We start from the raw sequence: 57,671 nt of genomic DNA, 5'->3' as shown, positions 1-57,671 counted from the left end.
GGACAACTGCTCATTATCCAACTTGTTAACGTCTGCTTTTGTCATACTAAGACTCACCTATTAATGGATTCAATTTATTATCAATCGCCTCACGGGCACGGAAAATACGTGAACGTACCGTTCCCACAGGGCAATCCATAACCACGGCTATTTCTTCATAGCTCATACCTTCAATTTCACGAAGGGTAATCGCGGTTTTTAGATCTTCAGGCAAACTATCAATCGTATTAAAAATTACAGCACGTACTTCGTCACTTAATAACAGGTTTTCTGGCGATGCGTTTGAACGCATTGCATCTGCACTGTCATAAAATTCTGCTTCTTCGGCATCAACATCGTTAGCTGGGGGTTTACGACCCTGCGCAACTAAGTAATTTTTAGCACAATTTACGGCGATACGGTACAACCAAGTATAAAAAGCGCTATCACCTCTAAAGTTAGGTAAAGCACGGTAAGCTTTAATAAAAGCTTCTTGTGCGACATCAGCAACATCACCTTGGTTCGATACATAACGTGAAATCAAACCTGCAATTTTATTCTGATATTTTCTAACTAATAGGTTGAAGGCGTTTTTATCTCCTTGCTGGACCCTTTTAACTAGCGCTAAATCCAAATCCTGCTCGCTCATTCGAGCCGGTACTCCTCTGTTTGATTCTTGCTTGCTATTCATATACTCGCCATTGTTTACACAAACTCTGACTGCACCATGAATATAAAAGTTCAGTTTAAAATGATTTTTTTATAAAATAGCACGCAAATAAATTGAGTCATACCAATCTTATTACACGACAACCTCAATAACTGCTTAAAAATCAACGGTTATCTAAATTAAATTCACAATTTAAAACAGCTAACAATAAACTGTTTATGTGACGATAAAACTAATAAGATTGGTATAACGTTTTAAAATGACTAATAGTGTTAAAGCAAATATGGTACATATACGTATACCACATAAAAATTTATTTGCTCAAACTTTTGGCACTACTAGCCGAGCATTGTAACCGCAAAGACCACAGACATGAACCAAAATAAACATCACATTACTGATGTCGCTATCATTGGCAGCGGCGCCGCTGGCCTTTCTCTTGCTTTATCGCTTGCTAATCACTGTAAGGTGACGGTACTTAGTAAAGGCGCATTAACAGAAGGCTCTACCTTATATGCTCAAGGCGGTATTGCAGCAGTATTTGATAAAAAGAATGACAGCATTGAATCTCATGTTGAAGATACCCTCGATGCAGGTGGCGGATTATGTGACCGTGATGCGGTTCACTACACAGCGAGCAATGCAAAAAAATGTTTAAAGTGGCTGATTGAGCAAGGCGTACCTTTTGATATGGAGTTCGATTCAAAAGGTAAAGAGCGTTTTCATTTAACTCGCGAAGGTGGTCATAGTCACCGCCGTATTTTACATGCTGCCGATGCAACTGGCCGAGCAGTGCAAACCACCTTAATTAGCCAAGTACAAGCACACCCTAACATCACTCTGTTAGAAAACTACAATGCCATTGATTTAATCACAGATAAAAGCTTAGCCAAAAAAGGCAAGCATGTTCACGGCTTATACGTCTGGAATTGTGTTGATAAAAAAGTTGAAACTATCGCAGCTAAGTTCGTATCACTGGCAACAGGCGGCGCAAGTAAAGTGTACTTATATACTTCTAACCCTGATGTATCGAGTGGTGATGGTATAGCAATGGCATGGCGTGCAGGGTGCCGTGTTGCCAATATGGAGTTTAACCAATTCCACCCAACAAGTTTGTACCACCCAGAGCTGCAAAACTTTTTGATCACCGAAGCAATGCGCGGTGAAGGTGCTTATTTAAAACGCCCTGATGGCACTCGCTTTATGAAAGACTTTGATGAGCGCGAAGAACTTGCCCCTCGCGATATTGTTGCTCGTGCTATCGATTTTGAAATGAAACGCCTTGGTGCGAACTGTGTGTACCTTGATATTAGTCACAAAGATAAAGATTTTATCATTGAGCACTTCCCAACTATCTACGCAAAATGCTTAAGTGTTGGCCTCGACATTACGAAAGAAGCCATTCCTGTGGTGCCGGCTGCGCACTATACCTGTGGCGGTGTTATGACTGACTTTAACGGCCGTACAGATTTAGACAATCTTTATGCGGTTGGCGAAGTGGCTTACACAGGCTTACACGGTGCTAACCGTATGGCGAGTAACTCGCTACTCGAATGTATCGTGTTTGCCCATGCTGCCGCGAAAGATATTCTGAGCAAAATCGATGCAAGCCCTGCCCTTGAAGCCTTACCACTTTGGGATGAAAGTCGCGTATCTAACTCAGACGAAGAAATCGTTATTACCCACAACTGGCATGAACTAAGGTTATTTATGTGGGATTACGTGGGCATTGTACGCTCAACAAAACGTTTAGAACGTGCGCTTCACCGCGTTGAATTACTGCAGCAAGAGATTCACGACTATTACGCGAACTTTAGGGTGACAAATAACTTATTAGAACTTCGAAACCTAGTACAAGTTGCAGAGCTGATTATTCGCAGCGCCCTTGAGCGTAAAGAAAGTCGTGGTCTTCATTACACGATTGATTACCCAGAGCAAAACGAAAATCCAACGCCGACAATTTTAACGCCTAAGTCGGTCGCTGCACTGCAATAATCGCACGCTTTAAACGCGAGAAACTTTCTTCATCAACACTGGCTGAACTTACAATCAGCCAGTGTGATTGATAAAACCCAGCCAACCTCAGCACTACAAAATTAGCAAACACATAACTTTTAGCAGTTATCTGGCCTTGAATTTTAAGTTTGTCGTTAACAAACCTGAGCTCTGCTTGCTCTAAAATTATAAAACCCTTTTCAGGCTGTGCTTGCTGGACTTTTTTAAAACTAAGAATGGCTAAGAAAAAGCACGCTAAACAAGCCAAAAGTTGAGCGAAAACATGCTGGTAAACAAAGCATAAAGTGATGGCTGTTAAGCAAAAAAAGACCACAAAGGGTTTGTGGTCTGGGGTGTTATTTGTAACGGTAAATCTATACACGAACTCGGTCTAAAATTAACGCGACCATACCGTTAAGCTCTGGGTCTTTACACTCTTCATGACCCATGAACCAGGCGAATAAATCAGGATCATCGCACTCAAGTAAGCGTTGAAAAACGGCTTGCTGTTCTTTTGATAGTGAGTCAAACGCTTCTTCAACGAATGGCATAAATAAAACATCTAGTTCTAACATACCGCGACGGCATGCCCAACGAATACGTTCTTTACTGTGAATTTCAGTCATTTTAAACCTCGTACTTATTTGTCTGCAGTTTACCAAATTGCTATCGAATAAACAGCTATTTAAATTGCTACCCTAACTAAGTTATCATTAGCGCTCATTCATATCGTAAAGAAGGTTTTTATGTCGACTGTTTACGCATGTCCTTTATCTCATTCACTTATCAGCCTAACTGGCAAAGATAAGTTGTCTTACCTTCACGGACAAATTACTCAAGATATCAACAAACTAAATAATGATAACTTCCTATGGGCTGGTCACTGTAATGCCAAAGGCAAGCTTTGGGGTGTGTTTAGATTGTTTTCATATCTTGATAGCTATTACCTTGCAGGTTCAAAACCTGAAGTTGAGCAATCACTAGTCGAGTTAAAAAAATATGCGGTATTTTCGCAAGTAGAAATTCAGCAATGCGAAAATCAGCTAATTGGCTTATTAGGCGATGACCTAACAGCGACTTTAGACGCCTTAGCAATTAAATTTGACGACGAGCACAGCGCAGTCGATTTTGCAGGCGGTAAAGCGTTAAAGCTTGCTGATAACCGCGTATTACTTATGGTAAATGATGAGTTTAGTTTGCCTGATAACGCTACAGCTCTTGATGATGACGCGTTATGGCAACAGGCAGCTATTGCCGCAGGCGAGCCGTCATTAAACAGCGACGCTATTGGCGAATACGTACCGCAAATGGTTAACTTGCAAGCGCTTGGTGGTATCAGTTTCAGAAAAGGCTGCTACACAGGGCAAGAAACCGTCGCTCGTATGAAATACCTAGGCAAAAATAAACGTGCTATGTATATAGTTTCGGGCAAAGCTGAAGGCTTACTTGACGAGCTTGAACTCGAAACACAAATGGGCGAAAACTGGCGCCGTGCTGGCAAGCTTATTAGCCAAAGTTATAATCAAAAAACGCAAACCTTAATGGGTCTGGTTGTGCTTCCTAACGACAATGAAGCAGGCCAAATTTTGCGAGCAAAACACCTCACTCAGGTAGAGTTATCTATTCAAGCTCTGCCTTACTCTCTCGAAGATGAATAAATAGGAATGACTATGATCGTAGCAGCAAACAAAGTGGTAAAAATGCATTATTCAGTATTGGATAATAACAAAAACACCATCGACAACTCTTTCGATGGCGAGCCACTAGTGTTTATCGTTGGCACGGGTTTCTTAATTCCAGGCCTCGAAAATGCGCTATTAGGTAAAGAAGCGGGCGACACATTCAGCGTAACAGTTGAACCAGAGCAAGGCTATGGTGAGCGTCACGATGACCTAATGCAAGCAGTGCCAAAATCAATGTTTGAAGGTATGGAAATTGAAGTTGGTATGCAGTTCCGCGCTACGACAGACGCTGGCGACCAATCAGTGATGATCATTGAAATTCAAGACGAAGACGTTATTGTAGATGGTAACCACCCTCTTTCAGGTATTACCCTTCATTTTGATGTTGAAGTACTTGAAGTACGCGATGCAACTGAAGAAGAATTAGCACATGGTCATGTGCACGGTGAAGGTGGTTGTGGTCACAGCCACTAAACGATTACTATAAAAAAAGCGCCATTGGCGCTTTTTTTATATCTGCTGTGTGCCTATTCGACTACTTCTTCTGTATCCACAGAAGCGTCTGTCACAGGTTCTGCAATATGCTCTCTAAGCGCAGCAAGTAAGCCTTCTTGGTCATTTGTCCCTAAGCGATAGTGCGTACCGTCTTTCATTGCCAATTCGACAGCACTAAATCCAGATACACTGTAAACCCAGCCATCATGCGTGATACGCAGACCAATACCATGACGAAATGAATTACTTACCGCTCGAACAGATTCAATCTCATCAAAAGTCACTGTTTTACCAAATACACCCGGACCGAATGCCCAGCTTACTGTTTTATCGCTCACCTTAATCGTTAAGCCATGAAACAAAAAGGCCACCAGCACTAAGATAGCGCTAAACACCATAAGAGGAATATCTGCACCAATTAAGTTCCAAGCTAAGGCAATGAAGGCGCCAATCCAGCCTAAGATAACAAAAATAAAAATAGCGTACTGTTTATGTTGATACATTCTGAAGTATTCTCTTAAAAGCTATAAACAAAGGTTGCACTCAGCTCAGAATCGTACTTGAGCTTATCTTCCTCTGGTTTTGAGTTATAGCGATACATGTAAGTAAATTTGAGTGATACATCACCCATAATTTTGCTGATCAGGGATGTTTCTGACTTTAAACGCGAGTTTAACCCTGACAATGATTGTTCATAACTGACATCTTGATTAAAGCGAGTACGAGCAGAAACCGTACGCTCCCACTGCAGCGCTAAACGAAGCAGGTAACCGGTTTTTGTTTCATCTTCTTCTGTTGCAGTCTCTTGATCAGCCACCGAGCGGTATAAACCCGGCCCCACATCGATATCGACTTTATTCTTGCTGCCTTGGTAAATGCGGTTACCGTAACCAGTCGCTATGGTGCTCTTAAACTCAAGACCACTAAACTTATCTCGCTCGTAGTCACCATAAATGAAAAATGACTCATTTTTCACATTTAGCTTATAGTTACCTTGACCTGATACAAAAATACGGTCAGCAGAGACTTCTTCATCACCAGTTTCTTCATTACGGTCACGTTTGTATAAAGTATCGAGCTTAAATTGGTTACGCCACTTTTCGAAATCTTGGTACAGGTTACCTTTAAGTTTGAAGCTGGTTGAGTTGGTATTGCCGCGGCTTACCATAAAACCAAACTCCATATCTCCGTACAGCAACTCGCCTTTATGAATTTTATGGATTTCTTCTTCTGATAATTGCCCGTACTCATGAAAGTCTTCAAACGGATCAACAGCAAAAGCCTGCCAACTGCAAACTAGCAGGGCGGGCAAAATAATTCGTTTTATTGAATTAAAACAACTAAAAGTAGAGTCAAACATCGGCTGGAGAGTTATTCGCTATCTTTCCAAAGAATGTGGCAAAACGGTGCATCTTTGTCTCGGCTAATTAAAATTTTCGCAAACAAGATATCTTGATTGTCGAATTCAAGTCCTACTAAGACTTGTACAAACAGCTCAGGTTCAATTTCTAGTGCAACAAAATCTTGCCACTGCTCGTCAGGCTCACCTTCTTCAATAAAGCCAAGCTCTTCTCTGTGCTCGTTAAAATCAGCAATATCTTGCTCGCTTAAATTATCAGGTGCTAACTCTAAAAAGATATCATAAGCCTGATGAGTTACTTCTTCTTCACTGTATAAGCGTGGACCAGCCATTCCTTAAACCTCTGCACATGTGTATCGCTTTGAATCTGGCTATGATAACAAACCTCTTTTGAGTTTTACCAAAAAAAAAGCCAGGTTGCCCTGACTTTTTTGTAATTAATAACAGATTTTACTCAGCACTTGCTGTGCCTTTTATTTTTTCGCGCATTGATTGCACGAGTGTATAGAATAGAGGAACAAGTAAGGTGCCAAAAATGGTTGCAGCTAACATCCCGAATAACACAGTAATACCGAGTGATATTCGACTACCTGCTCCTGCGCCACTTGCAAACACCAATGGTAATACGCCAAGTACAAACGACAGTGCCGTCATCAACACCGCTCTAAAACGTAATCTTGCCGCGTTAAGAGCCGCTTCAAAAATACTTTTGCCTGCCGCGCGTTCTTCCATAGCAAATTCAACAATCAAAATAGCGGTTTTGGTGGATAGGCCAATCAGTAGCACTAAACCAACCTGCGCATAGATGTTGTTTTCCATGCCAATTACATACAGCGCAAGCATGGCACCAAATAATGCCAGCGGCACCGCTGCAATGACTGAGAACGGAATTGTCCAACTTTCGTATTGCGCAACCAAGAATAGATACACAAATACCACCGCTAAGCCAAACAAGATTGGCGCCATGTTACCCGCTTCAATCTCTTGCTTAGACTGCCCTGCCCACTCATATACATAGCCTGTAGGTAATTGCTCGGCCAGCTCTTGCATTGCTTTAATGGCATCACCACTGGCATACCCCGCCGCAGGTTGTCCGCTAATGCTTGCACTGCGGTATAAGTTAAAGTGCGTTAAGCTTGTTGGGCCCAGAATTGGCTCAAGTTTAGCCAATGTAGTGAGCGGCACCATTGCTCCCTCATCATTACGTACATAGTAGTATTGTAAGTCTGCAGGGTTTTGACGAAAACGGCTTTCCGCCTGCATGATAACGCGGTAAGTACGGCTAAATTGGTTGAAGTCATTAATGTATAACGAGCCCAGTTGCGCCTGCAAGGTTAAGAAAATATCGCTAAGCGCGACCCCTTGAGCTTTTGCCTTATTACGGTCAATTTCAAGGAAATACTGTGGCACATTCGCTCTAAATGTACTGTAAACATTTGATAGCTCTGGGCGCTGGTTCGCTTCATAAATCAAACCATTTAATACTTGAGCAAGCTCAGCAGGCTCACGCCCTTCACTGTCTTGTAACCTAAACTCAAAGCCAGCACTTGTACCAAGTCCAGGTATTGAAGGCGGGTTAAAGGCCATGATTTGCGCATCAGGCATAGCCCAGAACTGACCCATTAAGCGCGTTAGTACCGCTCGTAAACCAAGCTCAGGGCTAGTTCGTTCTTCCCAGTCTTTAAGTACTACGATACCAAGCGCATTATTAGAACCCGCACCACCGAGTAATGAAAAACCAGAAACCGCAATAAAATCGGTTGCCGCTGGTTCATTTTTAACAATATCCCCCAACTTATGCATTACATCTTGGGTACGGCCGCTTGCTGCGGCATCAGGTAATTGCACATCAACAAAAAGAAAGCCTTGGTCTTCTGCTGGTACAAAGCCTGTAGGCACTGTTTTTACTAGCCACCCTGCAGCAGCAAAAATAACCACCGCAAACAGTGCCATTCTCGCTGTACGTTTGAGGATAAAGTTAATAACTTTACTGTAACCATTGGTTGAGCGGGTAATGATGTTTTCAAACGGGGCTAGCCATTTAATCGGCTTCATGGCTTTTTCACTTAACAATAAAGCACACAAAGCAGGGCTTAATGTCAGTGCATTTAAAGATGAAATGAGTACTGCAAATGAAATCGTCACCGAAAATTGCTTATAAAGCTCCCCGGTTATTCCCGGCATAAAGCCTACTGGCACAAACACCGCAAGCAAAACTAGGGTTGTTGCCACTATCGGCCCAGATACCTGCTCCATCGCTTTGGTAACCGCTTCTTTAATTGGCAGCTTTTCTTCTTTAAGTATTCGTTCAACGTTTTCAATAACGATAATGGCATCATCAACCACAATACCTATTGCAAGCACTAAACCAAACAAGGTGATTAAGTTGATGGAGTAATCCATCATCATCATAAACGCGAAAGTCCCCACCAAAGATACCGGAATAGCCACCGTTGGAATGAGCGTAGCGCGCCAATTTTGTAAGAATAAAAATACCACTAAAATAACCAAGCCAACCGCTTGGACAAGGGTGACGACCACTTCATCAATCGAGCGATTGATGAACTCTGTGGTGTCATAAGGAATTGAGTACTCAACACCATCAGGTAACTGTTTAGCCAGCTCTGCCATACGTGCTTTTACATCGTTGGCAACTTGCGTCGCATTCGCTTCTGTTAGCTGATAAATAACAATAAATGCAGTGTCTTGCTGGTTTAACTTTGCTGTTGTGCTGTAGCTTGCTGCACCTAATTCAATTCGGGCAATATCATGCAGGCGCACAAAGTTACCATCTTTACTCGAGCGAATAATAGTTTGACCAAACTCTTCAGGGGTTTTTAAGCGCCCTTTTGCCTGAATCGAATATTCAAATTGCTGGCTCGGTGCAGAGGGTGCAGCCCCGAGTTTACCTGCTGCTACGATAGTATTTTGCTCTTGTAGCGCTGCTTGAACCTCTGACACAGTTAAACCCAGTGATGCCATTCGATCTGGGCGTAACCACAAGCGCATTGAATAGGTTTGTTCACCCATTACCTCAGCAGATGCAACTCCATTTATACGGCCAAGAGGCTCGGTTAAGTAGTTGGTTGCATAGTTGCTTAAGAAAATAGCGTCGATATTTTCTTGGTTAGAGTACAAGTTGATACCGAGTAGCATTGAGCTCGATTTTTTCTTAACCGACACACCTTGCCGTTTAACCTCTTCAGGTAAGCCTGCTTCAGCAAGTGCCACACGGTTTTGCACATTAACTTGGGCAATATCTGTATCTGTGCCGACCTTAAAATAAACAGTTATGTTGGCCGTGCCATTATTAGACGATGTTGATTCGATGTACATCATATCTTCAACGCCATTAACTTGCTCTTCTATGGGCCGGATCACCGACTCTTCTACAATTTGCGCACTTGCACCTGGGTAACTAGCACTAATTTGTACTTGCGGAGGGGTAATTTGCGGATACATATTCACTGGCAGCAAGGCCATTGAAATTAAACCCGCAATGGTAATAACAATCGAAATTACCAAGGCAAATTTTGGGCGAGATATAAAAGTTTTACTGATCATATCTCACTCCTAAGAGTTAGCTTTGCTAGAAATAGTGCCGGTTGTTTCATCGACATTTTTTTCAACAGCTTTCACTTCAGCGCCTTGGCGTACCTTTTGTAAACCTTCAATAATGACTTTTTCACCAGCCTCTAAGCCTGACTCAACCACCCACATCGCATTAATACGTCGACCCAGTTTAACAATCCGCATAGCCACTTTGTTTTCGTCATCAACAACAAGCACAAACTTACCTTGCTGGTTTTCTTGTACCGCTACTTGAGGAATGAGTGCCAAGTCTTGTTTATTGGTGCTTTCAACGATCAAGGTGACAAATAAGCCCGGCATGACAATGCCATCTGGGTTATCAAAAGCGGCTCTAAGCTCAACCGTGCCTGTATTGCGGTTAATTTTGGTATCAGCAAAATCAAGTACGCCTTTATCAGGAAAGGTCGAGTTATTCGGTAAGCGTAAAGTTAAATCGATAGGCACATCTCGAGGGTCTTTATCTGACGGTGCTTGATGATTTTGGCGATAAGAGATGTAGTCAGCTTCTTCAACCTGAAAACTTACATAAATTGGGTCTACATCGGTCAGCTCCGCAAGCTCATTGGATGATGGCCCAACAATATTCCCCACATCATAGTTCACTTTACCAATACGCCCTGCAAACGGCGCACGAATTTCGGTATAACTTAGGTTAAGTTTTGCTTTTTCAAGTTCAGCTTCTGCGGCTTTAACAGCTGCGGTGGTTTGCTCAAAATTAGTGGTTAGTTTATCGAGGTCTGATTGTGAAATAAAACCTTGCGCAGCCACATCTTTGCCGCGTTTTAAATCACGTTCAGCGGCGCCTGCTGCGGCAATTTTACTTTTTAAATCAGCCTCAGCTTCTGACACAGTCGAGCGGTACTCAGATGGGTCAATACGCAGTAAGAGCTGATCTTTTTCAACCGATGAGCCTTCATTAAAGTGACGTTCAATAAGTTCCCCCTCAACACGGGCTCTAATCGCAACCTCTTGGAATGCTTCAGTACGCGCGACAAATTCTCGGTAATTACCAACTTCTTGTGTAACGACATTAAATACTGATACAGCCGGTGGCGGCGTAGCTTGTTGTTGTGCTTTATCATCTGAACAGCCAACCAATGTGGTTGTTAATGCGACAGAAATTGCAGCAAAAGCCAAAGAACGAGATGATTGTTTTGTTATGCGAGCTGTTTTGCGCATCAGCATATATTTACTCCTTGTAGCGCGACTTAAAGCTAAGTCTAGTCGTGTCATGGGATTTTGCGAAAGTATCTAACTAATCACAAAATCAAACTAGCGATGAACTAGCATCTTTGTTTTAAAAATATACACCAATTTGTAACTAAATATATGACAAGGTTACCCATTTTTGGAAAATATAATGATTCTTTGCGACACATCAGCAATTCTTTACTTAGTTGTAATTAACTCGTAAGCTCTAGCAAACAGGTCAGAGGAGTTACCATGATAAAGCTAGAAATAAAACAACAAGTCGCATGGGTTAGCCTTGCTCGTCCAGAGAAACAAAATGCGCTGAGTTTTGCCATGTTTGTCGAGCTTTCAAACGTAATCAAAAAAATTAAACGTGATCGCAGCTTACGTGCGGTGGTTATCTCTGGCGAAGGCGAACACTTTTGCTCTGGACTGGATGTTGCTGCGGTGATGAAAAAGCCAAGCAATATCATCAAGCTTTTATTCAAGTGGTTACCAGGAAACCAAAATTTAGCGCAAAAAGTAGTGCTAGGTTGGCAAGACTTAAGTATTCCTGTGATTGCAAAAGTAACCGGACACTGCTTTGGTGGCGGTATGCAAATCGCACTCGGTGCTGATTACCGCATCGTCGATAAAAACGCTAAATTAGCGATCATGGAAGCTCGTTGGGGCTTATGCCCTGACATGGGGGCTAACGTGGTGCTTGCAGGTTTAATGAAGCGTGACCAAGCACTTTGGTTAGCAAGTCATGCAGGGCCTGTCTCTGCTGAAGATGCTAAGGAGTATGGCTTAGTTACACAGCTCACTGATGACGTTGATAAACAAACCGATACCGTACTAGAAACGCTACTAGCGCGCTCGCCAGATACTCTGGCAGCAATTAAACGAATTACTCAGCAAAGCTACCGTTCACAGCAGCGTAAGATTCTCGCTAAAGAAACCTGGAGTCAAATTCGCTTACTGATGAACCCTAATACTAAAAAGGCGATTGCAAAGGCGAAAGGTGCAGAGGATATTCAATTTAATAATGCCAAATCATGGTAAGCTAAAGTCGCATAGTACAACTGACAAGGGTATGATGTAGTTGTACTTTATTCGCAATTATCCTGACTCATGAAATACCTTATCAGTAGTGTCATTATTCTTACCTGCTTAGCCGTTGCCAAGTTTTTAACGGCTTTGCTTGAAAGCTCTTTCCCTGCCCCATTACTCGGTATGGTGTTACTGCTCGTGCTACTGTTAACAGGCCTCGTAAAAGAGAAACATTTAAAACCAGCTGCCAGCCCTTTACTTAATTACATGCCGTTGTTCTTCATCCCTGCAGGGGTTGGCATAATTGAGCATCTAGGTTTAATTTCGCAGAACTGGCCTTTATTACTGACTATTTTTATAGTCGTGCCACTGACCAGTGTTTTACTCATAGGCGCTGTTATCGCCTATTTTAAGGGCCGTGAAAATGACAGTTAGTTTATGGTGGCTCTGCGTTCCGTGCATTATTGCGCTTTTCTTAGTACTGCGTTTTTTAAACGCGAAAACCCAGCATGCCACTGCCAAAGCGCTTAGTAATCCTGTGTGCTGGGCAATTATATTAACTGCAGCCTTGTTAGTGGCACTAAAGCTCCCCTATGAGCCTTTTGCCGAGCAAAGTAAAGTTTTAAGCTGGTTGCTTGAGCCTGCCATTGTGGCACTGGCTTTACCGCTTTATCAGCAATTTATCCACGTAAAAAAGAACCTGCTGCTAATCCTCATAAGTTGCAGCTTAGGGGTGATCAATGCCACCTTGGTGGCCTCGCTAATATGCTATGTTTTTGCAGCCCCTGCACAGTTAAGCGCATCTTTAGCAAGTTTATCTGTAACAACCCCTATCACCTTGTTAGTGACAGAGTCGCTAGGCGGAATACCTTCTTTAGCGGCAGCTATGGTGATTTTTATTGGCGTACTTGGGGCTATATTTGGTAATTTGATTTTCTCGCTTATCAATATCCGCAACGCCCAAGCAAAAGGTGTTGCTATTGGTACCGCTTGCCATGCCATTGGCACAGCATCACTGATTAGTGATCAGCCAAAAGCCGGTGCCTTTGCCTCTGTGGCGATGGCATTAAGTGCGCTTCTCAGCGCTATAATAGTGCCGATACTTTATCCTGTTATTCAGCATGTTCTGGTATAGTCAGAATTCGCAGTAACCTTGTTAGGAAAACACATGATTGACTCAGAAATTCAGCAAGTCGAAAAATACTACAATCTGATTATGGAATATTTGGTCACCTACAGTATGCAAATTTTAGGTGCCATCTTAATTCTATTTATTGGTTTATGGATTGCGCAAAAAGCATCGAATATGGTTGCTGGCCTCATGCAGCGTCACAATATCGATATTACCCTCACCAACTTTGTCAGTAATGTCATAAAAGTATTGCTGATCATCATGTTCTTGGTTATTGCCCTTGGCAAAATTGGTATAAGCGTGACCCCATTTGTCGCTGCCATTGGTGCTGCATCACTCGGTGCAGGTTTAGCAATGCAAGGCATGCTTTCAAACTATGGTGCGGGCCTTGCTATCATTGCAACAAGGCCATTTGTTGTTGGCGATACTATTGAAGTAAAAGGCGTTAGTGGGCAAGTTAAAACCATTGAGCTTGGTCACACAATTCTGATTAACGAAGAAAAAGTCGAAATCACCATTCCTAACAAACATATTGTTGGTGAGATTTTACATAACTCGTTTAGCTATTCATTAGTTAAAGGTGAAATTGACATCGCTTATGATGCCAATGCAGATCTCGCTATTGAGCTTATCGAAAAAGTGTTAGACGAGCATGAACTAGTTAGTGACTCTCCTCATGCACAAGTCGGTATTGAGCGTTTTGCTGAGAGCGGTGTTACCTTGAGCTATCGCTTTTGGGTGCCAACCACCAAAATTATTGAGACCAAATTAGCGGTGAACCGCAATGTATTTAAAGCAATTCAAGGAGCAGATATCGAAATTCCTTTCCCACAACGAATTGTTACCCTCAATCAAACTAATGATAAAGGCGCTTAAAGCGCCTTTTTTGCAGCTCGTCGACAGAGATTGTGTTTGTTCAAAAGATTGTAGTACAATTTAAATGATAACAATTACTATCATCAATTAACGTCGGGCTATTTTTACCATGAGTAAACGTCTTTGGTTCCAACTACATGGTTGGTTTTCGCTCCCTGTATGGGTGCTATTTTGCTTTATCTGCGTCACAGGTACTGTGTCGGTTATAAGCCATGAGCTTACTTGGCTGACCAACAGTGAAGCACGTGCAAACAACCCAAATGATTTACCAGCACTTGGTGTTGATCAAGTTATTAATAGCGTTGAAAAAGCCTATCCGACTGCCGATGTAATGAGTGTACTTACTTATGAGCCTTACTTGGTTAATGCGGTTATTTTTACAGACACCGACAAACCTTATGCTGTGGCTTACGTCAATCAATACACCGGCGAAGTACAAGCGGTTAATGACACTATCTCATTCATTGAATTTATGCGTACCCTACACGGCTGGCTATTCTTTCCTTGGCAAGAAGGTTACAGCGTAGGTTACTACCTCGTCAGCGCCATGGCTTTTGTCCTTTTGGGTGCACTAGTAACTGGTTTAGTGATTTATAAAAACTTTTGGCGCGCATTTAGTCAGCCAAAACTACGTTTTAACCAAGGTAAAAAAACCTTTCTAAAAGATTTACATACCTTAAGTGGCGTTTGGTCAATTTGGTTTATGGCAGTAATGGCACTCACAGGCCTGTGGTATTTAGTGCAAGCCATCATGTGGCATAACGAAATAGACATAGAAGAGCATGCACCGCTAGTGGCGGTTTCAACTTTACCTGCAGAAAAACAAACACCACCAACCGACTTAAAAGCGGCACTGGCAATTACCAAAGAGAAATACCCAGATTTCAAACCTAGTTATGTGATGCTGCCAGAGCATAACCGCGGCATGTTTAATATCATGGGCAGTGGCGATACTATTTTCTACGATAACTACGCTTACTCAACTTCAATCAATCCTTGGACAGGTGAAATTGCAGCAAGCAAGAGCCCAGAAACAATGTCGGGACTACTCACCCTTTCGCATATCGCCGATCCGCTGCATTACGGTAATATTGGCGGTCTGTGGACAAAGGTTATTTGGTTTATCTTTGGTTTGATTTTAAGTGGTATGTCGATCACTGGCTTTATGATGTATGCCGCAAAATTAGTAAATAAAAAACCTGTAAAAGCGCGCCAAGCTGCGCCAGTGAATAACGTTCAGGAGGCAAACTAATGGCTCGTTTACAAGCAACTTGGTGGCAACGTAAAAAGTATGTTTTACATGCTGTGATATTGGCTTTACCTGTATGGTATATTTATCAGTCATTGAATCCTCAGTTTCCTGCACTTTGGCAAGAACAACAAGCGGGCGAATTTAAAATCGCTCCAATGCCGCTTAATGAAGACGCCCCGTATTCACACCACAATGAGTATGTGAAAGATTTCTTTATCGCCTTTAATCAAGGTGACTTAAGCAATGTTCGTCAGGCGTATTTAAATATTGGCCAAGCGCCTTTACCACTAACGGAGTTTGCTAAAGATGAAGAAGGCATAATGCATGGCACCAATCATGGTCAGCACGCCCATGCGATAGCTCCCAAAACCATATCAGCAGATGATAAACTGTGGATCACCATCCAAACTTGGCAAGGCCAACTGCATACCCTCAAATGGGATATTCCCAGCCAGTTTATTACTCAATAACATCCGAAAAGCCACTCACTGAGTGGCTTTTTTGTATCTCAGCTAAACACTCAAGTCCCTTCCAAAATGGTTAAAGGTAAAATTTTTGTTAATTAATTTTACCGTTCACCTTTACAAAAGTAATAATATAATAAAGTATTATAAATAGTTTTCATTTGCACCAATGCTCTTAATTGAGTTATTAGCTGTAGATCAAAACTAATCCAAGGAGCAAAACACACAAGGAAAGCTCAATAACAATGATTTGGAGACACAATGATACTTTCAAAAAAAGCGCTAGCTGCGCTCAGCTTGGCAACAACCCTCATACTGCCCACTGCTTATGCGATTGATAATGGCGTATACACCATTAAATCAAAGTACAGTGCTAAGTTTGTTGAAGTAGCCAGCGCGCAAACCAACGATGGTGCGAATGTTAGTCAATGGGCTGACACGAATCACGACACCCAGCGCTGGTTAATCACCAACATAGGTGGCAGCAACTATTCGGTTATTAACTTAAATAGTGGTAAAGCCCTAGAAGTGTTTGACTTCTCGACTGCCGATGGCGGCAATGTGGTGCAATATGAGTACGCTAATCTTGCCAGCCAACACTGGCATATTAATGATGAAGGTAGCGGCTATTACAGCTTCATTAACGATCACAGTGGTAAGGCACTCGACCTTTATGCTTTTGATGGCAACGATGGCGCGAATATTAGCCAGTGGAGCTACAACGGCAGCGATGCACAGCAGTGGCAGCTAACCAAGCTTGCTAATGTTGAATCAACCCCTTGGGATCCATCCACAACCAATGGCGCTGCAGATCACTGGCCACTTACTGGTAATTTAGTCACCCACGATCCAACCCTTGGCTATGAAAATGGCACTTGGTGGGTTTTTCAAACAGGCCCTGGTATCTACGGTAAATATTCAAGTAACGGTGTAGATTGGAATGATGCCCTACCAATTTTTTCAAATGGTTTAAGCTGGTGGAGTAACTATGTGCCAGATCATGATGGAATTGATGTCTGGGCGCCTGAATTAAAAAGCTACAATGGTCGTAGCTGGCTTTATTATTCGATTTCGACCTTTGGTTCACGTGTCAGCGCTATTGGTCTTACCTCAGCAAGTAGTGTAGCAGCCGGTGATTGGCGTGATGATGGTTTAGTAATTAACACGACCAATAGCAATAATTATAACGCCATTGACCCTGATCTGGTGGTAGCAAAAGATGGTGCACCTTGGCTTGCCTTTGGCTCATGGAATTCGGGTATTAAACTAACGCGTATTAACCCAATAACCATGAAACCATTTGGTCAAATCTACTCTTTAGCAAGTCGCTCTGGTGGTATCGAAGCACCTACCATAGTGTATCGCCAAGGCTACTACTATTTGTTTGTTTCAGTTGGCAAATGCTGTGATGGCACGAATAGTACTTACCGTATTGCGTATGGCCGCTCTAGTGACATCCGCGGTCCATACCTAGATAAAAATGGCACCGACATGCTAGCTAGCGGCGGGAGCATTCTAGATGCGGGCAATAGCCAATGGGTAGGTCCGGGTGGACAAGACATTTTAAATACCGATGTGATTGTTCGTCATGCTTATGATGCAGGTGATAATGGCACCCCTAAATTGCTCATCAGCACCCTGAATTGGGATGCTAATGGTTGGCCTAAATACTAGTTCTCCCCACTAAGCGCGTGCAAGCGCGCTTTTTACAATCTATCTAATATACTGCGAACAAATTCAGAATTAAGAATCTGAGTTACTGCCCCGCTACACCACAAATAGGCACGTTGAATCGGGTAACCTTTAAAAATCCAACGCTTACGCACATGATTAAAGTCGTGCAAATAATCAGCCTTTGCTTGCGGTAACGAGTCTTTGGCTAACTTATGCCATGCTTTATAAACCCCACTCATATCGGCACCACGCATAAAACGCTGTAACCAGCGCGGAAAGCGTGCAAAGCGAATCGCTGACTGAAAATCAATAATGTAAGGCTTGCCGTCTTTTGAACAAATAACATTACCTAAATTACGTAAATCGAGGTGCACCACGCCACGGCGGTGCATTTTTGCTACCAAACGCTCAAATTCTTTAAAGAACTCACTCGGTAAATGCTGCTGTTGCAAGGCAAGCTGGCGAAGTGGCGTGCCTTCAATAAAGTCATAAGCAATGGCAATCGATGACAAGCGGCAAAAGTTATCAACCACTCCGTCTACGTCTTGCAGGCGTGCCAGCCCTTTGTACTCTTGATTGATAAAAAGCGGCGCGATGGTTTTTCTCACCCACCATGGGCTGTGCTGAAAATCTTTAATAATTAAATCAAATTTCGCGTCTTTATAACGATAAACAATGGCATTGGCAAAGCGGCCTGTGTGAACAACCGACAAACCTTCTGGGCTAAATTGATGAGCTGGAAATTGAGCGTGAAGCTCTGCAAGCAAAGATGATTCAAACATAACAACCCGGACTTGTTAAAATTAAATGCCTAGGCAACTATATTATCAAAATGCGTCTACAGCGACAATGTACCGCTTAGAGAAATTTATGCTTTTAAATTATGAATTGCTCTAAACAACAAGCTAGCGAGTTGCTCTTGCTCATCATCAGAGAAGCCTGTGAGTGCTTTGCGATAGATATCATTTACAGTGGGTAAAATTTCCGGGTAAAGCTGTTGGCCTTTTTCAGTCAGGCATAAAAGAGTTGAACGGCGATCTTCAACTGACTGCTTTTTAGCAACTAAGCCCTTGTCTTCTAAACGAGAAAGTAACCGACTCATGGCACCACGGTCATACATCATGTGCTCACACAGCTCAGCCAAGGTATTTACTTTACCACGCGCAAGTAGCACAACCACAATGTACTGAGCCGAAGTTAACTCTTTATCCTCTAACGCATTATCAAGATGAGTCACCAGATTTGAACGTAAGTAAGAGACTAAGCGACCTAAGTCTTGCACGGGATCTAAATCTTCAATACAGCACTGGCCAATTGATGCAGGTTCTTTCATATTTCCTCTAAAGCGATGAATAGCAATTCATAGACAGTTAATCGGCAAAAAAATTCAATCCTATTAGATTGCTTCAACGGCTATGAATAGTGTAGCGTGAAGAAGCGTACTAACTGTCGGGGGCGTTATGCTAACTAAACAACATATTATCAAGTATTTATCTCTTACAATACTGCTACTTCTTTGTTGGCTAGAGCATTATAACCATTTCATTATGCGCTTTATCGACAGCGCCCTTGTACAATCAACCTTAGTGTACGCTTCATCTCGTACAGTTAATGCTGCTATATCACTATTGCAATCAGCCGAAGTGGGCATTGGTATTGCGAGTATTCAACCTGCACAACTACTCGACCCAGTCAATGACCTAGCTGAATACATGTCGGATGCTATGCGCCTTGCTATAGGCTCGTTATTTTTACAGCGCATTTTATACACCATTTCTTCTGGGGTTATTTTTAGTGGTGTTTTTACTGTTTCGGTCGTCGCTTACTTTATTTGTGAATGGCGTAACTTCTTACCTAACTTGCGTCATAAAATTATGGCGAGCCTGATTTTAATTCGCTTTTTAGTGCCAGCAGTAGTACTTACAACTGGTTTTGTTAGTCAAATATTCTTAGATGAGCAAATAAACCAGCAAAGTGAAATCGTGAGCGAAAAAGTCGATACGGTGAATAGCAGTGCAAATAATACCTCAGCCCTATCTGCCAAGCTAAAGGCCGAGGTCGATAGTGAAAAACAAACCATCTTCGACAAGCTCTCACTATTAAATGAGCAGCAGATAAAAAACCACCAGCAAGCGACAGAACTCAAAGTTAAGCTGGCAGAGGTTGATAGCCAAATAGAGGCGATTCAAGCAACTCGCAGCTTGTCTGAGCGACTGACCTTTACTGAGCTTGAACAAGCCAAGCCATTACTTGATAAAAAACAGCAATTAACAGCGCAGTTTAATGCAGTACTAAACCAGCAAAGACAGCTGAATCTTGACAAAGACGCCTTAAACGAACAACTAGAAAACCTTAACGCATCACTCAATCAAGACCAATCGTCGCAGGTGAGTAAAATTATCGATACCGTCACCTCTGGCATAAGCAACATGGTGGCTGCCGTCGAAGACTTATTTATCGACTTTTTGAATATCTTGTCACTACTGATTTTAAAGCTGTTATTAATGCCGCTAATATTTTTATACCTATTTAACAAAGCCTTTAAGGCCATTTGGCAGCGCCGCTTTATGGACGTGGTAATACAAACAAAGCAACTGGCTGTTAATCGCTGATATTTCAGCTAAAGTTATAAACCTAACTCGTTTTTAAAGGATATAAGTATGACTGAGCAACGCCATAACCACATTCCCCAAGAAGCTTTCGATTGGTACGATGAATACGCCCATGGCTTAATGGACCGTCGCACCTTTATGAAAAAACTGGGTGGCTTAGTCGCCCTTGGTTATTCAATGGCAATGCTAAGTAGCGCTTTACTGCCAAACTACGCATTAGCTGAGCAAGTATCCTTTAATGACCCTGATATCAAAGCCAGTTATAAAACCTTTGATTCGTTTAAAGGTCACGGCGAAGGTAAAGGCTATTTAGTCGAACCCGCTAATTTAACTGGTAAGCACCCAATAGTGTTAGTGATCCACGAAAACAGAGGCTTAAACCCTTACATTAAAGATGTTGCTCGCCGCCTTGCCAAAGCCGGTTTTATTGCCTTTGCGCCAGATGCATTACACCCTCTTGGTGGCTACCCTGGCAATGACGATGAAGGCCGCGCCATGCAGCGCTCTATGGATAAACAAAAAATCCAACAAGACTTTATCGCCGCAGCAGAATACATAAAAAGACACCCAAATAGTAACGGCAAACTTGGTGCGGTAGGCTTTTGCTTTGGTGGCTATATGGTTAACTACTTAGCAGGAGTTGATAGCAAATTAATTGATGCGGGCGTGCCTTATTACGGCACTCCTGCCGTTAAAGAACTCAGACAAAATATCAAAGCCCCACTACTAGTACACTTAGCTGAATTTGATAAACGCGTTAATGCAACATGGCCAGAATACGAGAGCGACTTAAAAGCGCATCAAGTGCCTTACACTATGCACATGTATGAGCAAGCAAATCATGGTTTTCATAACGACTCTACTTCTCGTTATGATGAAAAACAGGCGGAGCTTTCATGGCAGCGCACATTGGCGTTTTTCAATGAGCAATTGATTTAAACAGAGCAATTTCATACACTCTCGAAAAAATTTTAGGCTAGAAAAGAGATGGAATCGCAAGTCAGTTATCGCTTTGACTCACAGCAAACCGCCAATCGGTTTTTAAACAAGCTTAAGCATTGGTCAGTGGCTAAGGTCACGGCGAGTCTTTGCCAAGGTGGTTATGGCGTGAAAATACGCTACGAAGTCGATACCAGTGGTTTTGATTACACTCTTGCAGAGCTTGATGATTTAGCGATGCAACACGAAGGCGAAGAGATTTAATTATCAAATTCTAGACATAAAAAAACGGCTAACTAAGGTTAGCCGTTTCATTTTAAAGCCTTACAATAAAACGCTACTTATAAATCAAAGCTACGTGAAATAGACGCAACAATTCGCTCGTCTGCGTACTCAGAATCAATGCTGGTATTCTCACCTGCAATTTCAATATTAAAGCCCGCATAGCTCGTTTGATACGCCAAACGATAATGCTTGTATGACTTATCACTGCCATCCCAGCTAAACTTATCGCCATCTAGTGAATTAGATACATCAAAGCTGGCACGAATTGCATGATTTGGCGCTACTTCAAATGTGTGCGCTACCATGTAGATTAAATGGCCTGCACCAGTACCAAAGTAATCCCAAGTATACCAAAAGTTAAGCTCTACTTGACCAATGCTGCTGGCATAACCAAATTTAGAATACACTTCAGGGTAGTTGCCATCGCTTGAGTAATCTTCACCATGGTAAGAGTAATAAGCAATACCATAATCAACACTAAGGGCGTCAGTTAACTCAGCATAGTTACCAAAATACGCATCCCACTCGATGTCGGTGCCATCGCCAAAATCTACATTTGAAGCCCACGTACCTACATACATACCTGAATCTGCAAAAGCATAATCTAAGCTGCCCTGAATCGCTGGGTCATTCATAGTTTGGCTTACACCATTGAAGGTGTAATCTGATGCCAATGTAACCGTAGTCGATAAGTCAGCCATGGCTGATGTCGATAGTAATGCCAATGGCAACGCTGCTGCTAATACTGTTTGTCTTGTTGTCATGTTGGTTTCCCTTAGCTAACTGTTTCTATTTTTGTGTAATCTAATTTATTGTCTTTTGGTGAACCTTCGATATTTTTCACTGTTTTTAACTTGCTGTAGCCAATGAACGCAGCACAGCCGAAAAATAACGCAATAACGAGCGCACCAACCCATTGGATCTGTAAAAAGTCGAACTTAAACAGCAGGGTTAATAATGAAAGTGCCACCACATTTAAGGCAATATAATTAAATTTACCTAAACGTTTCACCGTTAAGTTTAGGTTATCTGTGTATAAACGGATCAAAGAATCAAGTGAGTTGATCACAAACACCACACCAACAAACACCATAGCGATGTTTTTCAGGCCTGCTGTTGCAATACCCGCTTCATGATATTGATACAAAACACTAAACCAGATAGCGATTGGAATAGACGGGAAAATCAACATAGCCGCCAGCACTTGGTAAGTTTTTAAACCACCCACAAAACGTGAGGTAAATTGACCAATCATGATGCTCCAAGCAAACCACCAAAACAGGTAGAAGGCATGGTAATCATTCAGCGGTAATATAAATTCATTGATATTGCCGAAGTAACCGCCGATCAACGCAAGGTTATCAACAAATGCTGATGTTTGTGCATCAGAACCAACAAAGGCACCGAACCACATAAATGCGATTAAAGCGATAAACAACCAAGTAGTAGAAATACTTAAAAAGCGTACATACTTAATGTCTGTGCTCGAATAAACAGCAAAACAAATCGCTGCAAACACCATTAAGTAGAATGTCGGAATAATTGACTCACCATCACCAAGTGACGGCAAATACCAAGGTAAATTCGACAGCAATAAAAATGCAGTAAATGCGCATGTACCAATAATAACGATGTTATTAATTAGTTTTACCCAAGCAATTTCAAAGAACTTTACTTTGGGTTCTATTACACAGAAATAAAAGCACGTAAGGAAATAAAATCCCCAGATCAAGAAGCCCCAATAACCAAATTCGATGGCTAGAGGATTGGCAAACGCATACTCTGGGCTTGCTTTTATGTCTGCATAACCTGCAAACTCTGTCAGTGGAAACATAATCAAGCCAACATCTAGGCCCGATGTAAATAAAATTGCAATGAACGTAAACGTTCTAACCGGTGTGACGCCAACACACCTAACCGTACCCCATTTAAATAAAATAACCGCAATTGCTAACAGGGTAAAAATGATGCCAGCACTAAGCCAAAAGGTCATAGTTACCCCCCCAAAATAAGTAATAATACTTCATTGTTTCTCCAGTTTTATTCCTCGCATTAACGCACCACAAACAACTCGTGATGCGCGCCACTGCAAGCCCCACAGCCGAAACTGCGGGTGGCCTTATTAGATCTCCGAACTACGCTGCGTTGATTGCCATTGTTTTTCCATGGCAACATCTGCAGTTGATGCCGATAACACAGGCTTACCTAAAATGTGGTCCGCCGCTTTTTCTGCCACCATAATGGTTGGCGCATTTAAATTACCGTTTGGAACGGTTGGGAAGATAGATGAATCCACAACCCGTAAACCTTCGATACCGTGTACTTGAGTTTGCGAGTTAACCACGGCCATCTCATCTTCACCCATCTTGCACGAACATGACGGATGGTAAGCACTCTCAACCGCTTGACGAACAAAAGCATCGATTTCTTCATCGCTTTGAACATCTTTACCGGGTTGAATTTCACCATCGCGATATTCATCAAACGCACTTTGCTCAATAATCTCGCGAGTTAGACGTACGCAAGCTCTAAAGCCTTCAATGTCATCTTGATGCTGTAAGTAGTTAAATTGGATCTTAGGCGCAACCTGTGGATCCGCTGACTTAATCGTTACTGCACCACGGCTTTTTGGTTTGTTATGCCCAACATGAACTTGGAAACCATGACCATCAAAGGCACTCTTACCGTCATAACGAATGGCTGCTGGTAAAAAGTGATACTGAATATCTGGCCATTCAACACCCGGTTTTGAGCGAATAAATGCACATGATTCAAAATGGTTAGTCGCCCCTAAACCTGAGCGATTTAATAACCAACGAGCACCAATTAGCCCTTTTGAAACAAGGCCTAATTTGCCGTTTAAAGTAATTGGTTGCTTACACTTATATTGGAAGTAAAACTCCAAGTGATCTTGTAAGTTTTGGCCAACACCTGGTAAGTGATGTTTAACCTCAACCCCCGCTTCGCTCAGGATGTCTTTATCACCAATACCTGATAATTGCAGAATATGCGGTGAACCAATTGGGCCCGCACTTAAAATAACGTCTTTTGCTGCAAATGCTTGCTGCTTAGAGCCAGATACTGAAAACTCAACACCAACGGCTTTTTTGCCTTCTAGCAAAACTTTTTCCGCTAAAGCACCGGTGACTAGCGTTAAGTTTTTACGTGACTTAACTGGGTCTAGATACTCACGGCTAGCAGAGCTTCTTACGCCATCTTTAACTGTCATATGCATTGGCCCAAAACCTTCTTGCTGGGCTGCATTGTAGTCATCAGTTTGCGCATAACCTGCTTGTTGGCCCGCTTTGATAAAGGCTTTATAAAGCGGGTTAGCCATTTCATTACCGTTATTAACCCCTAAAGGGCCGTTATCGCCACGGTAACTGTTACCACCTAAGTAGAATGATTCCGCACGTTTAAAGTACGGTAAACATGCTTGATAATCCCAACCATTAGCGCCGTGTTGCTGCCACTCATCAAAATCTTTGGCATGACCACGTACATAGACCATGCCGTTAATCGATGATGAGCCACCTAACACCTTACCTCGCGGGCAGTGCATCTGACGGTTATCTAAATATGGCTCTGGCTCAGTATGAAATTGCCATGCATATTTGTCGGTATTCATCGGGATTGATAGCGCGGTAGGCATCTTTATAAAAATGCTTTTATCGCTACCACCCGTTTCAAGTAATAACACCTTATTAGAAGGGTCTGCTGATAGTCGGTTTGCCAACACGCAGCCTGCTGAGCCAGCACCGACTATGATGTAATCATAGTTCTGTGTACTCATTAAAATGGACTCTCTATATTGCTCATACCCACATAAATCGATTTAGTTTGGGTATAGTGATCTAAAGTTTCGATACCGTTTTCACGGCCGATACCTGATTGCTTGTAGCCACCTACTGGCATTTCTGCAGGTGAATTACCATAGCTGTTTATCCAACAAATACCGGCTTGTAATTGGTGGATCACGCGGTGTGCGCGCTGAATATCTTTAGTGAACACGCCTGCGGCTAAGCCTAGGTGGGTATCGTTTGCACGCTGAATAACGTCATCTTCATCATCAAACACCAACACGCTCATTACCGGGCCAAAGATCTCTTCTTTAACTATGGTCATGTCGTCTTTACAGTCGACAAAAACGGTCGGTTCCACAAAGTAGCCGTTTGGCGCAGATGCTGGTGATAGTGCCTTACCGCCGGTTAGTAAGGTTGCGCCTTCTTGAATACCTTTATCGATATAGCCAAGTACAAGCTCTTGGTGTTTTTTAGAGATAAGCGCCCCTAAATTCACCTCAGGATCCATTGGATCGCCAGCGATAATATTTTGCTCAGTGCGTGTTTTCAGCTCATCAATAAACTGCTGATAAACATTTTTATGCACATAAATGCGCGTACAGTTAGTGCAGATTTCGCCTTGCGTATAAAAATTACCTAACATTGCCGCACTAACAGCTTGTGATACATCGGCATCATCAAATACTAATAACGGTGACTTACCGCCAAGCTCCATGGTCACATCTTTAAGTGAGCCAGCAGCGCTTGCCATCACTTTTTTGCCTGTGCCCACTTCACCAGTGAAAGACACTTTTTCAATATTTGGGTTTGTTGTTAACCATTGCCCTACTTCAGCAGCGCCTTGCACAACGTTGAATACGCCAGCAGGTACACCCGCTTCGATGAAAATCTCTGCAAGTTTAATTGCACCAAGTGGTGTTTCTTCAGAAGGCTTGAAAATAACCGCATTACCCGCAGCCAGTGCTGGGCCTGATTTCCAACACGCAATTTGCAGTGGATAGTTCCATGCACCAATACCTGCACAAATACCTAAAGGCTCTTTACGTGTGTAGTAAAAGTCATTGCCAACCATTTGTTGCTGACCCACTTGCGCAGGAGCAAGACCAGCAAAATATTCGATAACATCGGCGCCAGTTTCAACATCGACACACTCGGCTTCTTGCCAAGGCTTACCCGTATCAAGTACTTCTACTTTTGCCAGTTCATCGTTACGTTCGCGTAAGATTGCCACGGCTTTTAATAAAATACGGCTACGCTCAATTGGCGTCATTGCAGACCATGCTGCAAACCCTTGTTTTGCGCTTTCGATTGCCGCGTTTTGAATAAACTCATCAGCGATTTCAACGTGATAAATCACTTCATCCGTTGCAGGATTCTTAACTGCAAAGGTATCGCCAGTTTGATTCTTTAAAAAATGGCCATTAATAAAATTTTCGTAAACAGGTGTGGTCATTTTAGGCTCCATACTGTTTTATCAGTGAACGAATGTAGTCTTTAGCTAATCGCTCACAATTTTCGAATTGATCTTGGTCTGACTTACTTAATACGGCTCTTAGCCATAAACCATCGATCATGGCTGCACTTAGCTCAGCAGCTAAATTGGCATCGCTATCGCTCATTAACTGTTTGAATGAGCTTAATAAGTTACTAAATAAACGTTTACTATTTACGTTTTGTAAGCGATGCAACTGGGCGTCGTGCATTGAATGCGCCCAAAAGCTCAACCAAGTTTTGGTGTTGTTGCTTTGCTGCTGAATACGCGAAAAGTTTGCTTCAACGATAAACATTAATCGTTGCTCTGGACTAGTTTGTGGCGTTACTTGATTCAAAAGTGCTTGCTTTAAGCTGGTCAATAAATAACGCACAGTGGCTTCAATTAAGCCCTGCTTACCACCAAAATAATGACTGATAATGCCAGACGATAAGCCTGCCTTTTTACTAATGCTATTTATGGTAGTGCCTTGCAAACCAAGCTCTGCAACCGACTCTATTGTGGCGTCAATTAACTGCTGACGACGAACAGGTTCCATTCCAACTTTCGGCATAATTTTTTATTGATTGAACGTTCAATTAAAATAAAGGTTAAGGTAATGAGCATGGCAATTCAAGGTTGACAAATTGTAAACAACCGCAAAGCTACACACGTAAGTTAAGCTAACCCACTGTTCTTACGTTTATTATCAGAAATATAAAAAAGTTTTAAATTTATTCAAAATAAAGCCTAAAAAGTATGAATTTAAGCTGAAATGCGGAAAAAAGAGAAAATTTATTGCAGGCGTATTTTTAATAAAAAAGCGCTTAAAAAGCGCTCATGTTAGGCTAAAAGTTAAGCTAAGCTCATTCGTGGTATTTACGAATCACCGCTATCTTGCCATCTTCGATTTCGAGCACATCCATAATGGTTTGCGTGTATTCAATTTCTTGCTGGTTTTGTGGATGTATACCTTTAGCGTGATGGGTATAACGTAAAGCAATGGCAGAATCATTAAAAATAAAGGTATCGAGTAAGTTTGCTTGGTATTCAGTGTGTGCCCCAAGGTAAAAGGTCATGCCTTTACGCATCATCGCTTTGCCATCTGGCTCTCTAGAATCATCTGTTTGATAAGGTAAGTGTTGATTTGCTACATCGTCAGTTAATAAAGCTAAAAAGGCTTCTAACTCTTTGTTGGTGGCATTCGGTGCTTGTGTTGCAACCATGGTATTAAAGTACTGCTGTGCTAATGCTGTAAGCTCTGGATTAACTTGCTTTGCTTGGCTGCTAAATGTGCTCAACAGGCAAATAGCCAGAAAATAAAGGTGCTTCATCGTTATTCCTTGTGGTTTTAGTTATTGACTAATAATCAAACTACGAACCTAAAATAACGACAAAGCCCCGAACTATCAATATTTTAGTTTAAGCTGTTTGTGGCTTTGGGGTCTCGCGTTTATCCAAATAACCGCTGTATCGTGTTGCAATTAACGCAGCTAAACTGATGATAGCGCCAATCCAAGCAGTGTCTTGCAATGAGTAGTTTTCAACGACAACACCACCTAACACTGAACCTAGCGCAATCCCGATATTAAACGCTGCAATGTTCAACCCTGATGCCACATCGACGGCATTGGGTGTGAACTTTTCGGCAAGTTTAACCACATAAACTTGCAGCCCAGGCACATTACCAAACGCAAATGCCCCCCATACAAGTATGGTCAGTACCGCAGCGACTTTAGATTGCATGGTAAAGGTCAGCACTAACAGCACAATACTTAAAGCACTAAAGATAATAGTCAGCGCACTAATGGGGCCTTTTTTATCAGCTAACTTACCGCCGTAAATATTGCCAACAGCAACCGATACCCCATATACCAGCATGATTAAGCTAATAATGGCTGATGCAAATCCAGTTTGCTGCTCTAAAATAGGCGCTAAATAGGTAAAGGCAGTAAATGTGCCGCCATAACCAAGTATGGTCATCAAGTACACCAGTAAAAGCCTAGGTTGCACCATTACTTTTAGCTGCTCACCCAAAGTCGCTGGTTTACTTTGCTTTAAGTTGCTCGGAATTAAAAACGCGCTACCAACCAGTGCAATTAAGCCCAGTAAAGACAATACTAAAAAGGTCGCTCGCCAACCAAAGTGCTGACCAATCCAAGTCCCTAATGGCACACCGGTTACTAATGCAACCGTTAACCCCGTAAACATAATCGCAATGGCACTGGCTTCTTTATCTTTACTGACAAGCCCAGTAGCGATCGTTGAACCAATTGAGAAAAACACCCCATGGGCAAGGCCTGTTAGAATCCTTGCGGTGATCAAGCTACCATAACTAGGTGCTTGCCAAGCCAGTAAATTACCAATTACAAATAGGCTCATTAAGCTAAGTAATACATGTTTTCGATTCCAGCGTCCGGTAAGCGCGGTTAATACTGGCGCCCCCACCGCAACCCCTAATGCGTACAAGCTAACAAGTAGTCCGGCACTCGGTAACGAAACCGCTAAATCATCAGCGATGGTTGGCACTAAGCCGACAATCACAAACTCAGTGGTGCCTATGGCAAACGCACTGAGAGTTAACGCAAGTAATGCTATTGGCATCACATATCCTCTGTTTAATTTTGAAAGTGCGGCTATTGTGGCTAAAATTAAATTTGCAAAAATAGCAGTAGTGACAAAATACTTTTGTCAAAAACGAAAAGGTAAAACCATGAGCGTGATCTCCAACACCCAAGATTTAGAAGCATTTATTAGCGTGGTTGATACCGGCGGGTTCTCAAGTGCAGCCAATGCATTAGATGAGCAAGTAGCAAAAATATCACGGGCGGTAACTCGGCTCGAAAAATCCTTAAACGTTACCTTATTCAACCGCACTACAAGGCGCATTGAGCTAACCGAAGAAGGTCAGTTATTTTTAGGATATGCTAGAGAAGCACTGAGTCAGCTTGCACAAGGCGAAGAGGCCTTAAAGCTTCTGCACTGTGCGCCATCAGGAAAATTAAGAGTCGATGCCGCAAGTCCTTTTGTGTTTCACCAATTAGCGCCACATTTAAAAGCCTTTAACCAAGCTTATCCTGACATAAAACTTGAGATCACCAGCCACGACAACATTATCGATTTGCTTGAGCATAAAACCGATATTGCTATTCGTATTGGCGAACTTGCTGACTCAAACTTGCATGCGCGCACTTTGGGAATTAGCAAACTACAGCTCGTTGCCAGCCCTGATTATTTAAAAGCGGCACCAGCATTAAATGAGCTAACCGACTTAGCCTCGCACCAGCTTATTGGTTTTACCGATGCGCCGCATTTAAATCACTGGCCGCTAACCACGCCTTTAGATCTTAAATTTTCAATCAGTGCATCAAGTGGTGAAACTGTGCGCCAGCTTTGTATTCAAGGTCATGGCATTACCTTGTTGTCGGAATTTATGATCAACGAAGATTTAAAAGCAGGCCGTTTAGTAAAAGTGCTTGAAGGCGAGGTACTGAGCCCTAATCGCCGCGAAAAAGTGCATGCGGTGTATTACCAAAACAGCGGTGTGTCATCACGAGTATTAGCGTTTTTAGACTTTATAGCACCAAGGTTAACGCTTTAGTTTTTGCATTTTTAACAAAAGTGTTTTGTGATTAGTGGCATTAATTTCATAAATGATTTTCGTTATGCTGAAAGCATATTCGCTTTCAAGGATCCGTAATGAACAAATTATTCGATACCGTACAACTTGCCGGTCATACTTTAAAAAACCGCATTGTTATGCCACCGATGACCCGCTCTCGCTCATCACAACCCGGTGATATCGCCAATGAGTTAATGGCCGACTACTATGCACAGCGTGCCAGCGCCGGCTTAATTATCAGCGAAGGCACACAAATATCAGCCCTAGGTAAGGGTTATGCTTGGACACCAGGTATTTACACTGCCGAGCAAATTGCAGGTTGGAAGAAAGTAACCGACAAAGTTCATCAAGCTGGTGGCGTTATGTTCGCTCAGCTTTGGCATGTTGGCCGAGTCTCTCACCCAAGTAACACAGGTGGCGAGCAACCAATTGCGCCATCTGCTATTGCAGCTAAAGACGTAAAAGTTTTTATTGATGAAGATGACAAACCTGACTTTGTTGCCACAGCACAGCCACGTGCGATGAGTCATGACGACATCAAACACGTTATAAACGAATACCGTCAAGCTGCTCGTAATGCAGTAGATGCAGGGTTTGATGGTATTGAACTTCACGCTGCTAATGGTTACTTAATTAATCAATTTATTGATTCAGAGTCGAACCAACGCACCGATAAATACGGCGGCAGTTTAGAAAACCGCTTACGCTTTTTACAACAAGTGACACAAGCGGTTTGTGATGAAATTGGCGCTGAACGTATTGGCGTACGCCTTGCTCCACTCACAACCCTCAATGGGACGGTCGATGATAACCCATTTGAAACCTATATTGGCGCAGCAAAAGTACTCAATGACCTTAACGTTGCTTATTTGCACATTGCCGAAGCTGATTGGGATGATGCGCCTTTAATGGAGCAAAGTTTTAAGCAAGCGCTACGTGAAAACTATGCTGGATTAATGATTTATGCAGGTAAATACACTGGCGAGAAAGCAGAACTAGCAATAGCCGCAGGCTGGGCTGATTTAATTGGTTTTGGTCGCCCGTTTGTTGCCAACCCAGATCTGCCAGCGCGCATTGAACAAGGCATTGAGCTTGCTCAGCATGATCCAGATACCCTATTTGGAGGCGGTGCTAAAGGCTACACTGACTACCCTTTAGCAACGCAATAACGCACTAAAAAAGGTGGCTCGTCAACAAATAGCTCAATACAATAAAGCTGATGTTGGCGAGCGCTCTTAACCACCAAGGAGCAGAGCTAAACTGGAGTTGGCTGTACTTGCTTACTAATACCAACACGCCCATCACAGTAAACCAAGGAGTAAAAAAGAATAGTGGCTTTAACTTCACTAAACTCACCGCTAAATCGTGCAGCGCCCCACTGACGGCAAAAGTAACAACAACCGCACACCAAACCGGCATAATGTCATTGCAAGGCTTCATTACATACCGAGATAAATAATAGCTCCACACCGGATTCCAATATCGCCAAAACAGATAAAACGAGCTAGCACCTAGAGAACGTGTCAGCATATTGCGCAGCGAATCTTTATGCCCAAGGGGCACACCTGTTCGTTTTTTAACATATTGAGCAAGGGTAATAGCTGCAGACACTGGCTTTCTCTTTTTTACTAATGACTCAATTAGACTACTAAACAGCCTACAAAAGAGAAACCAAAACAAGGCTAGAAATTGTAACGGTTTATTTTATTCGTATTGGTTTTGCGCAGATAGATAACTAGTAATCACCCATTACTTCTGCTATCAACATTAGAGGGACACCAATGAAAACTCCATTATCATTGATTTGCTACTGAGTGGAACATTGAAAGTGTACCCTAATGGAGTATACTATGATTTATAAAACAAAGGATTTTGTTTCGCGCAAGAAAAAGGAAGTTTGTCTGATATTGATTTAATAAACGCTTGCAGAGAGATGTCAGCAGGCCTTTACGATGCAGACCTAGGTGGTAATGTCTATAAAAAGCGCGTAGCCATGGGCAGTAAAGGAAAAAGAGCTGGCTATAGAACTATTGTCGGGGCGGTAATTGGTGATAAATATTTCTTTCTCTATGTGTTTGCTAAAAACGCTAGAGCTAATATAAACGCTAAAGAAAAATTAGCATTAAAAGAGTTAGCAAAAGAGTTTATTCGATTTTCCCAAAGTGAACTTGAACAACTAGTCGATGATGGCGAACTTTTAATTGTAGGTGATGATCATGAGTGACATATTAAAGTCAGTTCACAAAACAGCGAGTGGATTAAAAAAGTCAGGAGTTATAGACAAAACGACGATGCGTAAATTTGACGCATTATGCCTTACAAGTGTTCATGAATTTACCCCCGAACAAGTTCGTAATTTAAGACTGAAATACAATCTCTCACAACCGGTTTTTGCTCAATACTTAAATGTCAGTGACAAGTTAGTTAAAAAATGGGAGCAAGGTGATAGCTCACCAAGTGGAGCTGCATTGAAAATGCTCACTCTGGCAGAGCAAAAAGGGTTAGAAGTAATCGCTTAAGCCTAATCCAAAGCGCTGTAAAACTCACTTCATTAAAATCACATTTTACTTTTTACTTTATTAGTCGCTTGGCTGGTGGCGGGGTTATCTGGCCAAAAATGTTTTGGATAACGCCCTTTCATTTCTTTTTGCACATCGCGGTAACTTGTTTGCCAAAAATTAGCTAAATCTTGAGTTAGCTGTAGTGGTCGCCTCGCTGGTGATAATAGCTCCATTAATAATGGCAGTTTACCTTGGGCTAGCAAAGGCGTGCTGGTCATGCCATACACTTCTTGCATGCGCACACTGAGCTTCGCAGGACCATCGAGCTGATAGGTCACTTTTACATTTGAACCACTTGACACCGTTAATCGTAAGGGGAGCAATTCATTCAATAAGCTTTGCTGCTGCCAATCAAAACAGTTTTTAATCGCTTCGCTGTAATTGAACTTTTTTAATTGTTCAAGGTTTTTAATATCATCCAAATAAGGTGCAAGCCATTGGTTATAGGCAATTAATTCATCGTGATTTAAAAGCGGGAATGACTTTGGTAACAGCTTACTTGCCAAGCTCATTCGAATAAGTAATTGCTCACTGTCGGGCTGTTCATTAAATAACGAAAAGCCCTGCTTACTAAATAAGTTTAACCAGGCTTTGGTGCGCTCGCTCTTATCTAGGGGCTGTTTACTTGGCTGACTCGCTATGGTGATGGCACCCAGCTTTAGCTCATCTTGATGAATAAAACGCCCTGCTTTTTCATCGTATTCGCAGCGAGTTTGCTCAGTAAATAAATGCGAAAGCTCATCTTCAAGCTCACTTGGCATAAAGGCAACAGCAGCAAAAACACGGTTTCCCTTATGGCCGCCCATATGCGCAATGGCAATATAGTCATCGTTATGCCAAAACTCCTCACTTAAATCGGCGCCTGCACCATTGGCAAGTAAATAACCATTACCGCGCTTTTTGGCTAGGCGGTCAGGAAAGGCAAGTGCCACCAGCAGCGACAAGTACTCTGTTTTAAGCTCATTAACCGGCTTGAGTTGCAAGCGCGATAGCCAATAATTTAATTGCTGCTTAAATACTGGGTGCGGTTTGCTGTGCTGGCTATGCAATGCCAAATTAAGATCAGCTGGCATACTAATGCGGCTTTCAAGCAGTGCAGTTAAATACCCCGCTAATACATAAATACCAGACATGTGCTGCTCTAGTTGCTTTGCCTTAATGAGCATATGCGAGAGGCGAATATCGGCTCCATAGCTCAGCATTTGGCTGCCAAGGGGTGTCAGCTTTTCATTGTCATCAATGGCTTCGAGCATTTTTAAAAGTGCCGTTGCTTGTTTAATCTGCTGGCTACTAGGTGGGTCGAGTAAGCTAAGCTCAGCAAGTGATGCCCCCCACTGCTTTGCCTCTAATAACAACTGACTAATATCACTGGTCAAAATTTCTGGCGCATCATGGCTGTTACGGCGCTCAAAGGTTTGTTTAGAACCTAATCGATACACAACCCCCGGCTCAATTCGCCCAGCACGACCAGCGCGCTGTATGGCTGAAGAACGAGAAATGCTTTGCGTAACAAGCTCTGTAACACCGGTTTTTAAATTGAAATTGGCAGCACGGCGTTTGCCGCTATCTACCACAATGCGTATTCCTTCAATGGTCAAACTGGTTTCAGCCACATTGGTGGTTAATACCACTTTGCGTTTACCATTTTTAGCAGGCGCGATAGCAGCTTGTTGCTCGTTTTTATTTTGCTCACCATACAAGCTGAATACTTCGACGCTATCACCTAAATCATTTAAAGACTGCTGAACGCGCATGATTTCACGCTGCCCTGGCAAAAATACTAAAGCACTGCCCGTTTGCTCACTAAGCGCCTGTTTTATTACTGCAGGTATGTCATCAAGCCAGCGGCTTTCGTCTTTAAGTGGAATGTAAACTTCATCAATGGGGTAGCTTCGTCCTTGTGATGAGATGATAGGACAGCTGAAAAACTCACTGTAACGATCGCCATCTAAGGTTGCCGACATCAGTAAGATTTTTAAATCATCGCGAAGTGCCGCCTGTGTTTCGAGGGCAAATGCCAAAGCCGTATCTGCGGCAATTGAGCGCTCGTGAAACTCATCAAAAATAAGTAAGTCTACATCACTAAGCTCTGGGTCATTTTGCAACATACGCGTCAGCATGCCTTCAGTGACAATTTCGAGTTTAGTTGCAGAACTTACTTTTGATTCGCCACGAATGCGCAAGCCGACACTGTCGCCAACTTTTTCATTTTGCTGGCTTGCCAAATACTGGGCAATATTGCGTGCGGCGAGTCGTCTTGGCTCTAACATAACAATGCGTTTAAAGTGCCCTTCGCGCATTAGGGTAAGAGGCAGCCATGTCGATTTACCCGCTCCTGGTGGCGCTTGCAATAAGGCCATTGGGTTACTCTGTAATGTGGTTAACAGGGATTGATAAATATCTTGAACTGGCAGCACGTTAGGTATCTCTTACTTTCTTTTCGCGCATTGTATCAAAAAACTAAAAATTGCGATGGCTATAGGCTTATTTTCTATCTCGGGCTTTAGAAGTGAAAACATTGCATTCTGCCAGTTTAGACTTATTCTTGATTAAACGACCAAACAAAAATCAGAATAAGGAATTAACTTGTGCAGGATTTACCCCCGTATTTTAATCACCTTGCTACTTTTAGTTTTCCCGTTTCAAAAAGCATTTAGTCAGCAAAAAATTACGGTTGCACTTGGCAATACACTACCCCCTTGGGTCATGGTTGAAGACAACACAGGCATTATTCCTGACTTACTTCGTGCAACACTCAGTGTTCACGGTTATCAAATACACTTTGTCTACGTTCCCTATGCAAGGCGGATCCCTTTGTATACTGAGAACTTAGTTGATGTTGTGTCTGATATTAATGAAAAAGTTATCGAAACCCATCAAATGAGCGGTTACTTTTCAGATATTGCTTACAGCTACGAGAACTTTGCTTTTAGTCTGGCCAAGCAAAACCTGCAGCTTAGCTCTATCGCACAATTAAAACACTTTAGTGTTCTTTCATGGCAAGGTGCAAAAGAATTACTCTCACCAGAATATCAAGTAATGGCCAAAGAAAACCCACAATACGCAGAAACCTATGATCAACTTGCACAAGTACAGCTTTTGTATCGAGAGCGCTACGAAGTGATCCAGATGGACGGTAAAATTTTTGATTATTATCGAGCGTTAATTAATATCAATAACGAAATTGATGTCTCTAAACCTGTGCAACGATTTGCGTTATTTGGCAAAAACCCCAGTGGCTTTTTATTTCGAGACGAAGCCTTAAGAGACCTGTTTAACGAGAACTTACGTAAACTAAAATCAACTGAAGAATACACGCGGATAATCAATCGCTATACCTCTAAGAGCCACTAAGTATCTAAAAACTAGCGCAACAGAAAATATTACAGGCTGATTCTAAAAACTACGTAGTAATTGCAAACTTATAAATTCCACTCATTATATGTAAAATCATAAAATAACTATAAATCAATAAGTTAATAAATTTCACCAAATTGGTACAGCGATTGCTCTTACTAAGATGAATGTTTAACAAAGTAAGGAGATTATGATGAACAGCGATCATTTAGAAGGCAACTGGAAAGAGCTGAAAGGTAAAGCACAACGTAAATGGGGTGACCTTACCGATGATGATTTAGATAAAATTGAAGGTAGCCGTAAAGAGCTGGTTGGTAAACTTCAGCAAAAATACGGTAAATCTAAGGAAGAAGCTGAGCGTGAAGTCAGCGACTTTGAAAAAAGCCATTAATTTGAGCAATCAATAAAGCCGCTAATTGCGGCTTTATTTATCAAGCAGGCTCATGCTTTGCTAAATCGACTTCAGCAACCGTTTGATTTTTACCTTGCGATTTAGCGCGGTAAAGCCGTTTATCGGCAATGTTCAAACAGTGATCCATGCTCTCATCAGCAACGCGCACGTACAAGCCAATACTTAAGGTGACATTAAAACGATGTTGGCCGCTCGTAAATGGCTTTTCAGCGAGCTTCTTATGGATTTTTTCAGCGACTTTTCTAGCTCTAAGCTCATGCCCTGTTGGGATCACAATTAGAAACTCTTCGCCTCCCCAACGGGAAATAACATCTTCTTCTGTGCACACTTCTTTAAAGACATCAGCGAAAAATATTAGCACCTCATCGCCCACTTGATGACCGTAGGTATCGTTGATTTGTTTAAAGTTATCAACATCCATCAGCAAGAACACAGCCCCTTCGCCAAAGCGCTTATCTTGCAAGCATTCAGTTGCGTAGCGACGGTTAGCGAGTTCAGTCATCGCATCAGTACGCGCAAGCTTTTGATTAAGCTTAAGTTGTTCCATTAACTGCAAACTGTATTTATTGCGGTAATATTCGTAGAAGCCAGCCAAAATACATAAAATCGAGAAACACAGCATGACACGTGTAGGAAAGTAGTGACTCGAATAACTGTAATAACCAAATTGCTCAGTAAAATAGAAAAGCACCGAAATAATAATGGCAAGCAAGATAAGATCAAATGCTCCGCGCTTTAAGCCACGAATAAAAAATGTCACAGGAGATACAATAAATAGCCATAACGGCCCAGTGCCATTGCTGCCCCCAGAGACGATTAAAAAACACATCATCGAATAGAGGGCGTACAGCATAAGTACTGCGATGGTTTCGTCACGATTTTTAATGACGAAAGGTGAGGCAAACACAAAACCGCCAATAATTAATAAATAGCTAAGGGCATGGTAACCATCTTGATAGCTGGTGATCGCCATTAAAAACGAGGTAATCGAACCAATAAATGCAAAAACACGTAAAAATCGTGCTTTATCTTTGTCACTTGCATTCACTGTATCAATCACAATTTCACCTTAGATTTCTTGATCAATCTCAACAATACCAATCCGCAATAATACTTAATCATTTTGAGGGATTAAACCTGTCGCTACCTGCGTTAAAAATTTCTGATTTAGAACAACTAAATAACGAAATTTTTGCCTTGTTATCAACGAGGTTTTATTGCCTCAAAATAGACCACTTTATTAAGCGAATTGGTATAACTTTAACACAAATATTTAAAATAGAAGGAATTTGCCAGTATTAAAGCAATTAAAAAGAAAAAAGTATGATAAAAAATAAGCATAAAAAAACGAGCCATTTGGGGGCTCGTTTTTAATTCAAACAAAAGCTAGTAACTAAAGGTTATTATTCTGGTTCATAGCCCAAATTAGGCGACAACCAACGCTCAGCTTCTGCAAGAGTCATGTTGGTACGCTTAGCGTAATCTTCAACCTGATCTTTTTGAATTTGCGCCACTGCGTAGTACTTAGCTTCAGGGTGAGAGAAATACCAACCAGAAACCGCCGCACCCGGCCACATTGCGTATGAACTTGTTAGCTTCATGCCAATACGCTGCTCGGTATCAAGTAACTGCCAGATTTTCTTCTTCTCTGTATGTTCAGGACAAGCAGGATAACCTGGCGCTGGGCGAATACCTTGGTAGTTTTCACGAATAAGTTCATCGTTCGATAGATTTTCATCTACCGCATAGCCCCAATACTCTTTACGCACTTGCTCATGCAAGTACTCAGCAAACGCCTCAGCTAAACGGTCTGCAACGGCTTTAACCATAATCTTATTATAATCATCTTGCTTAGCATCGAAGGCATCGGCAAGGTCATCTTCTTCAAGACCACCAGTAACCGCAAAAGCACCAAAGTAATCAGGAGTGCCTTTTGGCGCAATATAATCAGCTAAACAATAGTTAGCAAAGTCGGTTTTTTCAGTTTGCTGACGTAAATGACACGATGTAGTTAAAAGCGTTGTACGTGACTCATCGGTGTAAATCTCAATGTCATCCCCTACTCGGTTTGCAGGGAATAAACCAATGACACCTAGAGGTTGTAGCGCACCTGATTGCTCAAGCTCATCAAGCATTGCGTTGGCATCAGCGAATAAGCTTTTAGCCTGTTCACCTACAATTTCATCTTCAAGAATACGTGGGTACTTACCAGCGATTGACCACGTCATGAAATAAGGTGTCCAGTCGATGTACTGTCTTAACGTCGTAATCGAAACATCTTTAAACTCAGTCACACCCAGCTTTTTCGGTACAGGTGGCGTGTAGTTGTCCCAATCGAGTTTTACAGCGTTGTCGCGAGCACGCTGTAAAGTAACTGGTTTTGAGCGCGGCTTTTTACGTGCTTGTTGTTCACGTACTTTTTCATACTCAGCCTTGGTTTTCTCTAAAAATGCTGGCTTTAACTCTTTCGACAGTAAATTAGAAACCACCCCTACAGCGCGGCTGGCGTTATTTACATAAACCACACCTTTATCATACTGAGGCTCAATTTTAACCGCAGTATGCGCTTTAGAGGTTGTTGCACCACCAATTAGTAACGGTAATTCAAAACCACGACGAGTCATTTCTTTCGCAACATGCACCATTTCATCAAGTGATGGGGTAATCAGCCCTGATAAACCAATAATGTCAGCTTTTTCGTCAATGGCGGTTTGCAAAATTTTCTCTGCCGGCACCATCACACCAAGGTCAATAACCTCGTAGTTATTACATTGCAGTACAACGCCTACTATATTCTTACCAATGTCGTGTACGTCGCCCTTAACGGTTGCCATAACCACTTTACCATTGGTTGCGCCCTCTTCTTTTTCGGCTTCAATGAAAGGGTCAAGATAGGCAACGGCGCGCTTCATTACACGTGCAGACTTAACAACCTGAGGTAAGAACATTTTACCCGCGCCAAATAAGTCACCTACTACGTTCATGCCGTCCATCAGCGGGCCTTCGATCACTTCGATAGGCTTAGCCTTGCTCTTACGGCACTCTTCGGTATCTTCGTCGATGTACTCGGTAATGCCTTTTACTAACGCATGTTCAAGGCGCTTTTCGACAGGCCAAGTACGCCACTCTAAATCTTCTACTTTCTCTGCTTGCGCCATACCTGAGTATTTGGGTGCAAGTTCAACAAGTCGCTCACCAGCACCTGGATCGGTATTGAGGATCACATCTTCTACAGCTTTGCGCAGCTCTTCAGGGATATCATCGTAAACCGCTAATTGGCCCGCATTTACAATGCCCATGTCCATACCCGCTTTAATCGCGTGGTATAAAAACACAGAGTGAATAGCTTCACGTACTGGGTTATTACCTCGGAACGAGAACGACACATTCGATACACCACCCGACACTTTACAGTGCGGTAAGCCTTGCTTAATTCGGCGCGTACCTTCGATAAACTCAACAGCGTAGTTATCATGCTCTTCAATACCCGTTGCTACAGCAAAAATGTTCGGGTCAAAAATAATATCTTCTGGCGGAAAGCCAATATCATCAACGAGTATTTTGTAGCTACGCTGACAAATCTCGAACTTACGATCAGCAGTTTCTGCTTGCCCGGTTTCATCAAATGCCATTACAACCGCAGCAGCGCCAAAGCGTTTAATTAACTTAGCTTGGCGGATGAACGGCTCTTCACCTTCTTTAAGTGAAATTGAGTTAACAATGGCCTTACCTTGAATACACTTTAAGCCTGCTTCAATCACTTCCCATTTAGATGAGTCGACCATGATAGGTACTTTTGAGATATCAGGCTCTGAGGCAATTAAGTTTAAAAACTTTACCATCGCCGCTTTCGAGTCCAACATGGCTTCATCCATGTTGATATCAATTACTTGCGCGCCATTTTCTACTTGTTCACGAGCAACATCGAGAGCGGTCTCGTAATCTTCTTCCATGATCAAGCGCTTAAACTTAGCCGAGCCTGTTACATTGGTACGCTCACCGACGTTAGTAAATACAGCAATTTGGTCAGTCATGTCGGTTTCCTAGTTTAAGTTACACGCTTCAAGGCCCGATAAGCGCATACGCACTTCAAGCTCAGGTAATTGGCGAGGTTTAACACCTTCAAGGCCTTTCGCAAATGCCTTAATATGAGCCGGTGTGGTGCCACAACAACCACCAACAATGTTGATAAAGCCAGACTTGCCCCAATCAATAATTTCTTGGGCCATTTCAGGAGCTTCTAAATCATATTCGCCAAACTCGTTCGGTAAACCTGCATTTGGATGCACCGAGGTAAAGGTTTCACAAACGCGCGATAACTCTTCAACATACTGGCGCAGTAAGTCTGGACCAAGGGCGCAGTTAAGGCCGATTGATAGCGGTTTAATATGGCGAATTGAGTTATAAAATGCTTCTGTGGTTTGCCCTGATAAAGTACGGCCTGAGGCATCGGTAATGGTGCCTGAGATCATTACAGGTAAACTACGACCAGCTTGCTCGAATGCTTCTTCTACAGCGAACGAAGCCGCTTTTGCATTAAGGGTATCAAAGATGGTTTCTATCAAAATAAGATCAGCACCACCTTCCATTAATGCCAGTGTAGACTCAACATAGGCAGCCACCAGCTTATCAAAGTTGATATTACGATAACCTGGGTCATTTACATCTGGTGAAATAGAACAGGTTTTTGACGTTGGCCCAAGTACACCGGCTACATAACGCGGTTTGCTAGGATCCTTTGCTTCAAGTTCATCACACACGCTGCGTGCAAGCTTCGCTGACTCGAAGTTGATTTCGCGGCTAAGGCTCGCCATATCGTAATCTTCCATCGAAATAGTCGTGGCATTAAAGGTGTTGGTTTCGATAATATCAGCACCGGCTTCTAAGTAAGCACGATGAATATCAGCAATGATTTTTGGCTGAGTTAGGCTTAATAAATCGTTATTGCCTTTAATAAGTACATGCCAGTCTTTAAAGCGCTCACCGCGATAATCCTGTTCTTCTAATTTATATTCTTGGATCATGGTGCCCATCGCGCCATCGAGGATTAAAATTCGCTGTTTTAGCGCCTCGGTTAATTGTTCGCGTTTATTCACTGCATTACTCGGCATAGTTGTTAGTCCTTACATCTTGGCTAACTAAGTTAATATCATACGGTGTAGTTTGGTACACATAATAGTTTAACCAATTCGAAAACAATAAAAAGGCATGACTTTGCCACGTTTTCGACGGTTCGTTGTCTGGGTTATCGTCAGGGAAGTAATTTTCTGGCTTAGGTGCATCCGCTGATTTTTCTTGGTCGCGTAAATACTCCCCTTTTAAGGTATGAGCATCGTACTCTGGATGGCCAGTAATATACACTTGGCTACCTGATTTATTTTTAATTAAGTAGGCACCAACTCGCTCTGATCCGGCTAATACTACCAGCTCTTCGCAGGCATTAATCTTATCGATATCAATATGACCATAACGAGAATGTGGCACTAAAAAGGTATCATCAAAGCCACGCGTCAGCGCTGCATGGTCAAAATAGCTTTTATGGGTAAATACGCCACTGAGTTTGTTTGGTTTCAGATCACGTTTGAGGCCATAGTGATGATAAAGACCGGCATGGGCCGCCCAACACGAAAACAGCGTAGACGTAACATGCTGCTCTGCCCAATCTAAAATAACTTTTAGTTCGTCCCAGTAAGCAACTTCGTCATACTCTAAATGAGCAAGCGGCGCGCCTGTTATGATCATGGCATCGTAGTTATTATCTTTCACTTCTGAAAAATAACGATAAAACGTATCCATGTGCTGTTCAGAGTTACTACTGGTGCGATGGGTATCTAAGCGCAACAGCTCAACATTAACTTGCAGCGGTGAGTTTGCTAACAAGCGAATAAACTGCACTTCGGTTTCAACTTTGTTTGGCATTAAGTTTAAGATGGCCAAACGCATTGGGCGGATTTCTTGCGTTTTAGCACGACTTTTTGGCATTACAAACACGTTTTCTTGACGTAACTTTGCAATGGCAGGCAATTCATCTTTTACTGTAATGGGCATAGCTGGCTCCGAGCATACTTATCTGACTGCTAATTATGAACGGATAGTTAGAAATTTCAACCTCTAGATGTTTAGATGTCCAAATGAATTTTATTTGTTTGAAAGCAAAGTCCATAAAAGCCTGTTTCGTTGACGTATACGCGACAGAGCATCTATACCCAAGCCTCCTCAAGATGCAGAATTCAGCGTTTCACAGGTGCTTAATATCAAGGCGTTACTTTGCAAGAATGGCAGTCCCTTTTAAAAAGTAACAACGATGAGAGTAAGTGCCTGTGAAGCGCCCAAAGGGTTGGTTTAAAAGCGATTTATACTGCGTTATTGATTTTAACAATAGAACCACTATTGTTTGCAATCAATGCCTTGCCTAAATCGCTTTTAATTCCAACTGAAACTCGCACCTTGAGGTGGTTTGGGTATACAATATACGCTGTTAATTTTTCTTATAAATTGAAGGCTCCTTTCATGGTGTTACCAGATAAGTTTATATTCTCGATGAGTCGAGTTTCTAAGGTTGTGCCACCTAAGCGCACTATCTTAAAAGATATTTCTTTACACTTTTTCCCAGGCGCAAAAATTGGTGTGCTAGGTCTAAACGGTGCAGGTAAATCAACGTTACTTCGCATTATGGCTGGTGTTGACCAAGACTTTGAAGGTGAAGCTCGCCCTCAACCAGGCACTAAAATCGGTTACTTACCGCAAGAACCTGTACTAGACGAAAGCAAAACGGTTCGCGAAACAGTAGAAGAAGCAGTTAGCGAAGTTAAAAATGCACTAAACCGCCTTGATGAAGTATACAACGAGTATGCAATGGACGGTGCTGACTTCGATGCACTTGCGAAAGAACAAGGCGAACTAGAAGCTATCATCCAAGCACACGATGGTCACAATATCGACAACGTGTTAGAGCGTGCAGCTGATGCATTACGCCTTCCACCTTGGGATGCAAAAATTGAACACCTTTCGGGTGGTGAGCGTCGCCGTGTTGCGATCTGTCGTTTACTACTTGAAAAACCAGATATGCTTATTCTTGACGAACCTACCAACCACTTAGACGCTGAGTCAGTTGCTTGGTTAGAGCGCTTCTTACACGACTATGAAGGTACCGTGGTTGCTGTAACCCACGACCGTTACTTCTTAGATAACGTAGCAGGTTGGATTTTAGAGCTTGACCGTGGTGAAGGTATTCCTTGGGAAGGTAATTACTCATCGTGGCTTGAGCAAAAAGATTTACGTTTACAACAAGAACAGAAATCTGAAAAAGCACGTCAAAAATCAATCGCGCAAGAACTTGAATGGGTTCGTTCAAACCCGAAAGGCCGTCAAGCTAAGTCTAAAGCACGTATGGCACAGTTCTCTGAGCTTCAGCAAAACGATTACCAAAAGCGTAACGAAACGAATGAGCTATTCATTCCACCGGGTCCACGCTTAGGTGATCAAGTTATCGAAGTGAAAGGCCTGAAGAAGAGCTTTGGCGACCGTGTATTAATCGATGACTTAAACTTTGCAATGCCGAAAGGCGCTATCGTAGGTATTATCGGTGCCAATGGTGCGGGTAAATCAACGCTATTCAAAATGCTAAGTGGTGAAGAAACGCCTGATAGCGGTGAGATCATTGTTGGTGACACAGTTGAGCTTGCAACGGTTGATCAGTTCCGTGGCGACATGGACGAAAGCAACACTGTTTTCCAAGAAATCTCTAACGGCCAAGACGTATTAAAAATTGGTAACTTTGAATTCCCGAGCCGTGCCTATGTTGGCCGCTTTAACTTCAAAGGTAACGACCAACAAAAATTCGTTAAAGACCTATCAGGTGGTGAGCGCAACCGTTTACACCTAGCTAAGCTATTAAAAGCAGGTGGTAACGTATTACTACTGGATGAGCCAACCAATGACCTAGACGTTGAAACACTACGTGCACTTGAGAACGCTATTTTAGAGTTCCCTGGCTGTGTAATGTGTATCTCGCATGACCGTTGGTTCCTTGACCGTATTGCTACACATATTCTTGATTACCGTGATGAAGGCCAAATTAACTTCTTCGATGGTAACTACACAGAATACGAAGAGTGGTTGAAGAAAACCTTAGGCGCAGAAGCGGCACAACCAAAGCGTATTAAATACAAAAAAATTGGCTAATTAGCTGATACTCAAAAAGCCCCTGTTTAGGGGCTTTTTTGTTGCATTAAGCTTTACTATCACTCACTCCATTATGATCTATACTCATTAAGTAACTAAAGTGGGAGATACAGCTATGAATGAACGCAGAGAGTTTTCGCGGGTATTATTTTCTTGCCCTGCGATCCTTCGTATCGAAGATAACGACTATCACTGTCAGTTACTTGATTTATCTTTACAAGGTGCGCTCATTACTAAAAGTGATTCATTTTTAGTGCCTATTCATAGTAAAGCTGACTTAATCTTCACCCTGCCAGAGTCAACTATCGAGATTAAAATGCAAGTGGAGCTGTGCCATGTTGAGCATCAGCATGCAGGCCTTCGCTGCGAACATATTGATATTGATAGTATTACTCACTTAAAACGATTGATTGAGCTCAATCTGGGTGACGAAGCATTATTACATCGCGAGTTAGCTCATTTAATTCACACACCAGAGTAAACATTTGTCGGTAGATTCGTTATGCTGTAGCAAATTCAGCTATTCAATGAGCTATGCAGTTAAATCCCCACTTACCCTTGGTGTATCATCCTAATTATTCGTTTAGTTTCGATCCTAACCATCGCTTTGTAATGAGTAAGTTTGCTTATTTATATGAGCATGTGCAAAACCTTGGATTAATAAATGACAACCTAACTCAACCAGTGCTTGGCAGCCCTGAACCTCTTGAATTAGTGCACTGCGAAAACTATATCCACGACCTTTGGCACAACCGCTTAGATGAAAAAGCGATGCGCCGTATTGGCTTACCTTGGTCAAAAGAGCTGATGGCACGTACCTTTACTGCGCCTCTAGGCACCTTACAAACAGCACGTTTAGCACTTAAACATGGCATCGCTTGTCACTTAGCCGGTGGCACTCATCATGCCCATACTGATTTTGGCTCAGGCTATTGCATGGTAAACGATCTCGCTTTTACCAGCGAAACCCTGATAAAAAGTGGTGAAGTGACCAATATACTTATTTTTGACCTAGATGTTCATCAAGGTGATGGTACTGCAGCAATGCTGGCGCATCAGCCCTATGCTTATACCTGCTCTATTCACTGTGAAAAGAATTTTCCGTTTCGAAAGTCAGCCAGCGATTTAGACATAGGTTTAGCACCGAATGTCGCTGATAATGAATACCTAGGCATTGTTGACGATACGCTGAGTTATTTATTAAACACCCTAAACCCAGATTTAGTGCTTTATGATGCAGGTGTAGATGTGTGGCAGCAAGATGGCTTAGGAAAACTTGATATAAGCTGGCAAGGGATAGCACAACGGGACCATTTAGTTCTCAAACGTTGCCTTGAGCACAATGTACCTGTCGCAACCGTAATTGGGGGTGGTTATGATAAAGACCATCGCCGTTTAGCGGCTCGTCATGGCATTGTGGTAGAGCAAGCTGCTCGATTTTAAAAACAACAAAGAAAAAAGGCCCGGTGGAGAAAAAACCGGGCCTTTGCTACTGTAACATTGGGATATGTTAGCAACTTTTTTCTAAGTTAAAACAAGTAGCTGTGGAGCTACCGAATGGTAATCTAAAGCCATAGCTATGCTCAAAACCGTGATGTTTACAATTGAAAAAGCAAACACTTGGCGCGCCCAGCCGCTTACGTCAATATTGCGACGATAGCCACGAAGCGCCATTAGCAACCACCAAAAACTCGTTGTACAGGCTACAGCCATAAAGGCTAAACCTGTATAACCACTAATGGTTAATAACATCACAACCAACGCATACACGGCGATATATAAAACAATGTGATGCTTTGCCTTCTCGATCCCCTGAGCTACTGGTAACACGGGAATTCTGGCCGCTTGGTAGTCGTTATAACGAAAGATTGCAATTGCATATGAATGAGGCATTTGCCATAGACTAAACATAACCAATAAAATCACAGCACCAGCATCAAACTGCCCAGTTACGGCACAATAACCCACTACAGGTGGTACTGCGCCAGATAAACTTCCTACAAAGGTGCCGTACACAGAACGACGTTTCATGTATAAGCTGTACACACCTACGTAGATGACGTAACCAAAAGTAGCAAATAAGAGTGCCACTACGTTGGTATACACTGCTAATAATCCGAAACCAATAACACCAAGCACGATGCCATGTGCCATAGCCGCCTTTGCTGACATTTCGCCAGTCACTGTGACGCGTTTGCGAGTGCGCGCCATAGCAACATCAATATCACGATCAATTACGTTATTAATCGCGCATCCTGATGCCACTACTAAAGATAACCCTAGTAAGGTTGCGATCATTAACCATGGGTCAACATCACCACGAGAGGCTAGCAAGAATCCCCCCGCGACAGAGATCAAATTGCCCATGATAATGCCAGGTTTAGTGACATTTAAATAACGTCGAAACACTTCCTCGACTCCTCTAATTTTCAGCACAAACGCAATATTACGAAAGAAACTAGTTAGTAACAGACTGTGAGAACTGGAGACACAACCTCAGACTAACCAGCTCCTTTCGTAAATCTTTTACCAATTACCAAGTAATTGTTATTAGTACATCATCATGGCGTTCGATTCGTAGATGATCCACACCGACAAACCAACCACCATTACAATGATTAAAGCACTAAAGATAAACGACAATGAACTTGCCTTGCCGTCTTCAGTTTTGAAGTTTAGGTGTAAGAAATATTTCAAATGCACCCAAATTTGCACAATCGCCATGCTCACGATGCACCATGCAGTGGTCGTTTTAGAAAACGAACCACTCATCACAGCCCAAAATGGAATAGCCGTTAAAACCACTGACAATACAAAACCAATTAAATAGTCTTTAACACTGCCATGTGATTGTTCGTTATGTGCATGAACTTCTAAGTTATTCATTACATGTGATTCACTGTGGCTCATTACATTGCTCCCATTAAATAAACAACGGTAAATACACAGATCCACACCACATCTAAGAAGTGCCAGAATAGGCTTAAACAACTTAGGCGTGTCACTGTTTGTGGGTTTAAACCACGGCGCACAACTTCAATCATCAGGACAGTCATCCAAATAAGACCAGCTGTTACGTGAAGACCATGTAAGCCCACCAAAGAGAAGAACGATGTTAAAAAGGCACTTTGCTGAGGGCCATTACCGTGCGCAATTAGGTGATGGAATTCGTAAACTTCCATACCAATAAACACTGCACCAAAGGCAAAAGTAACCAGCAACCAAGTTAACGTAGCCGCCTTTTTCTGCCCATGAGCAGAAATCATCGCGAAACCAAAAGTGATACTACTAAGTAGTAGAGCTGCGGTTTCAACCGCAACAAAATCAAGTTCAAAAATGTCTTTACCCGACACACCGCCAGCAGTGTTCATGAACAATACTGCGTAGGTTGCAAAGAATGATGCAAACAACAAACAGTCAGTCATAAGGTAAAGCCAAAAACCAAATACGGTGTTACCACCTGTATCGTGGTGCTCATGGTCATGTGCATCGACATGACCGTGTGCGCCGTTTAAGGTGTCGAGTCCTGCAGAAATGCTACTCATGCATTCACCTCCTTCGTAGCGGCTGTATTGTGAGCCGTTTCCAGTTCAACAATTTCATCTGGTTGCACGTAGTAATCAACATCGCTGATGTAACAACGTTTGATGAACACCACGATAGCACCCAGTAAACCAAAGGCTGCAAGCCACCAAATGTGCCAGATCATGGCAAAACAGAAGGTTGTTAAAGCTGCGCTCATTAATACACCTGCCGATGTATTCTTTGGCATATGGATTGGGCTATAAGAGTCTTCTTGCTTGTAAGCTAAGCCTTTTTCTTTCATGTCTGTCCACGCATCGATGTCATCAACATGAGGGATTTTCGCAAAGTTGTAGTACTGCGGAGGTGAAGCCGATGCCCACTCAAGGGTATGACCATTCCACGGATCGCCCGTTGTATCATCAAGTTGCTCGCGGTTTTTGAAGCTCACTACAAGTTGCACAACTTGGAACAAGATACCGAACATAATGATCACCGCACCACCAGCTGCAATGTATAACCAAATGTTCCAATCAGGGTTGTTCGTGTGGTTTAAGCGACGTGTCATACCTAAGAAACCAAGTACGTATAACGGCATAAATGCCACGAAGAAACCAATTAACCAGCACCAGAAAGATCGTCTGCCCCAGCTCTCGTCAAGTTTGAAGCCCATTGCTTTAGGGAACCAAAACGCAAAACCAGCTAAATAACCAAATACCGCACCACCAATGATGGTGTTATGGAAGTGAGCGATTAAGAATAAGCTGTTATGTAATACGTAGTCAGCACCAGGAATAGCAAGTAACACGCCGGTCATACCACCGATAGTGAACGTCACCATAAAACCTAAAGTCCAAAGGACAGGCACAGTAATACGTAAACGACCACGATACATAGTGAATAACCAGTTAAACAACTTAACCCCGGTCGGTACCGCAATAACCATGGTCATAACACCAAAGAAGGCATTAACGTTAGCGCTTGAGCCCATAGTAAAGAAGTGGTGAAGCCAAACGATGAAACCTAAAATCGAAATTGCACCGCTTGCATAAACCATCGACTTATAACCAAACAGGCGTTTACCCGCAAACGTTGAGATAACTTCTGAGAAAATACCAAACGCAGGTAAGATCAGAATGTAAACCTCAGGGTGACCCCAGGCCCAGAATAAGTTGATGTACATCATCGCGTTACCACCTAATTCATTCGTGAAGAAGTGGAAATCGAGATAACGATCAAGCGTTAGCATTGCCAGTACCGCTGTTAAAATTGGGAACGATGCTGCAATTAAGATATTCGCCCACGTACATGCCCAAGTAAAAATAGGCATTTTCATTAATGTCATGCCTGGTGCACGCATTTTAAATACAGTCGCTAAGAAGTTTACCGAAGTTAATAAGGTACCCAAGCCGGATATCTGCAAGGCCCATATATAATAATCGACCCCGACACCCGGACTGAATGACAACTCTGACAATGGTGGATATGCCACCCAACCCGTTTTCGCAAACTCACCAAAGAATAATGAGATATTGATTAGGATTGCACCGCCAGCAGTTAACCAAAAGCTAAGGTTATTTAAGAATGGGAATGCAACATCACGAGCACCAATTTGCAACGGTAAGATGATGTTCATTAAACCAATCATAAACGGCATCGCCATAAAGATGATCATGATCACCCCGTGCGCCGTAAAGATTTGATCATAGTGTTCTGGTGGTAAGTAACCACTTGCACCGCCGGTAGCCATTGCTAATTGCAGTCGCATCATAATGGCATCCGCGAAACCACGGAAAAGCATGATAAGCGCAAGAATGATGTACATCACACCTAAACGCTTATGGTCAATTGAGGTGATCCAGTCGTGCCAAATCACGCCCCACTTTTTATATTTTGTTACTAAGCCTGCCACTAACAGACCTAAGACAGCAACAACCGTCATGGTAACCATGATAATTGGTTCATGAAACGGGATTGCGTCTAATGTTAATTTACCTAACAACGACATGATTATTCCTCGTCCTCGCTGTGCTTTTTATGAGCTGAGTGCTCTGGCATAGCGTGTTGCATTGCACCGTGAGAGCCATGCGCTTGCATATATTTCATTACGATTGAATGGAACATATCTTTATCTACGCTGGCATAGTATTTAACTGGGTCGTATTCACTTGGTTTTGCAAGTTCAACATAGCTTTGCTTAGTCAATGCAGAACCGGTATTTTTTACTTTGTTTACCCAAGCATCGAAATCAGCTTCTGTGGCTGTTGCAATGGCATCGAACTTCATACCAGTGAAACCTGCACCACTGTAGTTAGCAGAAAAGCCTTTAAAAGTACCCGGCTCATCAGCGATTAAGTGAAGCTTTGTTTCCATACCGGCCATTGAATAAATTTGGCTACCAAGCTGTGGAATGAAAAACGAGTTCATGGTGCTTTCTGAGGTGATTTTGTACTGCACTGGCACATTGGCAGGAAAAACAAGCTCATTCACTGTGGCGATGCCTTGTTCTGGATAAATGAATAACCATTTCCAGTTCAAAGAAACAACCTCAACAGTAAGGTGCTTACCTTTACCCTCAAGTGGTTTATATGGGTCAAGTTGTTGCGTTGACTGCCACGTGATCACACCTAAAATCGCAACGATGATGATAGGAATGGTCCAAACTACAGCTTCAATCTTATTAGAGTGCGCCCACTTTGGAGCGTAAATTTCTTGATCTCGTCCATCACGGTATTTCCATGCAAAATAAATTGTCATGGCAATAACTGGAATCACAACAATCAGCATTAACACCGTAGCTACGATAATTAAATACTTCTCGTCGACACCAATTTGACCTTTTGGATCGAGTACCCCGCCTTTACAGCCAGACAAAGCCAGCACTAAAGACGCTAGAGCAATATTACAAAGGTTTCGAATTGACAAAGGAATATCCTACAACCTAAAAGTTAACACTTGTCGAAATAAGAACACGACGCTTTTCTGCAACAGATGCTACAGATATCCCTCGGCTGAATAACGAGCACGACAAAAAGGCACGCTAAAAAGTGAGGGATTTTATTAGGTTGGCTGACTGAAATTTGGGCGTAAAAATCCCACTAGGTGCTTAGTAAAGACAACTTAGAAAATGACTAAAATGGCTGAACTTAAGCAACAAAGCTCATTTACAGACAACCACTTACACGAGGAGGAGCACGACAGCCATGAGCGCTGTGTACTACTAAAGACTTTATCGTTTCACGCGCAGCGAAGGCCGCTTTACGTAAAATGACACCTGCACGACGCGCAGGGAAGAAATGGAAGACCAACCAGCATAAACCAATAAGTAATTGGCAAGACACCACAGGGTAAGCTAAAAAACTCAACACGTTAAGCAATGGTGCTTCGTATAAAGCACCTTCGCTTAATAAACTTCTTAGCCCTTGAGCATCTTCTAATGTACCGTTGATTAGCATCGCTGAATTAATCAGCAACAAGGCTAAAACTGACATTAGCTCTTTACCAGCAAAAAACGCACGCGCAGCCAATTGCAATCTAGCTAAGCTAGACTGTTTGACACCTTGTGACTGATTAATTGCTCGCAAAACTCACGCCTTTTTATCGCTTTTACTGCATTTGAGGTAAGTGGCTTACCCTATTTTTTAATGCGGTAACATGATCTTCATCAATAAAGTTTCAGTAATTACTGAAATTTCGATGTGGAGTATAACAAAGTCAACAGACGGTACAAGTAGAATTTAACAGCACATGGTTAAGTATTATTTAGCCATTTGATAACAAACTGTAAAAAACCAACCTTATTACAGCTAAGTATTTAAAAGTAATACTGTATTTTATATAGCGAAAAGCAATGAAGAAAAAGAAAATAGCATAAAAATAGCGTTTTAAAACATACTTAGTCAGTAGCAATCAAAGCTTTAATACTGAACAAGGATTAGCCAAACCATAAAAAATATAATATTCTTAATAACATTAAAATAAAGAATAAAAGAGATAATTATGCGCCTATATGCACTCGCCACAGCCCTTTTAGTATTAAGTAACACGACATTCGCAAGTACGATTGAAGACACCGCTGTAGCTGGCTTAGATAAACCTGCGATTTACTACGCCGATATAGAGCCACACTTAAAAAGCGCAGCAAAACACCCAAGCGTTACACTAAAACAATTAGGCACCTCTTTCCAAGGACAGGCACTTAACTCTCTTAAAATCGGCACAGGCCCAATCAAAGTGATGATGTGGAGCCAAATGCACGGCGACGAAAACACAGCTACTGCCGCACTAATGGATTTTTTAAGCTTTATAACCGCAGATGAAAACGCACAATGGCTAGAAAGCTGGCAACAGAAAATAACTCTTCTCATAATCCCTATGGTGAACCCGGATGGCGCTGCTGTTCAAACCCGCCATAATGCACAAGGTATTGATTTAAATCGTGATGCAAAAGCTCTTCGCACAAAAGAAGGGCAAATACTCATGGCTGCGGCAGATGCATTCAAACCTGACTTTGGCTTTAACTTACATGATCAGAATGCCTATTACGGTGCAGGTAAAATGGGAAAACAAGCCACCATTTCAGTGCTAGCACCCGCCTATAATGAAGCAAGAGAAGTAAATAAAAGTCGTGGTGAGGCTATGCAGTTTATTGCCCACTTAGCCAAAACAGTTGAAACAATGATCCCGGGGCACTTAGGCAAGTACAACGACAGTTACTCTTATCGCAGTTTTGGAGATACTTTTTCGGAAAAAGGTATCCGAACTATATTAATTGAATCAGGCGCTTACCCAAACGACCCAAATCGCCAAATAGCACGTAAAGTTAACCGTGTTTTATATAAAAAGGCCATTGATTCAATAACTTTAGGAGAATGGAAAAGCGCTAAAATAGCCCAGTACCACGCTATACCATTTAACGCTAAAGACAATTGGGTAGACTTACTAATAGACGATGTGACTGTAAAGAGTGAACTTGGCGATTACCAGATAGATATTGCAATAAACAACAAAGGACAGTCACCCATCATTAAAGAATTGGGTGATATAAGCAGTATCCGCCAAGGTTACACAAGTTTAGATGCAAGCAGCCTGAACTTTAAGGTAGGTAACAGCTTTGTATTAAATGAGCCGTTAACGCTTACCGAAAATAGATATAAAGAGCTTTTAATACAAGGGTATAGTTGCTTTTCTGGCGATATTAATATGCTAGAAAACGCCACAAATTGGCCAGTTTACGCATGCAAAAGTGTATTTACATCAATACCTTCACTTCATGCGCCTGCCGCCTTTTTCTTACAAGCAAATGGCAAAAATAAGTACGCAGTTTTAGGGGCTGAGCTAATTAATTTAGATTGAACACGATTTAAAAGGACAGGCACTGTTAAAAGTGCCTGTTAAACCTCCAAATACCTTAAATTTGTAACCTAAAATAATAGCTGTGCAGGCAAAGCACCCTATTAGCTTAATCTAATAATAAAAACCAATATAAAAGATTTAGCTTTATGAGAATTAAAAGCACAAATTAGCTGCAAGAGTTTGCAAAAAATAAAAGTCGAGAGAAATTTAAGATTAACTAGCAAGTAATAACTTACAGCTTGCTAGGTTACTTCGTCGCTTACGAGCAGTTTTACTGCAATAATTTTCAATTGCATCCACTCGACCTACAGCTCCATGAAATAAGTTTTCAAAGTGGGTTGTTAGTGTTAACCAGCTTTCAGCTTCGAAATTTAGCCTTTCAAGAATAGGAGGTAAATGATGCTCTATATATCCCGGCTTATCCGCGCTGATACAACGCCCAGTTTGCTCTACCAGTAACAAGTATGACTTTAACTCAAAAGGTATACCCTTTGATTTATACTTACTCATGCCACCAATAAAACGAGCTAGTACCTTAGGTTGCTTTGACTCCTTCGCACTCTGGAATCGCTTTTTAAAGCTGGTATAGTCCGATTGCTCCGGCGTGCTCGCAGCTTTAGCACGAACAGGGTTTAAATCAACATAGGCCATACATGCTAAAAGTGCTGACTCATCAAGGAGCGCTTGGCTTTTGAAACGCCCCTCCCAAAAGTGACCCGTACACTCGTCTTCTCTATTTGCACGTCTGGCAATATATTCATTAAGCATTCGCATGAACCAACTAATGTTCGAAAGGCGCGCTCTGTATTCAGCAACCTCTTTATTTAAGAAGACTTGTTGGCCGTCACTTAACGGCTGACCATGAAGGAATTTTTGACCTAAAGGCGTTGCTTTACTGAGCTTAAACCAACGTAATAGAATGGTTTTATCCGATAACCTGTTTGCTTTTTTATCATCAACATAAATAACAAGATGCGTATGATTGCTCATCACGGCATAAGCACATACATCAATACAAAATACCTTCGCAAGAAAAAGTAGGCGATCTTCGACCCATCCTCGGCGGTGTTCATATGATTTACCAGTGAGTGCGTCTTCTCCACAAAGGTAAGCGCGTCTAACGCAACGGGATACACAATGATAATACTTGGTGTTCGACAAACAGATTTGCCGCTTCCTTGCTAAAGCCATCGTTCACTCCTTGAACTGATAATTTGAAATGCATTAGCTGTAACTAAAGTGTAGACAAAATCCGTTTTGCCGCAAGATTAAGTTAACAGATAAAAGTGACTGTCCGTGCTAATGAGTTTTACTTTTAACGTCGTATTTCTATGTTTCTGCATATATAAAATTTTCGAATATGCATAATTGCCTTTATTTTTGGGCCAATGATTTCCTGCTACTTTTAAGTAAAGAACCTAGTTTATGAGGTATAAAGTGAATACATTTAACTGCTTGCTGATAATAGCTTTGCTTATATTTTCAAGTGTAGGGCATGCTGGGACAGGCGTCGCAATTGACCCAGATAAAGCACAAGCCTACACACCAGCTCCTGAAAACTTAAAAGCCCGAGAACGTTTTCAAGATAATAAGTTTGGCATCTTTTTACATTGGGGGCTGTATAGCCAGCTTGGTGGTGTAGGAAGCCCATATGGAGCCGAGTGGATCATGGAAGACTTACGAATTTCAGGCCCTAAGTATCAGCGTTTAGCTGAATTTTTTAACCCAACAGGCTTCGATGCAGATCAATGGGTTAAGGCGTTTAAAGATGCTGGAGCAAAGTATATTGTTATTACTTCAAAGCATCATGATGGGTTTGCTATGTACGACAGTAAAGTTTCTAACTTTGATATTGTCGATAGTACACCTTATAAAAAAGACCCTATAAAAGAGCTTGCTAATTCAGCTCATAAACATGGTTTACAACTTTTCTTTTACTACTCTCAGCTTGATTGGCATCACCCAGATTACTACCCATGGGGCCGAACAGGCCATTACACTAAGCGAGAAAAAAGTGGTGACTGGGAAAAATACCTGCAATTTCAAGATGCGCAATTAAAAGAACTTTTAACTCAATATGGCCCAATTGGTGGTATTTGGTTTGATGGTTGGTGGGATCAAGAAGACTCCCACAATTGGGATAACTGGCAACTACAACGCACTTATAAAATGATCCATGAATTACAACCAGCAACCTTAATCGTAAATAACCATCATAGATTTACTGTTCCGGGAGAAGATTATCAGGGCTTTGAACAACAGCTTCCTACTAATCAAGAACGATTAGGTGAATTACCTTTAGAAATGGCACAAACAATGAACGGTAGCTGGGGATTCAGTTTAACTGATGATAATTACAAGACGACTAAAGAGCTCGTGCAAACCTTAGTAAGTGCCGCAGGAAGAAACTCTAATTATTTACTAAATACTGGGCCTATGCCTAACGGCAAGATCCAACCAGAAAACCTAAAAACGTTTGCAGAAATTGGCCAGTGGCTGAAGGTGTTCGGTAAAAGTATATACGGTACTCGAGGCGGCCCTATTTCCCCACAAAACTGGGGAGTAAGTACCCATAACAATGAGAGTATTTTTATTCATATTCTCAACTGGCAAGCAGATACATTAAGTATAGAACTTGCAACCCCTATCAAGTCTGCAACTAATTTAAAAACCTCAGAACCAGTTAACTTTAAACAACTTGAGAGCGCAATTACACTAGAAAGTTTGAAGTTTGATAATGAAGAGTACGTTCAAGTCATCGAGTTAAAGCTAAAATGATCAACGTCTAAAAGCAGTCAAAAAACTAAATTTAAAATTAAAGATGACTGTCCACATAAAATATATTTAACAATGACTGGGCTTATAAAAGAGAGTCGCTGTCTCAGAAAATTTAACAGTGACTGTCCTTGTAAAATTTAGGTATTAAAAAAGCGCTTTTAGGCGCTTTTTCTGTGGTTAAAGAATTTGATTCTCTTTCCAGGCTTGTTCTTTTGCCATGCGCTTTTTACGCTTGTCACATGGGTCGTCGCAGTCGCAGGCTTTGTCGATACCAACAGCGCCTAGGCCACCACAACTACTGGCCATAGATTTCTTTTGCACAATCATGCCGACAGCCATCGCTGCCACAATTAAAATAAGTAGACCAAATGTAAGAAGAAAAAGTGACATTGCTTTGCCCCTATCGTCAGCAATTAAATCGAGCCCAACTAATTAGGCTGCATGTATTATATACCCAAACCACCTCAAGGTGCGAGTTTCAGTTGGAATTAAAAGCGATTTAGGCAAGGCATTGATTGCAAGCAATAGTGGTTCTATTGTTAAAATCAATAACGCAGTATAAATCGCTTTTAAACCAACCCTTTGGGCACTTCACAGGCGCTTACTCTCATCGTTGTTACTTCTTAAAAGGGACTGAACGCCTTGATATTAAGCACCTGTGAAACGCTGAATTCTGCATCTTGAGGTAACTTGGATATGCACTGCTTCTTGCCCTGCTACAAATATGGTTTAAATGCAGGGCTTGAATAAGTTACTAAGCCATTGTCTGACTTACCAATTAAGTACACCGGCAAATCGTGCTCTTCGGCGTATTTCTGCGCCTTTTCCATGCCCATCACTGTGATTGCCGTCGCTAAGCCATCTGCAGTCATCGCTGATGGGTGTAAAACAGTAACTGATACCAAATCATGACGGCTCGGCATGCCTGTTACAGGGTCAATTAAGTGGCTATAGGTTACACCATCCATTTCGTAAAAAATTCGGTAATCACCTGATGTCGCAATACCATTAGTACCCGGCTCAATTACTTTATGTACTTTACGCACGCCAGGCTCAGCATCAGGCTGCTCAATAGCTATTTTCCAAGTAATATTGTTTGGCTTAATACCCGATACACGAAGCTCACCACCAATCTCAACCATATAATTAGTGAAACCATGGCTTTCAATCACTTCTGCGACTTTATCAATACCATAGCCTTTTGCTGTAGCAGAAAACGACAGTTCTAAACCATCAATTGTTTTCATCAGACCCGCATCTGTAAGTTCAAGCTTATCAACACCAATTTTGGCAACCATTGCAGCCAAAGCTTCATCGCTTGGGCGTTTAGTCGGCTTTTTATCTGGACCAAAGCCCCACAAGTCAATAAGTGGCCCC

56 protein-coding genes and 1 pseudogene (2 of these 57 cut by a window edge) are annotated in these 57,671 nt (G+C 42.1%); 24 read left to right on the top strand and 33 right to left on the bottom strand.

From position 1 onward, the window contains the following. Both PASHI_RS19415 and rpoE read right to left on the bottom strand, forming a co-directional pair. Positions 1-45, bottom strand: the beginning of a protein-coding gene (locus tag PASHI_RS19415) for a sigma-E factor negative regulatory protein (RefSeq protein ID WP_054562254.1). Its footprint begins 582 nt before the window's first position; the window shows 45 of its 627 coding nt (coding positions 1-45); its start codon is at positions 43-45; the stop codon falls past the left edge of the window. 1 nt (position 46) lies between these two features. After that, the gene (rpoE, locus tag PASHI_RS19410; protein ID WP_036969086.1) at positions 47-628 is read right to left on the bottom strand and encodes an RNA polymerase sigma factor RpoE; all 582 of its coding nucleotides are present in this window, start codon (positions 626-628) and stop codon (positions 47-49) included. A gap of 393 nt (positions 629-1,021) precedes the next feature. On the opposite strand from rpoE, the gene nadB reads away from it, so the two are divergent. Further along, a complete protein-coding gene (nadB, locus tag PASHI_RS19405) occupies positions 1,022-2,644 on the top strand; it encodes an L-aspartate oxidase (protein WP_062566750.1) in 1,623 nt (540 codons plus the stop codon). Here the strand turns inward: nadB and PASHI_RS22445 are convergent. Beyond that, positions 2,619-2,978, bottom strand: coding sequence for a protein YgfX (locus PASHI_RS22445; RefSeq protein WP_366518116.1), 360 nt, complete (start codon positions 2,976-2,978; stop codon positions 2,619-2,621). The genes nadB and PASHI_RS22445 overlap by 26 nt on opposite strands. A 40-nt stretch (positions 2,979-3,018) precedes the next feature. Further along, positions 3,019-3,270, bottom strand: coding sequence for an FAD assembly factor SdhE (locus PASHI_RS19395; protein WP_054562257.1), 252 nt, complete (start codon positions 3,268-3,270; stop codon positions 3,019-3,021). Between the two features lie 120 nt (positions 3,271-3,390). Between PASHI_RS19395 and ygfZ the strand changes: the two genes are divergently transcribed. Together ygfZ and PASHI_RS19385 are read left to right on the top strand one after the other, a co-directional pair. Continuing rightward, the gene (gene ygfZ, locus PASHI_RS19390; protein WP_062566748.1) at positions 3,391-4,302 is read left to right on the top strand and encodes a tRNA-modifying protein YgfZ; all 912 of its coding nucleotides are present in this window, start codon (positions 3,391-3,393) and stop codon (positions 4,300-4,302) included. A gap of 12 nt (positions 4,303-4,314) precedes the next feature. Further along, a complete protein-coding gene (locus PASHI_RS19385) occupies positions 4,315-4,800 on the top strand; it encodes an FKBP-type peptidyl-prolyl cis-trans isomerase (protein ID WP_054554327.1) in 486 nt (161 codons plus the stop codon). Positions 4,801-4,853: 53 nt separating this feature from the next. Here the strand turns inward: PASHI_RS19385 and PASHI_RS19380 are convergent, their stop codons facing one another. The 5 genes from PASHI_RS19380 to PASHI_RS19360 form a co-directional block, all read right to left on the bottom strand. Continuing rightward, on the bottom strand, positions 4,854-5,324 hold the full coding sequence (locus tag PASHI_RS19380) for a hypothetical protein (RefSeq protein WP_054562259.1): 471 nt from the start codon (positions 5,322-5,324) through the stop codon (positions 4,854-4,856). A 14-nt stretch (positions 5,325-5,338) separates the two neighbouring features. Further along, on the bottom strand, positions 5,339-6,133 hold the full coding sequence (locus PASHI_RS19375) for a DUF481 domain-containing protein (protein ID WP_370316364.1): 795 nt from the start codon (positions 6,131-6,133) through the stop codon (positions 5,339-5,341). Between the two features lie 59 nt (positions 6,134-6,192). After that, the gene (locus PASHI_RS19370) at positions 6,193-6,513 is read right to left on the bottom strand and encodes an HI1450 family dsDNA-mimic protein (RefSeq protein WP_054554325.1); all 321 of its coding nucleotides are present in this window, start codon (positions 6,511-6,513) and stop codon (positions 6,193-6,195) included. A gap of 118 nt (positions 6,514-6,631) precedes the next feature. Then, positions 6,632-9,745: an efflux RND transporter permease subunit gene (locus PASHI_RS19365; RefSeq protein ID WP_062566747.1), complete on the bottom strand. Its 3,114-nt coding sequence runs from the start codon at positions 9,743-9,745 to the stop codon at positions 6,632-6,634. Positions 9,746-9,754: 9 nt separating this feature from the next. Next, positions 9,755-10,957: an efflux RND transporter periplasmic adaptor subunit gene (locus PASHI_RS19360; protein ID WP_240701474.1), complete on the bottom strand. Its 1,203-nt coding sequence runs from the start codon at positions 10,955-10,957 to the stop codon at positions 9,755-9,757. A 258-nt stretch (positions 10,958-11,215) separates the two neighbouring features. On the opposite strand from PASHI_RS19360, the gene PASHI_RS19355 reads away from it, so the two are divergent. The 7 genes from PASHI_RS19355 to PASHI_RS22380 all read left to right on the top strand — a co-directional run bounded on the left by PASHI_RS19355 (position 11,216) and on the right by PASHI_RS22380 (position 17,393). After that, a complete protein-coding gene (locus PASHI_RS19355; protein ID WP_062566746.1) occupies positions 11,216-12,007 on the top strand; it encodes a crotonase/enoyl-CoA hydratase family protein in 792 nt (263 codons plus the stop codon). A gap of 69 nt (positions 12,008-12,076) precedes the next feature. Beyond that, a complete protein-coding gene (locus tag PASHI_RS19350; protein ID WP_062566745.1) occupies positions 12,077-12,430 on the top strand; it encodes a CidA/LrgA family protein in 354 nt (117 codons plus the stop codon). Continuing rightward, on the top strand, positions 12,420-13,130 hold the full coding sequence (locus PASHI_RS19345; protein ID WP_062566744.1) for an LrgB family protein: 711 nt from the start codon (positions 12,420-12,422) through the stop codon (positions 13,128-13,130). Before PASHI_RS19350 ends, PASHI_RS19345 begins: the two co-directional genes overlap by 11 nt. 33 nt (positions 13,131-13,163) lie before the next feature. Further along, complete coding sequence (locus PASHI_RS19340) at positions 13,164-14,003, top strand: mechanosensitive ion channel family protein (RefSeq protein WP_062566743.1); 840 nt, start codon at positions 13,164-13,166, stop codon at positions 14,001-14,003. 100 nt (positions 14,004-14,103) lie between these two features. Then, complete coding sequence (locus tag PASHI_RS19335) at positions 14,104-15,255, top strand: PepSY-associated TM helix domain-containing protein (protein ID WP_156426506.1); 1,152 nt, start codon at positions 14,104-14,106, stop codon at positions 15,253-15,255. Continuing rightward, positions 15,255-15,725: a hypothetical protein gene (locus PASHI_RS19330; protein WP_062566741.1), complete on the top strand. Its 471-nt coding sequence runs from the start codon at positions 15,255-15,257 to the stop codon at positions 15,723-15,725. Before PASHI_RS19335 ends, PASHI_RS19330 begins: the two co-directional genes overlap by 1 nt. A gap of 255 nt (positions 15,726-15,980) precedes the next feature. Beyond that, positions 15,981-17,393 (top strand): family 43 glycosylhydrolase, encoded by a 1,413-nt coding sequence (locus PASHI_RS22380; protein ID WP_062566740.1) that lies wholly within the window; start codon positions 15,981-15,983, stop codon positions 17,391-17,393. Positions 17,394-17,425: 32 nt separating this feature from the next. On the opposite strand, the gene PASHI_RS19320 is transcribed toward PASHI_RS22380, so the two are convergent. Both PASHI_RS19320 and PASHI_RS19315 read right to left on the bottom strand, forming a co-directional pair. Then, entirely contained in the window at positions 17,426-18,175 is a 750-nt protein-coding gene (locus PASHI_RS19320) for an RIO1 family regulatory kinase/ATPase domain-containing protein (protein WP_062566739.1), read from the bottom strand. A gap of 86 nt (positions 18,176-18,261) precedes the next feature. After that, positions 18,262-18,726 carry a MarR family winged helix-turn-helix transcriptional regulator gene (locus PASHI_RS19315; protein WP_062566738.1) on the bottom strand — a complete coding sequence of 155 codons (465 nt, stop codon included), beginning with the start codon at positions 18,724-18,726 and terminating at the stop codon, positions 18,262-18,264. A 127-nt stretch (positions 18,727-18,853) separates the two neighbouring features. On the opposite strand from PASHI_RS19315, the gene PASHI_RS19310 reads away from it, so the two are divergent. The 3 genes from PASHI_RS19310 to PASHI_RS19300 are packed head-to-tail and all read left to right on the top strand — an operon-like array spanning position 18,854 to position 21,208. Next, positions 18,854-20,005 carry a hypothetical protein gene (locus tag PASHI_RS19310; protein WP_062566737.1) on the top strand — a complete coding sequence of 384 codons (1,152 nt, stop codon included), beginning with the start codon at positions 18,854-18,856 and terminating at the stop codon, positions 20,003-20,005. Positions 20,006-20,053: 48 nt separating this feature from the next. After that, positions 20,054-20,944: a dienelactone hydrolase family protein gene (locus tag PASHI_RS19305; RefSeq protein WP_062566736.1), complete on the top strand. Its 891-nt coding sequence runs from the start codon at positions 20,054-20,056 to the stop codon at positions 20,942-20,944. Positions 20,945-20,992: 48 nt separating this feature from the next. After that, on the top strand, positions 20,993-21,208 hold the full coding sequence (locus PASHI_RS19300; protein WP_054562273.1) for a hypothetical protein: 216 nt from the start codon (positions 20,993-20,995) through the stop codon (positions 21,206-21,208). A 77-nt stretch (positions 21,209-21,285) separates the two neighbouring features. Here PASHI_RS19300 and PASHI_RS19295 read toward each other — a convergent pair whose 3' ends face one another. The 7 genes from PASHI_RS19295 to PASHI_RS19265 all read right to left on the bottom strand — a co-directional run bounded on the left by PASHI_RS19295 (position 21,286) and on the right by PASHI_RS19265 (position 29,107). Then, on the bottom strand, positions 21,286-21,993 hold the full coding sequence (locus PASHI_RS19295; protein WP_062566735.1) for a TorF family putative porin: 708 nt from the start codon (positions 21,991-21,993) through the stop codon (positions 21,286-21,288). An 11-nt stretch (positions 21,994-22,004) separates the two neighbouring features. After that, entirely contained in the window at positions 22,005-23,222 is a 1,218-nt protein-coding gene (locus PASHI_RS19290) for a choline transporter (RefSeq protein ID WP_058586477.1), read from the bottom strand. Positions 23,223-23,351: 129 nt separating this feature from the next. Further along, positions 23,352-25,022: a choline dehydrogenase gene (gene betA, locus PASHI_RS19285; protein ID WP_062566734.1), complete on the bottom strand. Its 1,671-nt coding sequence runs from the start codon at positions 25,020-25,022 to the stop codon at positions 23,352-23,354. Next, entirely contained in the window at positions 25,022-26,485 is a 1,464-nt protein-coding gene (betB, locus tag PASHI_RS19280) for a betaine-aldehyde dehydrogenase (protein WP_062566733.1), read from the bottom strand. Before betB ends, betA begins: the two co-directional genes overlap by 1 nt. A gap of 1 nt (position 26,486) precedes the next feature. Then, positions 26,487-27,077: a transcriptional regulator BetI gene (gene betI, locus PASHI_RS19275; RefSeq protein ID WP_055020667.1), complete on the bottom strand. Its 591-nt coding sequence runs from the start codon at positions 27,075-27,077 to the stop codon at positions 26,487-26,489. A gap of 292 nt (positions 27,078-27,369) precedes the next feature. Continuing rightward, positions 27,370-27,837 (bottom strand): nuclear transport factor 2 family protein, encoded by a 468-nt coding sequence (locus PASHI_RS19270; RefSeq protein ID WP_062566732.1) that lies wholly within the window; start codon positions 27,835-27,837, stop codon positions 27,370-27,372. Between the two features lie 88 nt (positions 27,838-27,925). Next, complete coding sequence (locus PASHI_RS19265) at positions 27,926-29,107, bottom strand: MFS transporter (RefSeq protein ID WP_062566731.1); 1,182 nt, start codon at positions 29,105-29,107, stop codon at positions 27,926-27,928. Positions 29,108-29,216: 109 nt separating this feature from the next. On the opposite strand from PASHI_RS19265, the gene PASHI_RS19260 reads away from it, so the two are divergent. Both PASHI_RS19260 and PASHI_RS19255 read left to right on the top strand, forming a co-directional pair. After that, the gene (locus PASHI_RS19260; RefSeq protein WP_062566972.1) at positions 29,217-30,104 is read left to right on the top strand and encodes a LysR substrate-binding domain-containing protein; all 888 of its coding nucleotides are present in this window, start codon (positions 29,217-29,219) and stop codon (positions 30,102-30,104) included. A 98-nt stretch (positions 30,105-30,202) separates the two neighbouring features. Further along, on the top strand, positions 30,203-31,294 hold the full coding sequence (locus tag PASHI_RS19255) for an alkene reductase (RefSeq protein WP_062566730.1): 1,092 nt from the start codon (positions 30,203-30,205) through the stop codon (positions 31,292-31,294). Between the two features lie 4 nt (positions 31,295-31,298). Here the strand turns inward: PASHI_RS19255 and PASHI_RS19250 are convergent, their stop codons facing one another. Then, positions 31,299-31,736 carry a membrane-bound O-acyltransferase family protein gene (locus PASHI_RS19250; RefSeq protein WP_062566729.1) on the bottom strand — a complete coding sequence of 146 codons (438 nt, stop codon included), beginning with the start codon at positions 31,734-31,736 and terminating at the stop codon, positions 31,299-31,301. 271 nt (positions 31,737-32,007) lie between these two features. On the opposite strand from PASHI_RS19250, the pseudogene PASHI_RS19245 reads away from it, so the two are divergent. After that, positions 32,008-32,349: pseudogene (locus PASHI_RS19245) on the top strand (type II toxin-antitoxin system RelE/ParE family toxin); the annotation flags it as partial. Beyond that, positions 32,342-32,644, top strand: coding sequence for a helix-turn-helix domain-containing protein (locus PASHI_RS19240; RefSeq protein ID WP_062566727.1), 303 nt, complete (start codon positions 32,342-32,344; stop codon positions 32,642-32,644). The pseudogene PASHI_RS19245 and the gene PASHI_RS19240, both read left to right, overlap by 8 nt. Positions 32,645-32,682: 38 nt before the next feature. Here PASHI_RS19240 and hrpB read toward each other — a convergent pair whose 3' ends face one another. Beyond that, positions 32,683-35,103, bottom strand: a complete 2,421-nt coding sequence (gene hrpB / locus PASHI_RS19235; protein WP_062566726.1) for an ATP-dependent helicase HrpB — start codon at positions 35,101-35,103, stop codon at positions 32,683-32,685. A 169-nt stretch (positions 35,104-35,272) separates the two neighbouring features. Here hrpB and PASHI_RS19230 point away from each other — a divergent pair, with 169 nt between their 5' ends. Both PASHI_RS19230 and PASHI_RS19225 read left to right on the top strand, forming a co-directional pair. Next, positions 35,273-36,040, top strand: a complete 768-nt coding sequence (locus PASHI_RS19230) for a substrate-binding periplasmic protein (protein ID WP_062566725.1) — start codon at positions 35,273-35,275, stop codon at positions 36,038-36,040. 196 nt (positions 36,041-36,236) lie between these two features. Then, complete coding sequence (locus tag PASHI_RS19225; protein ID WP_062566724.1) at positions 36,237-36,434, top strand: CsbD family protein; 198 nt, start codon at positions 36,237-36,239, stop codon at positions 36,432-36,434. Positions 36,435-36,474: 40 nt separating this feature from the next. On the opposite strand, the gene PASHI_RS19220 is transcribed toward PASHI_RS19225, so the two are convergent. From PASHI_RS19220 to PASHI_RS19205, 4 genes are all read right to left on the bottom strand, one after another. Beyond that, entirely contained in the window at positions 36,475-37,515 is a 1,041-nt protein-coding gene (locus tag PASHI_RS19220; protein ID WP_062566723.1) for a GGDEF domain-containing protein, read from the bottom strand. A gap of 343 nt (positions 37,516-37,858) precedes the next feature. Then, positions 37,859-40,489 (bottom strand): methionine synthase, encoded by a 2,631-nt coding sequence (metH, locus tag PASHI_RS19215; protein ID WP_062566722.1) that lies wholly within the window; start codon positions 40,487-40,489, stop codon positions 37,859-37,861. A 9-nt stretch (positions 40,490-40,498) separates the two neighbouring features. After that, on the bottom strand, positions 40,499-41,566 hold the full coding sequence (locus PASHI_RS19210) for a homocysteine S-methyltransferase family protein (protein ID WP_062566721.1): 1,068 nt from the start codon (positions 41,564-41,566) through the stop codon (positions 40,499-40,501). Then, positions 41,556-42,503: a homoserine O-succinyltransferase gene (locus PASHI_RS19205; RefSeq protein ID WP_062566720.1), complete on the bottom strand. Its 948-nt coding sequence runs from the start codon at positions 42,501-42,503 to the stop codon at positions 41,556-41,558. Before PASHI_RS19205 ends, PASHI_RS19210 begins: the two co-directional genes overlap by 11 nt. A 462-nt stretch (positions 42,504-42,965) precedes the next feature. Between PASHI_RS19205 and ettA the strand changes: the two genes are divergently transcribed. The 3 genes from ettA to PASHI_RS19190 all read left to right on the top strand — a co-directional run bounded on the left by ettA (position 42,966) and on the right by PASHI_RS19190 (position 46,082). Next, positions 42,966-44,639 (top strand): energy-dependent translational throttle protein EttA, encoded by a 1,674-nt coding sequence (gene ettA, locus PASHI_RS19200; protein WP_054562291.1) that lies wholly within the window; start codon positions 42,966-42,968, stop codon positions 44,637-44,639. Between the two features lie 115 nt (positions 44,640-44,754). Continuing rightward, positions 44,755-45,120 (top strand): PilZ domain-containing protein, encoded by a 366-nt coding sequence (locus PASHI_RS19195; RefSeq protein ID WP_058586492.1) that lies wholly within the window; start codon positions 44,755-44,757, stop codon positions 45,118-45,120. Between the two features lie 53 nt (positions 45,121-45,173). Then, a complete protein-coding gene (locus PASHI_RS19190; RefSeq protein ID WP_062566719.1) occupies positions 45,174-46,082 on the top strand; it encodes a histone deacetylase family protein in 909 nt (302 codons plus the stop codon). Between the two features lie 81 nt (positions 46,083-46,163). Here PASHI_RS19190 and cyoE read toward each other — a convergent pair whose 3' ends face one another. The 6 genes from cyoE to PASHI_RS19160 form a co-directional block, all read right to left on the bottom strand. Continuing rightward, positions 46,164-47,048, bottom strand: coding sequence for a heme o synthase (gene cyoE / locus PASHI_RS19185; RefSeq protein WP_062566718.1), 885 nt, complete (start codon positions 47,046-47,048; stop codon positions 46,164-46,166). A 141-nt stretch (positions 47,049-47,189) separates the two neighbouring features. After that, positions 47,190-47,549, bottom strand: coding sequence for a cytochrome o ubiquinol oxidase subunit IV (cyoD, locus tag PASHI_RS19180; RefSeq protein WP_062566717.1), 360 nt, complete (start codon positions 47,547-47,549; stop codon positions 47,190-47,192). Then, positions 47,549-48,184 carry a cytochrome o ubiquinol oxidase subunit III gene (cyoC, locus tag PASHI_RS19175; RefSeq protein ID WP_054554290.1) on the bottom strand — a complete coding sequence of 212 codons (636 nt, stop codon included), beginning with the start codon at positions 48,182-48,184 and terminating at the stop codon, positions 47,549-47,551. Before cyoC ends, cyoD begins: the two co-directional genes overlap by 1 nt. Continuing rightward, on the bottom strand, positions 48,181-50,169 hold the full coding sequence (gene cyoB / locus PASHI_RS19170) for a cytochrome o ubiquinol oxidase subunit I (protein ID WP_062566716.1): 1,989 nt from the start codon (positions 50,167-50,169) through the stop codon (positions 48,181-48,183). The genes cyoC and cyoB overlap by 4 nt, the downstream gene beginning before the upstream one ends. Positions 50,170-50,171: 2 nt before the next feature. Then, complete coding sequence (gene cyoA, locus PASHI_RS19165; RefSeq protein ID WP_054562298.1) at positions 50,172-51,086, bottom strand: ubiquinol oxidase subunit II; 915 nt, start codon at positions 51,084-51,086, stop codon at positions 50,172-50,174. Positions 51,087-51,325: 239 nt separating this feature from the next. Further along, entirely contained in the window at positions 51,326-51,745 is a 420-nt protein-coding gene (locus PASHI_RS19160; RefSeq protein WP_062566715.1) for a hypothetical protein, read from the bottom strand. Positions 51,746-52,160: 415 nt separating this feature from the next. Here PASHI_RS19160 and PASHI_RS19155 point away from each other — a divergent pair, with 415 nt between their 5' ends. Then, a complete protein-coding gene (locus tag PASHI_RS19155) occupies positions 52,161-53,516 on the top strand; it encodes a M14 family metallopeptidase (RefSeq protein ID WP_062566714.1) in 1,356 nt (451 codons plus the stop codon). 213 nt (positions 53,517-53,729) lie between these two features. On the opposite strand, the gene PASHI_RS19150 is transcribed toward PASHI_RS19155, so the two are convergent. Then, the gene (locus PASHI_RS19150; protein ID WP_062566713.1) at positions 53,730-54,707 is read right to left on the bottom strand and encodes a transposase; all 978 of its coding nucleotides are present in this window, start codon (positions 54,705-54,707) and stop codon (positions 53,730-53,732) included. 246 nt (positions 54,708-54,953) lie between these two features. Here PASHI_RS19150 and PASHI_RS19145 point away from each other — a divergent pair, with 246 nt between their 5' ends. Then, positions 54,954-56,294 (top strand): alpha-L-fucosidase, encoded by a 1,341-nt coding sequence (locus tag PASHI_RS19145; RefSeq protein ID WP_208855500.1) that lies wholly within the window; start codon positions 54,954-54,956, stop codon positions 56,292-56,294. A 177-nt stretch (positions 56,295-56,471) separates the two neighbouring features. Here the strand turns inward: PASHI_RS19145 and nqrM are convergent, their stop codons facing one another. Beyond that, positions 56,472-56,684 carry a (Na+)-NQR maturation NqrM gene (gene nqrM / locus PASHI_RS19140; RefSeq protein ID WP_036966498.1) on the bottom strand — a complete coding sequence of 71 codons (213 nt, stop codon included), beginning with the start codon at positions 56,682-56,684 and terminating at the stop codon, positions 56,472-56,474. Between the two features lie 326 nt (positions 56,685-57,010). Then, a protein-coding gene (locus PASHI_RS19135) for an FAD:protein FMN transferase (RefSeq protein WP_062566712.1) crosses the window boundary here: on the bottom strand, positions 57,011-57,671 show its 3' portion. The gene runs 371 nt beyond the window's last position; only the last 661 of its 1,032 coding nucleotides appear in the window; its start codon lies off the right edge, out of view; it ends in the stop codon at positions 57,011-57,013.

The sequence above is a fragment of the Pseudoalteromonas shioyasakiensis genome (genome assembly GCF_001550135.1).
GTDB classification, from domain to species: domain Bacteria; phylum Pseudomonadota; class Gammaproteobacteria; order Enterobacterales; family Alteromonadaceae; genus Pseudoalteromonas; species Pseudoalteromonas shioyasakiensis.
This window is presented reverse-complemented; position numbering and strand designations above follow the sequence as displayed.

Bases quoted from the DNA above. Each gene is read 5' to 3' on its own strand.
- nqrM (WP_036966498.1), bottom strand. From the start codon at position 56,684: ATGTCACTTTTTCTTCTTACATTTGGTCTACTTATTTTAATTGTGGCA.
- PASHI_RS19365 (WP_062566747.1), bottom strand. From the start codon at position 9,745: ATGATCAGTAAAACTTTTATATCTCGCCCAAAATTTGCCTTGGTAATT.
- PASHI_RS19240 (WP_062566727.1), top strand. From the start codon at position 32,342: ATGAGTGACATATTAAAGTCAGTTCACAAAACAGCGAGTGGATTAAAA.
- ygfZ (WP_062566748.1), top strand. From the start codon at position 3,391: ATGTCGACTGTTTACGCATGTCCTTTATCTCATTCACTTATCAGCCTA.
- betI (WP_055020667.1), bottom strand. From the start codon at position 27,077: ATGCCGAAAGTTGGAATGGAACCTGTTCGTCGTCAGCAGTTAATTGAC.
- PASHI_RS19380 (WP_054562259.1), bottom strand. From the start codon at position 5,324: ATGTATCAACATAAACAGTACGCTATTTTTATTTTTGTTATCTTAGGC.
- ettA (WP_054562291.1), top strand. From the start codon at position 42,966: ATGGTGTTACCAGATAAGTTTATATTCTCGATGAGTCGAGTTTCTAAG.
- PASHI_RS19195 (WP_058586492.1), top strand. From the start codon at position 44,755: ATGAATGAACGCAGAGAGTTTTCGCGGGTATTATTTTCTTGCCCTGCG.
- PASHI_RS19350 (WP_062566745.1), top strand. From the start codon at position 12,077: ATGAAATACCTTATCAGTAGTGTCATTATTCTTACCTGCTTAGCCGTT.
- rpoE (WP_036969086.1), bottom strand. From the start codon at position 628: ATGAGCGAGCAGGATTTGGATTTAGCGCTAGTTAAAAGGGTCCAGCAA.
- PASHI_RS19205 (WP_062566720.1), bottom strand. From the start codon at position 42,503: ATGCCCATTACAGTAAAAGATGAATTGCCTGCCATTGCAAAGTTACGT.
- cyoB (WP_062566716.1), bottom strand. From the start codon at position 50,169: ATGTCGTTGTTAGGTAAATTAACATTAGACGCAATCCCGTTTCATGAA.
- PASHI_RS19320 (WP_062566739.1), bottom strand. From the start codon at position 18,175: ATGTTTGAATCATCTTTGCTTGCAGAGCTTCACGCTCAATTTCCAGCT.
- PASHI_RS19355 (WP_062566746.1), top strand. From the start codon at position 11,216: ATGATAAAGCTAGAAATAAAACAACAAGTCGCATGGGTTAGCCTTGCT.
- PASHI_RS19340 (WP_062566743.1), top strand. From the start codon at position 13,164: ATGATTGACTCAGAAATTCAGCAAGTCGAAAAATACTACAATCTGATT.
- PASHI_RS19300 (WP_054562273.1), top strand. From the start codon at position 20,993: ATGGAATCGCAAGTCAGTTATCGCTTTGACTCACAGCAAACCGCCAAT.
- PASHI_RS19270 (WP_062566732.1), bottom strand. From the start codon at position 27,837: ATGAAGCACCTTTATTTTCTGGCTATTTGCCTGTTGAGCACATTTAGC.
- PASHI_RS19190 (WP_062566719.1), top strand. From the start codon at position 45,174: ATGCAGTTAAATCCCCACTTACCCTTGGTGTATCATCCTAATTATTCG.
- PASHI_RS19265 (WP_062566731.1), bottom strand. From the start codon at position 29,107: ATGCCAATAGCATTACTTGCGTTAACTCTCAGTGCGTTTGCCATAGGC.
- PASHI_RS19360 (WP_240701474.1), bottom strand. From the start codon at position 10,957: ATGCTGATGCGCAAAACAGCTCGCATAACAAAACAATCATCTCGTTCT.
- PASHI_RS19330 (WP_062566741.1), top strand. From the start codon at position 15,255: ATGGCTCGTTTACAAGCAACTTGGTGGCAACGTAAAAAGTATGTTTTA.
- PASHI_RS22380 (WP_062566740.1), top strand. From the start codon at position 15,981: ATGATACTTTCAAAAAAAGCGCTAGCTGCGCTCAGCTTGGCAACAACC.
- PASHI_RS19225 (WP_062566724.1), top strand. From the start codon at position 36,237: ATGAACAGCGATCATTTAGAAGGCAACTGGAAAGAGCTGAAAGGTAAA.
- betB (WP_062566733.1), bottom strand. From the start codon at position 26,485: ATGACCACACCTGTTTACGAAAATTTTATTAATGGCCATTTTTTAAAG.
- PASHI_RS19370 (WP_054554325.1), bottom strand. From the start codon at position 6,513: ATGGCTGGTCCACGCTTATACAGTGAAGAAGAAGTAACTCATCAGGCT.
- PASHI_RS19255 (WP_062566730.1), top strand. From the start codon at position 30,203: ATGAACAAATTATTCGATACCGTACAACTTGCCGGTCATACTTTAAAA.
- PASHI_RS19290 (WP_058586477.1), bottom strand. From the start codon at position 23,222: ATGACCTTTTGGCTTAGTGCTGGCATCATTTTTACCCTGTTAGCAATT.
- metH (WP_062566722.1), bottom strand. From the start codon at position 40,489: ATGACTGACCAAATTGCTGTATTTACTAACGTCGGTGAGCGTACCAAT.
- PASHI_RS19260 (WP_062566972.1), top strand. From the start codon at position 29,217: ATGAGCGTGATCTCCAACACCCAAGATTTAGAAGCATTTATTAGCGTG.
- PASHI_RS19345 (WP_062566744.1), top strand. From the start codon at position 12,420: ATGACAGTTAGTTTATGGTGGCTCTGCGTTCCGTGCATTATTGCGCTT.
- PASHI_RS19295 (WP_062566735.1), bottom strand. From the start codon at position 21,993: ATGACAACAAGACAAACAGTATTAGCAGCAGCGTTGCCATTGGCATTA.
- PASHI_RS19150 (WP_062566713.1), bottom strand. From the start codon at position 54,707: ATGGCTTTAGCAAGGAAGCGGCAAATCTGTTTGTCGAACACCAAGTAT.
- PASHI_RS19310 (WP_062566737.1), top strand. From the start codon at position 18,854: ATGCTAACTAAACAACATATTATCAAGTATTTATCTCTTACAATACTG.
- PASHI_RS19395 (WP_054562257.1), bottom strand. From the start codon at position 3,270: ATGACTGAAATTCACAGTAAAGAACGTATTCGTTGGGCATGCCGTCGC.
- PASHI_RS19305 (WP_062566736.1), top strand. From the start codon at position 20,054: ATGACTGAGCAACGCCATAACCACATTCCCCAAGAAGCTTTCGATTGG.
- PASHI_RS19155 (WP_062566714.1), top strand. From the start codon at position 52,161: ATGCGCCTATATGCACTCGCCACAGCCCTTTTAGTATTAAGTAACACG.
- PASHI_RS19210 (WP_062566721.1), bottom strand. From the start codon at position 41,566: ATGCCGAGTAATGCAGTGAATAAACGCGAACAATTAACCGAGGCGCTA.
- betA (WP_062566734.1), bottom strand. From the start codon at position 25,022: ATGAGTACACAGAACTATGATTACATCATAGTCGGTGCTGGCTCAGCA.
- nadB (WP_062566750.1), top strand. From the start codon at position 1,022: ATGAACCAAAATAAACATCACATTACTGATGTCGCTATCATTGGCAGC.
- PASHI_RS19315 (WP_062566738.1), bottom strand. From the start codon at position 18,726: ATGAAAGAACCTGCATCAATTGGCCAGTGCTGTATTGAAGATTTAGAT.
- cyoD (WP_062566717.1), bottom strand. From the start codon at position 47,549: ATGAGCCACAGTGAATCACATGTAATGAATAACTTAGAAGTTCATGCA.
- PASHI_RS19385 (WP_054554327.1), top strand. From the start codon at position 4,315: ATGATCGTAGCAGCAAACAAAGTGGTAAAAATGCATTATTCAGTATTG.
- cyoC (WP_054554290.1), bottom strand. From the start codon at position 48,184: ATGAGTAGCATTTCTGCAGGACTCGACACCTTAAACGGCGCACACGGT.